This is a genomic window from Streptomyces nanhaiensis (assembly GCF_046614825.1).
Taxonomy (GTDB): domain Bacteria; phylum Actinomycetota; class Actinomycetes; order Streptomycetales; family Streptomycetaceae; genus Streptomyces; species Streptomyces radiopugnans.
The window spans coordinates 1-56,172 of record NZ_JBKJFM010000016.1 but is presented as its reverse complement, the minus strand read 5'-3'; the positions used below and the strand labels follow the sequence as shown (position 1 = coordinate 56,172).

The window sequence follows — 56,172 nt, the reverse complement described above, 5'->3', positions numbered from 1 at the left end:
CCCGCCAGGAGGAGCAGGTTCTCGCTGTGGCGGCGCATCCGGGTGGCGAGGTGGTCGAGTTTGAAGAGCGCCGCGAGCCGCTCCGGCTCCTTCTCCTCGTGCTCCATGGACTCGATCAGGGCGAGCTGCCGCTCCACCAGCCCCAGCGTCCGCAGCCCCAGGTGGACGAACGTGCCGTGGGAGGCGCCCTGCCGGCGCTCCGGGCGCTCGCCCTCGGCGCTCCGCGCGCCGGCCTCGGCCCCGCTCCCGGCGGCCCCGGCGGCCTTCGCGGACTCGTGGTCGCGCAGCAGCCGTTCGTGCTCGGCGGTCAGCGCGGCCAGCTGCTCCCGCGCGGCGGCCAGTTCGGCGGCCAGCCCGGTGGTTCCGGCGGTTGCTTCCTCGCGTCCGGGACCGGCGGACGGCGCTCCGGCGGCGGGCTCCGCGGAGCCCGCCCCACGCGCGGAACCGGCCGCGGCCTCGGCCCGGACGGCGCGCTCGTGCAGTTCGGCCGCGGTGTCCCGCAGGCGGTTGACGGCGCGTACGACGTCTGCGAACTCGTCGTTGCGGCCGGTGTACACCACCGGCTCCTCGCCCACCGGATCGGCGGCCACCCGCTCGCCGCCGCGCCGCAGGACCGCCAGCGGACGGGCCATCGAGCGGGCGGTCTGCACGCTGATGCCGACGGCGAGCAGCAGGCAGATCCCGAGCAGGGCGGCATGCAGCTCCAGCGCGGTGACGTCGTCGTCGCGCAGCCCCTCCAGCCTCTTCACCTCGGCGGCCGCCAGCGAGGACTCCATGCTGCGCATGCGGTCCACCCGGGCGGTCAGCGCGGACTCCACGCGGTCGGGGTTCAGGGCGCGGTCCTGGTAGTCCAGCCGCGGCTGGTCGGTGAGGCGGGCCAGATAGCGCTCGGCCAGCGTCACGTCGGTGCCGGTGACGGTCCTTGCGTACGCGTCCCGGGTGGAGGCGAGCGCGGTCTGGTCGAAGTCGGCGAGGGCGGCCTGCTCGCGCAGGTGCGCCTGCTGGGCGGCGGCGGTCAGACGCGGCTGCTCGCCCTCGCCGGCGAGCGCGGCCAGCAGCAGCCCGCGGGCGGCGGAGGCCTGCTCGACGGCGCGCCCGAGGCCGGGGAGCGCGTCGGCCGTCGCGTTCTCGGCGCGTGCGGGCAGGGCGCGGGTGGTGGCGGCGGTGATGCCGCCGAGGGACTGGATGAGCTGGGTGTACGCCTCGTACGCATCGGCGGCGCCGCCCTCCCCGGCCACGGCCCGCTGGCGGGTGTCGGGGAAGGCGTCGAGCAGCCGCCGTATGTCGGCGGGGGCGTCGGCGCTCAGCTCCCGGATGCCGCGGTCCACCCGGGCGCGCTCCCGTTCGGAGATCCCCTCGCCGTCCCGGCCGGTGCGGCCGGCGGCGATGTAGCGGACGACGGCGTCGCGCTCGTCGGCCAGGGCGTGGGAGAGCGAGACCGCGCGGCGGCCCAGGTCGGCGCGGTCGACCAGCCGCTGGGAGTCGGTCAGATCGCGCGAGGCGGTGGCCACCGAGGGCGCGCCCGCGGCGAGTACGGCGGCGGCGCACAGGACGACGGAGACGAGGAGTCTGTTGCGCACCCGCGCCCTGCGCCCTGCGGGGGGCTGTGCGGAGGCTGTGCCGTCCTGGCGGTCCTGCCGGCTGCTCCGGTGTCGCTTCTTCCCCACCCGTGCTCGCAATCTCGTTCCGCCGTCCCGGACGGATCCGGGACGCGACAGTCCAGTGTGTGCGGCAAGGGACCGTATCCCGTCCGTTCACAGTTGCCCGCGGCGGCCGACGTTTCCATCGGCGCGGCGGATGCGGAGGCGGTCCCCCTGCCAGGCCACCCGAAGGAGTGAACATCACGGGGGAGTTGCCGAACAACTCCGATGCCGCGGCCAGTTCGGCCACACACCGGCCGGGGGTTGGAAATCCGCCCGGCCTTTTGGCAATATTCGCGCCCACCGTTTCACGGACACCACGATTCCGGTAGAACTCCGGCGAAGAACCGCAGGTCGCGGCACTGGTTCAGACCTGTCCCGCGCTCCCCCGTCCCCTGCCGGGCCCGCTCCGGCACACTGGCGCGCATGCGGATCGAGATGGCGAGCGAGCCAGGGAGCCCCCAGGTCCCCAACGAGGACTACGCGTCGGTAGCCCTACCTGCGGCGGGAAGGGGCGGGGCGCTGGTGGTGCTGGACGGCGTGACTCCGCCGCCGGAGGACACCGGGTGCGCGCACGACGTGCCGTGGTACGTGGCCCGCCTGGGCGGAGCGCTGCTCGAACTGTCCGGTTCGCGGCGGGATATGACGCTCAGGGAGTGCCTCGCCTCCGCCATCGGCCGGACCGCCTCCTCGCACGGCCCGGGGTGTGACCTTTCTCACTCCCGCACCCCGCAGGCGACGGTGGTGCTGGCCCGCTGGGACGAGTCGGCCGTCGAGCACCTGGTGCTCTCCGACTCGGCGCTGCTGCTGGAGGGCGCGGACGGTTCGGTGACCCCCGTCCTCGACACCCGGCTGGACGGGCTGCGGCCCGCCGCGCGGGCGCTGCCCCCGGCCGGGCGGGCCGCGTACCTGGAGTCCCTGCGCAACGCGGAGGGCGGCTTCTTCACCGCGGCGGCCGATCCGGCGGTGGCCGGGCGCGCGGTGGTGGGCTCGGCACCCCGCGAGCGGGTGCGCGCGCTGGCCGCGCTGAGCGACGGCGCCACGCGCTGGACGGAGACCTTCCGACTGGGCGACTGGACCGCGCTGATGGCGGTGCTCCGCAAGGAGGGGCCCCGGTCGCTGATCGGCCGGGTGCGCACCGCCGAGTCGGCCGACCGCGCCGGCGCGGCGTTCCCGCGCGGCAAGGCGCACGACGACGCGACGGCCGTGCTGGTGGAGTTGTAGACGGCCCCCGGGCGCCCCCGGTCCTGCCGGCCGGGGGCGCCCGTTGCGGGGGCGCCCGTTACGGGCCCGTCCGCTCAGACCGCGACCGGGAGGTCCGCCGCCGCGGGGGCCAGCGCCAGCTCCAGCACCTGGCGGACGTCCGAGACCGGGCGGACGTCCAGCTTCCGCAGCACCTCCTCGGGCACGTCGTCCAGGTCCGGCTCGTTCCGCTTCGGGATGACCACCGTGGTGATCCCGGCGCGGTGGGCGGCCAGCAGCTTCTGCTTCACCCCGCCGACCGGCAGGACGCGGCCGGTCAGCGAGACCTCGCCGGTCATCGCCACGTCCGGGCGGACCTGACGGCCCGACAGCAGCGAGGCCAGCGCGGTCGTCATGGTGACGCCCGCGCTCGGCCCGTCCTTGGGCACCGCGCCCGCCGGGACGTGGAGGTGGACGCCGCGGTCCTTCAGGTCGCCGACCGGCAGCTCCAGTTCGGCGCCCCGCGAGCGCAGGTAGGACAGGGCGATGTGCGCGGACTCCTTCATCACCTCGCCCAGCTGCCCGGTCAGGGTCAGGCCCGAGCCGCCCGTCTCCGGGTCGGCCAGCGACGCCTCGACGTACAGGACGTCCCCGCCCGCGCCGGTGACGGCCAGCCCGGTGGCCACGCCGGGGACGGCGGTGCGCCGCTCGGCCGGGTCCTGGGCGGACTCCGGGGTGTGGTGCGGGCGGCCGATCAGGGCGCGCAGGTCGTCCGCGCCGACCGTGAACGGCAGCTCGCGCTCGCCCAGTTCGTGCTGGGCCGCCACCTTGCGCAGCAGCCGCGCCACGGACCGCTCCAGGTCGCGCACCCCGGCCTCGCGGGTGTACTCGCCGGCCAGCCTGCGCAGCGCGTCCTCCTCCAGCACCACCTCGCCGGACTCCAGCCCGGCGCGCTCGCGCTGGCGGGGCACCAGGTGGTCGCGGGCGATGACGACCTTCTCGTCCTCGGTGTAGCCGTCCAGCCGGACCAGTTCCATGCGGTCCAGCAGGGGCTGCGGGATGGACTCCAGGACGTTGGCGGTGGCCAGGAACACCACGTCGGACAGGTCGAGTTCGACCTCCAGGTAGTGGTCGCGGAAGGTGTGGTTCTGCGCGGGGTCCAGCACCTCCAGCAGGGCTGCGGCCGGATCACCGCGGAAGTCGCTGCCGACCTTGTCGATCTCGTCGAGCAGCACGACCGGGTTCATCGAGCCGGCCTCCTTGACGGCCCGTACGATCCGGCCCGGCATCGCGCCGACGTAGGTGCGGCGGTGGCCTCGGATCTCGGCCTCGTCGCGCACCCCGCCGAGCGCGACGCGGACGAACTTCCGCCCCATCGCCCGGGCCACGGACTCGCCCAGGGAGGTCTTGCCGACGCCGGGCGGTCCGACCAGGGCCAGTACCGCGCCGCCCCGGCGTCCCCCCACCACGCCCAGGCCCCGTTCGGCCCGGCGCTTGCGGACGGCCAGGTACTCGGTGATGCGCTCCTTGACGTCCTCCAGGCCGGCGTGGTCGGCGTCCAGGACGGCGCGGGCGCCGGCGATGTCGTAGGCGTCCTCGGTCCGCTCGTTCCACGGCATCTCCAGGACGGTGTCCAGCCAGGTGCGGATCCAGCCGCTCTCGGGGCTCTGCTCGGAGGCTCGCTCCAGGCGTTCGGCCTCCTTCAGGGCGGCCTCGCGGACCTTCGGCGGCAGGTCGGCGGCCTCCACCCGGGCGCGGTGGTCGTCGCCCCCGTCGCCCGCCTGTCCGCTCAGTTCGGCCAGCTCCCTGCGGACGGCCTCCAGCTGGCGGCGGAGCAGGAACTCGCGCTGCTGCCTGTCCACGCCCTCCTGGACGTCCTTGGCGATGGCCTCGGCGACGTCCTGCTCGGCGAGGTGGTCGCGCAGCCAGGCGACGGCCAGCCTCAGCCGCTCCACCGGATCGGTGGTCTCCAGCAGCCTCACCCGCTGCTCGGAGCCCAGGAACGGGCTGTAGCCGGAGTTGTCGGCGAGCTGCCCGGGGTCGTCGATCTGCTGGACGCGGTCGACGACCTGCCAGGCGCCGCGTCTGCGCAGCCAGCTGGTGGCCAGCGCCTTGTACTCCCTGACGAGCTCGGCGACGGCGCCGGGCAGCGGATCGGGGACGCTCTCCTCGATCTCGGTGCCCTCCACCCACAGGGCGGCGCCCGGCCCGGTGGTGCCCGCGCCGATCCGCACCCGGCTCACGCCCCGGATCAGGGCTCCGGGGTCGCCGTCGGCGAGCCGGCCGACCTGCTCCACGCGGCCGAGCACCCCGATGCCCGCGTAGGAGCCGTCGATGCGCGGAACGAGCAGGACCCGCGGCTTCTCCCCCTTGCCGCCGGCCCCGCCGTCCCCCACGGCGGACTGGGCGGCCTCCACCGCGGCCCGCACCTCGGCGTCGGACAGGTCCAGGGGCACCACCATCCCCGGCAGTACCACCTCGTCGTCGAGCGGCAGCACGGGCAGGGTGAGCGTTGCGGGCGACAGAGCCATGATCTCTCCCTCGGCAGACAAGTTGAGCTGAAGCGACTCAATGCCTTTTCAATGCCCGGGAGGCGCGCGGTGTTCCCCTCCGTGTGTTCGCTGCGAGCGATCACCTCGCTTCACGCCCCGCCCGGCGCGCTCGGCCCGCCGGCGGCAGGATGGGGCGGCATGACGGCCGACAGGCAGCCCCCGTGTCCCCCGTACGAGACGACGGCCGGCCACGGGGCCGGCGCCCCCCTCGTCCTGGACCGCCGCGACGGCCCTCACGGCGAGGTCGTCCTGCGGCGGCACGGAGGGCTGCTGCAGATCATCGCCAACGGCTGCTTCCTGATGGACACCTCCGACGGCCGCTCCGAGCGCCTGCTGGTGCGGGCCGCGCTTCGGGAGCTGGACGCCGGCGGCGGCCGACCCTCGCCGTCCGTGCTGATCGGCGGGCTGGGCGTCGGCTTCTCGCTGGCCCAGGCGGCGGCCGAGCCGCGCTGGGGGCGGATCACCGTGGTCGAGCGGGAGGAGGCGGTGATCGGCTGGCACCGCGACGGCCCGCTCGGCGAGATCTCCTCCGGGGCGCTGGCCGACCCCCGGGTGCGGCTCGTCCGCGCCGACCTCCTGGCGCACCTGGCCGGCGGCGGGTCCGGAGGCCCGTCCGGCGGCCGGGAGCCGTACGACGCGCTGTGCCTGGACGTCGACAACGGCCCCGACTGGACGGTCACCGAGGACAACGGCTCGCTCTACACCCCCGCCGGGCTCGCCGCCTGCGCCCGGCGGCTCGCCCCCGGCGGGGTGCTGGCCGTGTGGTCCGCGCAGCCGTCCCGCACCTTCGGCGAGGCCCTCCGGAATGCCGGGTTCACACGGGTGCGCACCGAAGAGGTGCCCGTCGCCCGAGGCGTCCCGGACGTGGTCCACCTCGCCACCCGACCGGCGTAGCGCACCGCACACGCGCCGTTTACGCTCTAGCGAGAAACCGAGCGGTAGGGCGAGACGTATGGACCACAGGAACACCACGCAGTCCCACGGCGGCACCGCCGCGGCGGCCTCCCCCGGCGCGCAGCGCCGGATCCTGGTCGTGGAGGACGACCCGACCATCACCGAGGCGGTCGCCGCCCGGCTGCGCGCCGAGGGCTTCCAGGTCCGCACCGCCGGGGACGGCCCGGCGGCGGTGGAGGCGGCCGAGGTGTGGCAGCCCGACCTGCTGGTACTGGACGTGATGCTGCCGGGCTTCGACGGCCTGGAGGTCTGCCGCCGGGTGCAGGCTCAGCGGCCGGTGCCGGTGCTGATGCTCACCGCCCGGGACGACGAGACCGACATGCTGGTCGGCCTGGGGGTCGGCGCGGACGACTACATGACCAAGCCCTTCTCCATGCGGGAGCTGGTCGCGCGCGCCCACGTACTGCTGCGCCGGGTGGAGCGCGCCACGATCGCCGCCTCCTCGCCGCGCTCGGGCACGCTGCGGCTGGGCGAGCTGGAGATCGACAACGCCCAGCGCCGGGTGCGGGTCTCCGGCAGGGACGTCCACCTCACCCCCACCGAGTTCGACCTGCTGGTCTGCCTGGCCAACTCCCCCCGCGCGGTGCTCTCCCGCGAGCAGCTCCTGGCCGAGGTGTGGGACTGGGCCGACGCCTCGGGCACACGCACGGTCGACAGCCACATCAAGGCGCTGCGCCGGAAGATCGGCGCGGAGCGGATACGCACGGTCCACGGCGTCGGCTACGCGCTGGAGGCGCCCGCCCCGGCCCCCGACTGGACATGAGCAGAACGGGCGCGGGCCGCCGTCGGCGTTCCCTGTGGAGCCGGTTCTGGGAGGGCGTGCGCCCCGTGGACCCGTTCCGCTCGGTGAAGGCCGCGCTGGGCGCGCTGGTGATCGTCACGGTGGCCATCACCACCCTGCTGACCATCGTCGCGGTCCACTCGGCCATCGAGCTGCGGGTGATCGCCCTGCTCGCGGTGATCGCCTCGCTGGTGGTCACCCAGTTCGTGGCGCACGGGCTGGCCGCGCCGCTGGACGAGATGACGGACGCCGCCCGCTGGATGGCCCGCGGCGACTACAGCCGGCGCGTCCGCGTCGACCGCCGCGACGAGCTGGGCGAGCTGGCCGGGACGTTCAACCGCATGGCCGCCGACCTGGAGGCCGCCGACCGGCACCGCAAGGAGCTGGTGGCCAACGTCTCGCACGAGCTGCGCACCCCGATCGCGGCGCTGCGCGCGGTGCTGGAGAACGTGGTGGACGGGGTCTCCGAGGCCGATCCGGCGACGATGGACATCGCGCTGCGGCAGACCGAGCGCCTGGGCCGCCTGGTGGAGCACCTGCTGGACCTGTCCAGGCTCGACAACGGCGTGGTGCCGCTGCACTCCCGCCGCTTCGAGGTGTGGCCCTACCTGGCGGGCGTGCTCAAGGAGGCCAACATGACCAAGGGTCAGGGGCACTTCCGCACCGACGTCCACCTCCACCTGGAGGTGACCCCCTCGGACATGGTCGCGTACGCCGACACCGAGCGGCTGCACCAGGTGGTCGCCAACCTGATCGACAACGCCGTCAAGCACAGCCCGCCCCACGGCCGGGTGACGGTGCGGGCACGGCCCGGCCGGGCGCCGCTGAGCCTGGAGCTGGAGGTGCTGGACGAGGGCCCGGGCATTCCGGAGGCGGACCGCGAGAGGGTCTTCGAGCGCTTCGGCCGCTCCGCCTCGGCCGAGGGCGGCGACGGCGGCACGGGGCTGGGGCTGGCCATCGCGCGCTGGGCGGTGGATCTGCACGGCGGGCGGATCGGAGTGGCCGAATCCCCGCGCGGCTGCCGGATCCGCGTCACCCTTCCCGGCGATACGTCCAAACTTGAGTTGACGTAGGCTCGGAACAGCCGCGAGGTGAGGGAGCGAGGCAGGGGCCACTCCCTGGGGCGGCCCTTCCCAGAAACGGTCGAACCATGTTCGTTTCCCGCCCGGGAAAGCGCCGAAACGCGCCCGTGGATGTGACTTAGACGACGCAAACACCATGCCGACTGCACCGAACGGTGCGGGGGGCGTAGCCTTTATTTCTGCTGTCCACCCACACAGGTAAGCGGAAGAGGGCGGTTGCCGCCGTGTCGCCACAGGCCCCCAAGACTTCGAGTTCCCCCAGGACCGAGCAGGACGGGCAGGGAAAGAGTCCTGCCGCCGGCTTCGGTGCCAACGAGTGGCTCGTCGACGAGATCTACCAGCAGTACCTCCAGGACCCGAACTCCGTAGACCGGGCCTGGTGGGACTTCTTCGCCGACTACAAGCCGGGACAGGCCGCCGGAGGAGCCGCGGCCCCCAGCGCGTCGAAGCCCGCGGGTGAGCCCCAGGCGTCACAGGCCCCCCAGCCGCGGCAGACGGCGCCCGCCGCGAAGGCCCCCGCGGCCAGGACCGCCGAGCCCGCCGGGCCCGCGGCCGAGACCGCTCCTCCCAGGAGCGAGCCCGCGGCCAAGGCAGCCCCTTCGAAGAGCGAGCCCGCCGGCAAGGCCGCCGCCGTTCCCGCGAAGGGCGAGCCCGCCGGGAGCGGTGACGGCCAGGCGGCCGGCCCGGAGTACGTGCCGCTGCGCGGCCCGTCCGCCGCTGTCGCCCGGAACATGAACGCCTCGCTGGAGCTGCCCACCGCCACGTCGGTGCGCGCGATCCCGGTGAAGCTGCTCATCGACAACCGCATCGTCATCAACAACCACCTCAAGCGCGCCCGCGGCGGCAAGGTGTCCTTCACGCACCTCATCGGCTACGCCATGGTGCAGGCGCTCAAGGCGATGCCGTCGATGAACTGGTCGTACACCGAGAGGGACGGCAAGCCGACGCTGGTCAAGCCCGACCACGTCAACCTCGGCCTGGCCATCGACCTGGTGAAGCCCAACGGCGACCGCCAGCTCGTGGTGGCCGCCATCAAGAAGGCCGAGACGCTGACCTTCTTCGAGTTCTGGCAGGCGTACGAGGACATCGTGCGCCGCGCCCGGAACAACAAGCTGACGATGGAGGACTTCTCCGGCGTCACCGCGTCGCTGACCAACCCCGGCGGCATCGGCACCGTCCACTCGGTGCCGCGCCTGATGCCCGGCCAGGGCCTGATCATCGGCGTCGGGGCCATGGAGTACCCGGCGGAGTTCCAGGGCACCTCGCAGGACACCCTGAACAAGCTGGGCGTCTCCAAGGTCATGACGCTGACCAGCACCTACGACCACCGCGTGATCCAGGGCGCCGCCTCCGGCGAGTTCCTGCGGATCATGCACCAGCTGCTGCTCGGCGAGAACGGCTTCTACGACGAGATCTTCGAGGCGCTGCGCATCCCCTACGAGCCGGTGCGCTGGCTGCGCGACATCGACGTCTCCCACGACGACGACGTCACCAAGGCCGCCCGCGTCTTCGACCTCATCCACTCCTACCGGGTCCGCGGCCACGTCATGGCCGACACCGACCCGCTGGAGTACAAGCAGCGCAAGCACCCCGACCTGGACATCACCGAGCACGGCCTCACCCTGTGGGACCTGGAGCGGGAGTTCGCGGTCGGCGGCTTCGCCGGCAAGTCCCTGATGAAGCTGCGCGACATCCTGGGCGTGCTGCGCGACTCGTACTGCCGCACCACCGGCATCGAGTACATGCACATCCAGGACCCCAAGCAGCGCAAGTGGATCCAGGACCGCGTCGAGCGCCCGCACTCCTCGCTGGAGCGCGACGAGCAGCTGCGCATCCTGCGCAGGCTCAACGCCGCCGAGGCGTTCGAGGTCTTCCTGCAGACCAAGTACGTGGGCCAGAAGCGCTTCTCGCTGGAGGGCGGCGAGTCCGTCATCCCGCTGCTGGACGCCGTGCTCGACGCGGCCGCCGAGGCGCGTCTGGACGAGGTCGTCATCGGCATGGCCCACCGCGGCCGCCTCAACGTGCTGGCCAACATCGTGGGCAAGTCCTACGCCCAGATCTTCCGCGAGTTCGAGGGCAACCTCGACCCGAAGTCGATGCACGGCTCCGGCGACGTGAAGTACCACCTGGGCGCCGAGGGCACCTTCACCGGCCTGGACGGCGAGGAGATCAAGGTCTCCCTCACCGCCAACCCCTCCCACCTGGAGGCCGTGGACCCGGTCGTGGAGGGCGTGGCCCGCGCCAAGCAGGACATCATCGGCAAGGGCGGCACGGACTTCACCGTCCTGCCCGTCCAGCTCCACGGCGACGCGGCCTTCGCGGGCCAGGGCGTGGTGGCCGAGACGCTGAACATGTCGCAGCTGCGCGGCTACCGCACCGGCGGCACCGTGCACGTGGTCATCAACAACCAGGTCGGCTTCACCGCCCCGCCGGAGTCGGCGCGCTCCTCGATGTACGCCACGGACGTGGCGCGGATGATCGAGGCGCCGGTCTTCCACGTCAACGGCGACGACCCGGAGGCCTGCGTCCGCGTGGCGCGGCTGGCCTTCGAGTTCCGCCAGGCGTTCAACAAGGACGTGGTGATCGACCTCATCTGCTACCGCCGCCGCGGTCACAACGAGGCCGACAACCCGCACTTCACCCAGCCGCTGATGTACACCCTGATCGACAAGAAGCGCTCGGTGCGCAAGCTCTACACCGAGTCTCTGATCGGCCGGGGCGACATCACGCTGGAGGAGGCCGAGCAGGCGCTCCAGGACTTCCAGGGGCAGCTGGAGAAGGTCTTCACCGAGGTCCGCGACGCCACCAGCCAGCCGGCTCCGGCGGAGGTGCCGGTCCCGCAGGCGGAGTTCCCGGTCGCGGTGGACACCGGCGTCAGCGCGGAGGTCCTCAAGCGGATCGCCGAGTCCCAGGTCAACATCCCCGAGCGGATCACCGTCCACCCCAGGCTGCTGCCGCAGCTCCAGCGCCGCGCGGCGATGGTGGAGGAGGACCGGATCGACTGGGCGATGGGCGAGACGCTCGCCGTCGGCTCACTGCTGATGGAGGGCACCCCCGTCCGGCTGGCCGGCCAGGACTCCCGCCGCGGCACCTTCGGCCAGCGCCACGCGGTGCTGGTGGACCGGGAGACCGGCGAGGACTACACCCCGCTGCTGTACCTGTCCGAGGACCAGGCCCGCTTCAACGTCTACGACTCGCTGCTGAGCGAGTACGCGGCGATGGGCTTCGAGTACGGCTACTCCCTGGCCCGCCCCGAGGCGCTGGTGATGTGGGAGGCGCAGTTCGGCGACTTCGTCAACGGCGCGCAGACGGTCGTGGACGAGTTCATCTCCTCGGCCGAGCAGAAGTGGGGCCAGACCTCCGGCGTCACGCTGCTGCTGCCGCACGGCTACGAGGGCCAGGGCCCGGACCACTCCTCGGCCCGGATCGAGCGCTTCCTCCAGCTGTGCGCCCAGAACAGCATGACGGTCGCGATGCCGACCCTGCCGTCGAACTACTTCCACCTGCTGCGCTGGCAGGTGCACAACCCGCACCACAAGCCGCTGGTCGTCTTCACCCCGAAGTCGATGCTCCGGCTCAAGGCGGCGACCTCGAAGGCGGCGGAGTTCACCTCCGGCGGCTTCCGCCCGGTGATCGGTGACGCCTCGGCGGACCCGGCCCAGGTGCGCAAGGTGGTCTTCTGCTCCGGCAAGGTCTACTACGACCTCGCCGCCGAGCGGAGCAAGCGGGGCGCGACCGACACCGCGATCATCCGGCTGGAGCGGCTGTACCCGCTGCCCAGCAAGGAGATCCAGGCCGAGATGGCCCGCTACTCCGGCGCCTCGACGATCGTGTGGGCGCAGGAGGAGCCGGCGAACCAGGGCGCGTGGCCGTTCATCGCGCTCAACCTGGTGGACCACCTCGACCTGTTCATCGGCTCGGGGAAGGCCCCGAACGCGGACCGGCTGCGCCGGGTCTCGCGTCCGTCGTCCTCCTCCCCGGCGGTGGGCTCCGCCAAGCGCCACCAGGCCGAGCAGCAGCAGCTGGTCAACGAGGTCTTCGACCTCTGAGGCCGGCCCGGAGGCCGAGGGCGGCCCGCCGCCGTCCGCAGACCCCGTGGGGCCCGCACCGTCACGCCGACGGTGCGGGCCCCACGCCCGTGGTACCGACGCACACCATCCGGACCGGACAGGGAGATGTCCATGTACTTCACCGACCGCGGTATCGAGGAGCTGGCGCAGCGGCGCGGCGAGGAGGAGGTCACCTTCGAGTGGCTCTCCGAGCAGCTGCGGACCTTCGTCGACCTCAACCCCGACTTCGAGGTGCCCGTCGAGCGGCTGGCGACCTGGCTGGCACGCCTGGACGACGAGGACGAGTGACGGCGGGCGGCGCCCGCGGTGCGGCCGTGCGCTCTCCTTGACTTCCCAGAACCGCGATATATCGTGTCTTCACAGAGACGCGATATGTCGTCGTACGCCGATTCAGGGGAGGCCGCCGTGCCAGGCCGGTCCGAGTGGTCCGTGGACGCGCCGTGCGGGCTCGTCTTCGAGGAGGACGTCCACACCCTGCGGGTGCGCGTCGTGGGCGGCGCGGTGAACGTCGTCGGCACCGACGCCCCGCCCGCCAGGCTGGAGGTCGGGGCCGTGACCGGGCCTCCGCTGACCGTCCGCCTGGAGGACGGCACGCTCACGGTCGCCTACGACGACCTGCCCTGGAAGGGCTTCCTCACCCTCCTGGACCGCGAGGCGTGGCGGCACAGCGCCGATGTGTCGCTCGCCGTGCCCGCCGGCGTCCGGGTCGAGGTCGGCGTGGTCGGGGCCGACGCGGTGGTCACCGGCATCGCGGGGGGCACCGAGGTGCGCGGGATCACCGGCGGCATCACGCTGGTGGGCCTGCGCGGCGACGTGCGGGCAGACACGGTCTCCGGCGGTGTCCAGGCGCAGGGCGTGACGGGGGGCCTGCGCTTCAGCTCCGTCTCCGGCGATCTGACGGTCATCGACGGCGGCGGCTCGCCGGTGCGGGCCGATTCGGTCAGCGGCGACATGGTGGTCGACCTGGCCCCGGCCCGGGAGGGGCGGCGCACCGACGTCCGGCTGAGCTCCGTGTCGGGCGGGATAGCCCTGCGGCTGCCCGAGCCGGCCGACGCCGCCGTGGAGGCGGGCACCGCCGGGGGCTCGGTCTCCTGCGCCTTCGAGGATCTGCGGATCTCCGGGCAGTGGGGCGCCAGGCGGGTCACCGGCACCCTGGGCACGGGCGACGGACTGCTGCGGGCCACCACCGTCTCCGGCTCGATAGCCCTGCTGCGGCGCCCGGAGCCGGAAGCCGGCGAGGAGGCCGGCGACCCCTGTCCGGCCGGCGGCACGCCCGCGCCGGCCGAGCCCTCCCCCCGTAAGGACGTGTGACATGCCCCCCGTCTTCGCCCACGGCCGCCTGCGCCTGTACCTGCTGAAGCTGCTCGACGAGGCGCCGCGCCACGGCTACGAGGTGATCCGGCTGCTGGAGGAGCGCTTCCAGGGGCTGTACGCGCCCTCGGCCGGCACCGTCTACCCGCGGCTGGCCAAGCTGGAGGCCGAGGGCCTGGTCAGCCACACCACCGAGGGCGGCCGCAAGGTCTACTCGCTCACCGACGCCGGCCGCGCCGAGCTCGCCGACAGGCAGGGCGAGCTGACCGATCTGGAACTGGAGATCCACCAGTCGCTGGCGGCCCTGGCCGCCGACATCCGCGAGGACGTCAGCGGCGCGGCCGGCGACCTGCGCCGCGAGATGCGCGAGGCGGCCGAGCGGGCCCGCGGCGCCGGCCGGGCCCCGGGCGCCGCGGACACGGCGGACACGGCGGACACGGCGGACGCCGGGGGTCCCAAGGGCTCCGGGGGCGGCGGCGCGTCCGCTCCCGGCCGGGAGAAGGCCTGGGAGGGCGCCTGGGAGGGTGCCTGGGGCGACAAGGAGGCGCTGCGGGCCGCGCGCGAGGAGATGCGCCGGGCCGGTGAGCAGTGGAAGGAGCAGGCCCGCCGCGCCCGCCAGGAGGCCCAGCAGGCCAGGCTCCAGGCACGCAGGGCCCGCCAGGCGCGGGACGCCGCCCTCCAGGAGGCCGAGCGGATCGCCCGCCAGGTCCAGGAGCAGGTGCAGTCGCACGCCCGGCAGGGCGACTGGCAGGGCGCCGTACGCGCGGGCATGTCGGAGCTGGGCAGGCACCTGGGCGGTCTGGGAGGCCTGAGCGGGCTGGGCGACCTGGGCGGCACCGGCGGCCGGAGCACGCCCCGGGCACAGCACACGGGGCCGGAGCACGCTGGGCCGGAGCACGCTGGGCCGGACGACCGGTCGGGCGCAAAGCAGGCGCCGGTCCCGGAGTGGGCCGAGGAGCCCGCCGCACCGTCCGGCGACCCCCGGCGCGATCTGGAGCGGCTGCTGGACCGGTTCCGCGACGACGTGCGGGACGCGGCCCGCGATCACGGGGTGGGCGAGGAGCAGCTGCGCGAGGCCCGCCGCCATCTGTCGACGGCGGCGGCCCGCATCGTCTCCCTGCTGCGGTCGCCCGGCTCCGGCGGCCCGGACGGCCCGGACGCCACGGGGGCGTAGGGGGCACGTACGGTGGTCCGCCTCCCCTCGGCCCCGAGGGGAGGCGGACCACCGCGCCGTCAGACCGTCAGACCGTCAGGACGATCTTGCCGAAGAGGTCGCCCGTCGCCATCTTCTCGAAGCCCTCGCGGGCCCGGTCCAGCGGAAGCGTGGAGTCGATCACCGGGCGGACGCCCTTGGCCGCGCAGAAGTTCAGCAGCCCGGCCAGCTCCTCCTTGGAGCCCATCGTGGAGCCGACGACCTTCAGCTCCAGGAAGAAGATCCGGTTCAGCTCGGTGGCCGGCGGGTTCGGGCCGCTGGTGGCGCCCGAGATGACCAGCCTGCCGCCGGGCTTGAGGGACTTCACCGAGTGGGACCAGGTGGCGGCCCCCACCGTCTCGATCACCGCGTCCATCCGGTGCGGCAGCCGCGCGCCGCTCTCGAAGGCCGCCTCGGCGCCCAGCTCCTCGGCCCGCCTGCGCTTGGTCTCGTCGCGGCTGGTGGCGAAGACCCGCAGGCCCGCCGCGGCGCCCAGCACGATGGCCGCCGTGGCGACGCCCCCGCCCGCACCCTGCACCAGGACGGAGTCCCCGGGACGCACCTCGGCGTTGGTGAAGAGCATCCGGTACGCGGTCAGCCACGCCGTCGGCAGGCAGGCCGCCTCCTCGAAGGAGAGCTCCTTCGGCTTGGGCAGGACGTTCCACTGCGGTACGGCGACCCGCTCGGCGAAGGTGCCCTGGTACTTCTCGGTCAGGATCGAGGGCCGCTCGCGCGGCCCGACCCCGTGTCCGGTCGCGCCGATGACGGAGTAGAGCACGACCTCGTTGCCGTCGGCGTCCACCCCGGCCGCGTCGCAGCCGAGGATCATCGGCAGCGACTCCTCGCCCAGGCCGACGCCGCGCAGGGACCACAGGTCGTGGTGGTTGAGGGACGCCGCCTTGACGTCGACGGTCGTCCAGCCGAGCGGAACGTCCGGCTCAGGACGCTCGCCCAACTCGAGTCCGTTCAGCGGCTTGTCTCGGTCGATGCGCGCGGCATAGGCAGCAAACATGATCAGAACCCTAGGCCGCGCCGGGCCTCCGCGGAACCGGGCGGCGGTGTGACACGCGCCGCTGGCCGCGCAGGACGGCCGGACGCCGGACCGGCGCCGGAAGGCGCCCGCCGGAGGACACCGGAAAGCCGCGGGGCGGTGCGGACCCCGGGCCGGGGTCCGCACCGCCCCGCGGCGGCGGCCGTGTCTCAGAGGACCTTCGACAGGAACGCCTTCGTCCGCTCGTGCTGCGGATCGGTCAGCACGTCGCGCGGGTGGCCGGACTCGACGACCACGCCGTCGTCCATGAAGACCAGCGAGTCGCCGACCTCCCGGGCGAAGCCCATCTCGTGGGTGACGACGATCATCGTCATGCCGTCCTCGGCCAGCCCGCGCATGACGTCCAGCACCTCGCCGACCAGCTCCGGGTCGAGCGCGGAGGTGGGCTCGTCGAAGAGCATCAGCTTGGGCTCCATCGCCAGCGCGCGGGCGATGGCCACGCGCTGCTGCTGGCCGCCGGAGAGCTGGGAGGGGTAGTTGCCGGTCCGGTTGCCCAGTCCGACCCGGTCCAGCAGCTTCAGGGCCCGCTCCCGGGCCGCCGCCCTGGACTCGCCCTTGACCTGGACGGGCGCCTCCATGACGTTCTCCACCGCGGTCATGTGCGGGAAGAGGTTGAAGCGCTGGAAGACCATGCCGATGTCGCGGCGCTGGGCGGCGACCTCGCGCTCCTTGAGCTCGTAGAGCCTGTCGCCCTTCTGCCGGTAGCCGACGAGGTGGCCGTCGACCGACAGCCGCCCGGCGCTGATCTTCTCCAGGTGGTTGATGCAGCGCAGGAAGGTGGACTTGCCGGAGCCGGACGGGCCGACCAGGCAGAACACCTCCCCGGCGGCGACCTCCAGGTCGATGCCCTTGAGGATGTGGGCGTGGCCGAAGGACTTGTGGACGCCCTCGGCCTTCACCATCGGGACAGCGGGGGTGGTCATACCGTCTTCCCTCCCACCTGGCTCGGCGTGCGGAACGAGGTGAGGCTCCTGCGCACCCGCTGCCACGGCGTGGGCGGCAGGTTGCGGGACGAGCCGCGCTGGAAGTAGCGCTCCAGGTAGTACTGGCCGACGCTGAAGATCGTGGTGAGGATCAGGTACCAGATGGTCGCCACCAGCAGCAGCTCCATCACCTCCAGGTTCCGCGAGGAGATCCTGGTGGCGGAGAACAGCAGCTCGCTGTACTGGATGGCGTAGGCCAGCGACGAGGTCTTGAGCATGTTGATGAACTCGTTGCCGGTCGGCGGGATGATGACCCGCATGGCCTGCGGCAGCACGATGCGGCGCATGGTGCGCGAGCCGGTCATGCCGAGCGCGTGGGCCGCCTCGGTCTGGCCCTCGTCCACCGACTGGATGCCCGCGCGGCTGATCTCGGCCATGTAGGCGGCCTCGTTCAGGCCCAGGCCCAGCAGGGCGGCGAGGAACGGCGTCATCACGTCGTTCATCTCGTCGCGGTAGAAGCCCAGGTCCAGGATCGGGAAGATCAGCGCCAGGTTGTACCAGATCAGCAGCTGCACCAGGACGGGGGTGCCGCGGAAGACCCAGATGTAGCCCCAGGCGACGGACGACATCACCGGGTTCTTCGACAGCCGCATCACCGCGAGGACGGTACCGAGCACCACGCCCATGAGCATGGCGAGCAGGGTGATCCACAGGGTGTTGACCGCACCGGTGAGGATCGTCTCCTGGTTGAGGTAGCGACCCACCGTCGGCCAGGTGATGTCGGCGCCCACGAAGGCCGCCACCACCAGGCCGAACAGGACGAGCACGATCGCGGCGCTTATCCAGCGGCCGTAGTGGCGTACCGGGATGGCCTTGATGGCCTCGGGCGGGACCGGGGAGTCCTTGGTCACCGGCGCCGCACCGTCCGCCCCGGTTCCGCCGCCCTCGGTGTTGGAGGCCGGCACCGACGCGGGTGGTGCCTTGTCTTCAGGTTCGGACACGGAGAGTTACCTTTGCTGTGGAACTACGGAGGTTCGCTGCGGCTCACTTGCCGCCGTTGACGGTGGCCTCCTCGACCGCCGCGTCGGTGACCTCCCACTTCTCCAGGACCTTCGCGTACTCGCCGTTGTCGATGATGGCGTCGAGGGCGGCCTTGATGGCGTCGCGCAGCTGGGTGTTCTCCTTGCTGACGGCGATGCCGTAGGGGGCGGCGTCGATCTGGTCGCCGACGACCTCGAAGTCCTCGCCGCCGCCGGAGGTCTTGGCGTTGTACGCGGCGACCGGGTAGTCGTTGATGTCGGCGACCGCGCGGCCCTGCTTGACCTGGAGGAGCGCCTCGGTGTCCTTGTCGAAGGCGAGGATCTTGATCGGCTTGTCGCACTTCTCGTTCTGCGTCTCGGCGAGCTCCTCGTTCGCCGTGCCGCGCTGGAGCGCGACGGTCTCGCCGCAGAGGTCGTCCAGGGACTTGATGCCCTTCGGGTTGCCCTTCTTGACCAGGATCGAGGAACCGGCCCGGAAGTAGTCGACGAAGTCGACGCCCTCGCCGACCTTCTCGCCCTTGTCGTCCAGGCCCTCCTGTCGCTGCTTGGTGTCGGTCATCGCCGACATGATCACGTCGTGGCGGCCGGAGTTCAGACCGGTGATCAGGCCGTCGAAGGTGCCGTTGGTGAACTCGAACTCGACGCCGAGCTGCTTGCTCAGGGCCTCGCCCAGGTCGGGGTCGATACCGGCGATCTTGTCGTTCTCGTCGTAGAACTCGACCGGGGCGTAGGCGATGTCCGAGCCGACCTTGACGACGCCGGCGGACTGGATGTCCTTGGGGAGCTTGTCGAACAGCGGGGCCTCGGAGCTCTTGGCCTCTGCGCCGCCGCCCTCGCCGCCGTTGTCGGTCTGGTCCCCGCACGCGGTCAGCAGCAGGGAACCGGTGAGCGCGACGGCCGCGGCGGCGGCCAGGCGCCGGCGCGCGGACGGCCTGCGGGAGCCTTCCACCGAGGGCAGGGGGCGGTTGGTGCGTGCGGTCATGAAGGGTCCTCCTGCGGGGTGATGTGGAGTGTCCGGTGGTCGGCCGGGCACGCCCGGGGCGTGTGGCGACACTGCGTGATGGGGGCATCTTGCCATCCGGACACCTGAGGCCAGGATGCCAACCATGTCAAAATCGGATAACGGGCGACCGGGAACGATCGGCGCCTGACGAGACGTATGCCACTGCCCGCTCGGCAGCCCTTCCGCTCGTATGAGCGGAGGTGTGCACACAGGGGAGAGCTTCGTCACTCCCCTCACGCGGTGTTAAGCGGTCTTCCACTCTCTCTACAGGCCCTTTGCCCAGGATGCCCCATGTCCGGCGCGCTTCGCGGGCAGCCGGTGAGACGGAAGACATTCGTGCACGGCGGTGCTCATCCGGTAGAAAGAGCAGTTACACCCCTCACCCGGGGACCAGGGCGTGAGTGCGACGCGCCCGGCGTCCGTTCCCCCCTCGACGGTGGCCCCATCCGCCGGACAGGCCGCGGACGTGGTGCCCGCCCGCGCCTCGACCAGGCAGCGGCCACCCTCGATCAGGAATTTCAGCAAAGGGGTCAAACAGTGGCAGCGGAGATCGTCAATTCCCAGGACGAGCTGGACGGCGGCGTCGAGTCGGCCATCGATCCGGCGTTCGCCCTGCACCGCGGCGGCAAGATGGCGGTCCGGGCGACCGTGCCGGTGCGGGACGCGGACGACCTTTCCCTGGCCTACACGCCGGGTGTGGCCAAGGTGTGCAGCGCCATCGCCGAGCAGCCGGAACTGGTCCACGACTACACCTGGAAGTCGCAGGTCGTCGCGGTCGTCACGGACGGCACCGCGGTGCTGGGCCTGGGCGACATCGGCCCGCAGGCGTCCCTGCCGGTGATGGAGGGCAAGGCGATCCTCTTCAAGCAGTTCGGCGGCGTGGACGCGGTCCCGATCGCGCTGGACTGCACCGACGTGGACGAGATCGTGGAGACCGTCGTCAGGCTCGCGCCCTCCTTCGGGGGCGTCAACCTGGAGGACATCTCCGCTCCGCGCTGCTTCGAGATCGAGCGCAGGCTCCAGGAGCGCCTGGACATCCCGGTCTTCCACGACGACCAGCACGGCACGGCGGTCGTCACGCTCGCCGCGCTGCGCAACGCGGCCCGGCTGCGCGGCGTCGCGCTCGGCGAGCTGCGCGCCGTCATCTCCGGGGCCGGCGCGGCCGGGGTGGCCATCGCCAGGATCCTGGTGGAGGCCGGCATCGGCGATGTGGCGGTCTGCGACCGCAAGGGCATCGTCTCGGCCGACCGCACCGACCTCACCGACGTCAAGCGGGAGCTGGCGGGCTTCACCAACAAGGCGGGGCTGAGCGGGTCGCTGGAGTCGGCGATGGACGGCGCCGACGTCTTCATCGGCGTCAGCGGCGGCACGGTCCCAGAGAAGGCCGTCGCGAGGATGGCGAAGGACGCCTTCGTCTTCGCCATGGCCAACCCCACTCCGGAGATCCACCCGGACATCGCCCGCAAGTACGCCTCGGTCGTCGCCACCGGCCGCAGCGACTACCCGAACCAGATCAACAACGTCCTCGCCTTCCCCGGCATCTTCGCCGGCGCCCTCCAGGTGCGGGCCTCGACGATCACCGAGGGCATGAAGCTGGCCGCCGCCGAGGCGCTGGCCGCGGTGGTCTCCGACGAGCTGAGCGCCGACCGCGTGATCCCCTCCCCGTTCGACGAGCGGGTCGCTCCGGCGGTGACCGCCGCCGTCGCCGCCGCCGCCCGCGCGGAGGGCGTGGCGCGGCGCTGAGCACCGGCTGAGCACCGTGTGACACGGCCGCGGGGGCGGTACGGGCCGGGGCGACCCGGCCCGTACCGCCCCCGCGGCCTTCCCGCCTCCGGACCCCGGGCCGGCCCGGGGGCGGGGCCGGTCATCCGCCGGCCCCGGTCACTTCAGGCCGAGCACCATCGTGTCGGCCGGCGACGCCCACACCGGCCGCGCCTCGGCGAAGCCCGCCGCCCGCATCGCCTCCACGTGCCAGGCCGCGGACTGCGTCTCGCCGTCGGAGTGGTCCCCCGCCACCGGGTCGCCGAAGATCCGGAAGCGCTCGGCGGCCGGCCCCGCCAGCACCGGATCGGCGGCCGCCGCCGCCCACCAGTGCGCCCAGTCCTGGGCGCCCGCGGCCTTCTCCCGCTCGCGCCGCGCCCGGTGGAAGGCGCTCACGGCCTCGTTGATCCGGGGCGTGGCGGGGTCGGGCATGTGGTCGGCGTTGACCAGGATGCCGCCGTCGCGCAGGACGCCCGCGAGCCGCGCGTACAGCGCCCGCAACTCGCCGGTGCGCAGCCAGTGCAGCGCGGTGGAGGTGAGCACCGCGTCGTACGCCCGGTGCGGCAGGGCCTCCGTCCACCGTTCGTCGCGCAGATCGGCGGTGACGAACGCGGCGCGGGGGTCGGCGGCGAAGTGGCCGCGCGCGATGGTCAGCAGGGCCGGGTCGAGGTCCACCCCGGTGCTGGTGGCCCCGGGGAAACGGCGCAGCAGCCGGTCGGTGATGCTTCCCGTGCCGCAGGCCAGGTCCAGCACCTTCGGCTCGGTCCCCACCAGTGCCTCGACGGCGTCGAGCATCGCCCCGAAGCGCTCCTCCCGGTCGGGCAGGTACCACTCCTGCTGCCGGTCCCAGCTCTCCTGCCAGCGCCGCCACCGCTCGCCTCCCGCCGTGCCCGCCGGCGCGTTCCCCTCCGTCCCGGCTTCCGTACCGGTCTCCGTGTCCGTCTCCGCCATGACGACCCCCTGCGTTCTGGATACGTAATAGCCTGTATCGAAAGGCGACCCTTACTCGCCCCTCCTCGTGACCATAGAGCGCGCCCGTAAGGACCACAAGTGGAACTGAACTATTACTCGGACTTCGCCGTGCGGCTGGTCAACACCGAGCAGCCGCAGCGCGGCGAGGACACGCTCACCTCCGTGGAGGCCGTACGCGCCCTCTTCGGCCCGGGCCAGAGCGCCGCGCGGCGCGCCACGGAGGCCGACGTGACCCGGCTGCGCGGGGTGCGCACACGGCTGCGCGCGGTCTTCGCGGCCGCCTCGGAGGGGGACGAGTCCAGGGCCGTGGACCTGCTCAACGCCCTGCTGATGGAGTTCCCCGCCAGCCCGCAGATCTCCGGCCACGACCACCTGGACGACGCCGGCCGTCCCCGCTGGCACATGCACCTGGCCGACCACCCCGCCAACGCCACCGCCGGATACGCGGCCGTCGCCTGCATGGGCCTGGCCTTCCACCTCACCGACCTGGGCGTGGACCGGCTGGGCATCTGCCAGGCCGACCCCTGCCTCAACGCCTACCTGGACACCTCGACGAACCGCTCCCGGCGCTACTGCTCCGACCGCTGCGCCACCCGTGCCAACGTCGCCGCCTACCGGGCCCGCAAACGCCTGGGGAACAGCGGCCGCAGCGCCGAGAAGACCCAGCCCAGCAACGCGCCGGGGGTGCGCTGAACCCGCCGCAGGGGCCGCAGCCGCACCCACGCCCGCGCCACCACGAGTTCGTCGGGCACCACCCCGAACTCGCGGCTGTCGTTGCGCACCGACGGGTTGTCGCCCTGCACCCACCAGCCGCCGTCCCGCCGCCCGACGGCCCGCTTGACGATCAGCAGGTCGTGCTGGAAGGGATGGCGCACCACGACCACGTGCCCGGGCCGCACCGCTCCCCCGTAGCGGACCACCAGCAGATCGCCGGGGCGCAGCGTCGGCTCCATCGACGGGTTGTAGACCTCCGCCAGCCCGATCCGCAGCAGCCCGCGGCCCTCCTGCTCGTCCGCCCGCTCCGGCATCCGCCGCACCTCCGGTCCAGTCCTCGGCTCCCGCGCCCTGCCCGTGTACCCTCCTCGTCCCCGCAACCCTCGGACTTTTGTCCCAGGCGAGTGGGGGCACACGCGAAAAGGCGCTCCTCACGGAGTAATCTCACACGTGAGAAGACGATCACGAGGAAGGACAGCTCTATGCTCTCCCGCCTGTTCGCCCCGAAGGTGAAGGTCAGCGCCCACTGCGACCTTCCCTGCGGCGTCTACGACCCGGCCCAGGCCCGCATCGAGGCCGAGTCGGTCAAGGCCATCCAGGAGAAGTACCAGGCGAACGACGACCCGCACTACCGGGCTCGTGCGACGTACATCAAGGAGAACCGGGCCGAGCTCGCCAAGCACCACATCTCGGTGCTGTGGAGCGACTACTTCAAGGCCCCGCACTTCGAGAAGTACCCGCAGCTCCACCAGCTGGTGAACGACGCCCTCAAGGCCGCCTCGGCCGCCAAGGGCTCCACCGACCCGGCCACGGGCCAGAAGCTGCTGGACCTCATCGCCGAGATCGACAAGATCTTCTGGGAGACCAAGAAGGCCTGACCCGGGCCCTGGGTCGCAAGCTGCGGCCCGGCCCCCAGGACCATCCGGTCCTTCCTTCTGCACCCGGCCCGCCGGGTTCCGCGCCCGGAACCCGCCGCGGGCCGGGTGCGGCGCTGTCTCCGGCCGCAGGCGGACGAGCCGCGCCGGGCCGGGGGCGGTCAGGGGCGGTAGACCATCTCCAGCAGGCCCGCCGTGATCAGGAACCACGCGCCGATGCCGAAGAGCCAGACCATGTCCAGCACGAAGCCCGCGGTGACCAGGACCACGGCGGCTCCGGCCAGGGCGGCGATGGTCTTGCGGACACCGCTGTCGAAGAAGGGCCCTCTCATCTGATCACCCCGGGCGCCGGTTCGGCCGGGCGGCGGCACGCGCCCGGCGGGCGGGGAGGCGCGCCGAGCCCCCGGCGGCCGCCGTGGACGGCCCCGGCGACGGCCGGGGAACAGAGGTCATGGACAGAACTGTAGGCAAGCCGCCGCCCCGGCACGAGTCCCGGCGCCGGGGTGGCTATCGTCTTCTGGTGCATACGATCGCGGCCCGAACCCATGGCGGAACGGGAACGCCGTGGTAACGGGGCCGAGGTGGCGCCGTCTGCGGTTCCGGCACCCGGCCCAGGTCGTCGTGGCCGGCTTCGCCGCGGCCGTGGCGGTCGGAACGGCGCTGCTGACGCTGCCGGTCGCCAGGGAGGGTCCCGGCGGCGCGAGTCTGATGGAAGCGCTGTTCACCGCCACCTCCGCCGTCTGCGTGACCGGGCTGGTGGTGGTCGACACCCCCTCCTACTGGACCGGCTTCGGCGAGGGGGTGATCCTCGCGCTGATCCAGGTCGGCGGGTTCGGGATCATGACCTTCGCCTCCCTGCTCGTGGTGCTGGTCTCCCGCCGTCTGGGGCTGCGCGCCCGCCTCACGGCCGCGGCGGAGACCAAGACCCTGGGACTGGGCGAGGTGCGGTCGGTGGTCGCAGGGGTCGTCAGGGTCAGCCTGGTGCTGGAGGCGGTCACCGCCACGGTGCTGACCCTGCGCTTCGGGCTCGGCTACGACGAGCCGTGGCCGCGGGCGGTGTGGCTGGGGGTCTTCCATGCGGTCTCCGCGTTCAACAACGCCGGTTTCGCCCTCTACACCGACAGTCTGACGGGCTTCGCCACCGATCCGTGGATCTGCCTGCCCATCGCCTTCGCCGTCATCGCCGGCGGACTGGGCTTCCCCGTGCTGTTCGAACTGCGCCGCCGCCTGCGCCGACCGCACACCTGGAGCCTGCACACCAAGATCGTGCTGTGGGCCACCGGGGCCTTCCTGGCCGGCGGTACGGTGTTCATCACCGCCCTGGAGTGGTCCAATCCGGGCACCCTGGGGCCGCTGGACGTGCGGGGAAAGCTGCTGACCGGCTTCTTCCAGGGCGTGATGCCGCGCACCGCCGGCTTCAACAGCGTCGACATCGGCCAGATGAACCCGGCCACCTGGCTGGGCATGGACGTGCTGATGTTCGTCGGAGGGGCCAGCGCGGGAACGGCCGGTGGCATCAAGGTCACCACCTTCGCCGTGCTGTTCTTCGTCATATACGCGGAGGTGCGGGGCGAGGGCGCGGTCAACATCTTCAACCGCCGCCTGCACGGCGACGTCCAGCGGCAGGCCCTGACCGTGGTGCTGCTGGCGGTGGCCGCCGTCGCGGCCTCCACGATCGTCTTCATGGTCTTCACCGACTTCAGCCTCGACCGGTCCCTGTTCGAGGTCACCTCGGCCTTCGCCACCGTCGGACTGTCCACCGGCATCACCGCCGACCTGCCCGTGCCGGAGCAGATCCTGCTGACCGTGCTGATGTTCATCGGACGGCTGGGTCCCGTCACGGTGGCCTCCGCGCTCGCCCTGCGCCCCCGTGTCCGCATGTACGACCTGCCCGAGGAGCGACCCGTCATTGGCTGAGCACCCCGCCCCCCAGAAGAACCCGCCGGCCAGGGGCCGCGGTGCCAGGGGCCGCCGCCGCGACGCCCACGCAGACTCCGTGGTCGTCATCGGCCTGGGCCGCTTCGGCCGCGCCCTGGCCCTGGAACTGGCCGAGGAGGACACCGAGGTCCTGGGCATCGACCACAGTGCCGAGGTCGTCCAGGCCCTGTCCGGCTCCCTCACCCACGTGGTGAGCGCCGACTCCACCAAGGAGGAGGTCCTGCGCCAGCTCGGCGTCCACGAGTTCGACCGGGCCGTGGTCGCCATCGGCAGCAACCTGGAGGCCAGCATCCTGACCGCCTCCCTGCTGGTCTCCTTCGGCATCCCCAACGTGTGGGCCAAGGCCACCAGCGAGGCCCAGGGCCGCATCCTCACCCAGCTCGGCGTCCACCACGTCGTCTACCCCGAGCACGACATGGGCCAGCGCGTCGCCCATCTGGTGCGCGGCCGCATGCTGGACTACATCGAGTTCGAGGACGACTTCGCCATGGTCAAGACCAGCCCGCCGGCCGACGTCGTCGGACTGACCCTGGGCAACAGCGGGGTGCGCACCCGCCACGGCGTCACCGTCGTCGCCGTCAAACGCCCCGGCGAGGGCTTCACCTACGCCACGGCCGACACCGTCCTGGAGGAGGGCGACACCATCATCGTCGCCGGCCGCACCCGCCAGACCGAGCGCTTCAGCGAACTGCGGTGACCCCTGACCGTCCGTGAGGGTTCGCGGCCCGGGCGGGCGGCCGTGCCCGGCCGCCGGGCCTCCGTGCTCCGGCCGTCACCGGGCCCCGACACACCGTCGGGCCGGTCGTTCCCGCTCAGACGAGCTGACCGGCCCGGCGGGTGAGCTGGGCGCGTCCGAACAGCAGGGCGTAGCCGGGCGGCAGCCGGTCGATGATCCGGTCGAGCAGGTCCTTGTCGGCGAGTTCGGCGACCACGCTCAGCACCGAGCTGACGTCCCAGCGGGCCGTCGCCGGGGTCGCGCCCTCGATGCGGGCCGCGACGCTGTCGACGAACTGCGCGCCGCTGAGCGGCTTGGTCACCTTGAGCTGACCGGTCAGCACGCGCATGCCCTCCTGCGGAAGGCGGACGGCCAGCTCCGTGCGCTCCGCACCGGTGAGATGGCCGCCGAGCGCCGAGAGCACGATCCGGGAGACGCGCTCCGCCTCCTTGGCCGTCGGGTACTGACCCCGCTCGCGTACCTGCGCCACGAACTCGCTCCACCGCATGATCCATCTCCCCTTCCGTACTGACTGGTACCGGTGAGGTGGTCGGCACGGGCCGTCGCCCGCCGCCCCGCCAAGAGCGCGGGGCAGTCGGCGGTGCGGCACTGAGTGCAATGCCCTCCGCCCATCTGTATAGCTCAGGTCAAGAAAACTTGACAACAGTCGGCTCAGAGGTACGCAGCCACCTCGTATCAGCCCTGGTCCAGGGGAGGCGCGACAGCGAGCTTCCGTCGACCGGGGCATACACCCATGTGCCCGGGAAAAGCGCTTTCATACTGAACGGGTCGCCCCGTTCGCGAAGGTGTACGGGCCGTCTGCGGCGACGGCGCGCGGGAGCTCGTCCGCCCAACGCCTCCGCCCTTTCCGCCCCTTGCGGCGCTGACCTCGGCTTCCCCTCTCCCCGCACGCCCCCGGCCCCCGCTCCGGGGTGGATTGGGGAAGGAAAAGTCCGATGCGTCGTATGACGGATCTCACATCCGCCCCGAAGGGGCGGCGGAGCCCCGTTCCCGCACATCCGTGCCGGGCGCCTCCCATCTGCGGGGCGGGCCCTCCTCCCGTGCGCTCGCGGGAGCGACGGCCCTCCGCCGCCGGTGGGCATATGCCGTCGCAACCGCAATCCGCCCCCGGTGCACGGCCCGGGGCACGGAGGGCCGGGAGCCGGCCGCGCCTCCGCGGCGCCCGTGCGGGCGTCCACCGCGTCCGGCCGACCGGTGACACGGGGTGCCACCCCGGCGTGACAATGGCGGGATGAGCAGCGCACCGCCTCCCCCGGCCGGCCCTCCGGCGTCTCCGGCTTCTCCGGCGTCCCGAACACGCCTGACGGCCCTGGAATCCCTCGCCCCGCGCCTGCCATCCCCCTTGGCGGAGGCGGCCGACGAGCACTTCTCGCGCCACGGCGTCCGGCTGCTGCTCAAGCGCGACGACCTGATCCACCCGGACCTCGTCGGCAACAAGTGGCGCAAGCTCGCGCCCAACCTGCGCGCCGCCGTGCGGACCGGTGAGCGCACACTGCTGACCTTCGGCGGGGCCTACTCCAACCACCTGCGCGCCACGGCCGCCGCCGGGCGCCTGCTGGGCCTGTCCACGATCGGGGTGGTGCGGGGCGACGAGCTCGCCGGCCGGCCCCTCAACGACTCCCTGGCCCGCTGCGCCGCCGACGGCATGCGGCTGCACTTCGTGACACGGGCGGACTACCGCCGCAGGAACGACCCGGAGTGGACCGCCGGGCTGCGCGACCGCTTCGGCCCGTTCCTCCTCATACCGGAGGGCGGCAGCAACGCCGAGGCCGTGCGGGGCGCCGCGGAGCTGGGCCGGGAGCTGCGCGGCGCGGCGGACGTGGTGGCCGTCGCCTGCGGCACGGGCGGCACCCTCGCCGGACTCGCCGCCGGACTCGCCCCCGGGCAGCGCGCGATCGGCTTCGCCGCCCTGCGCGGCGGCTTCCTGGCCGGGGAGGTGGAGCGGCTCCAGCACGCCGCCTTCGGCGGACGCCGCGGCGCCTGGACGGTGGAGGACCGCTTCCACTGCGGCGGCTTCGCCCGCACCACCGACGCGCTGGAGTCCTTCGCCCGGGACTTCGCGGCCCGGCACGGTCTGCCGGGCCTGGACCGGGTGTACGTCGCCAAGGTGCTGTACGGCCTGGCGGTCCTGGCCGGAGAGGGCGCCTTCCCCCGGGGGACGACGGTGGCCGCCGTGGTCACCGGTTAGCCTCCCGGCGTGATCCGGCAGGCCGTCTCCGCCGACGCCCCGGTCCTCCACACCGTGATCCGCGAGCCGGCCGAGCACGAGCGCTCGCCGGAGCGGGCCGGGGCCACCGAGGAGCGGTCGCGCGACGCCCTCTTCCGCGAGCACCCGGTCGTCCCCGCCCTGATCGCCGAGGACGGCGACAGCGGCGGACCGGTCGGCTTCGCCCCGTGGTTCCTCGGCTTCCCGACCTGGAGCGGCACCCACGGGGTGCGCCTGGAGGACCTGTACGTCCGCCCGGCCGCGCGCGGCGCGGGCCACGGCAGGGCGCTGCCGGCCGAACTCGCGCGCGTCGGCGCCGGGCGGGGTTACGAACGTTTCCATCGGTGGGTACTGAACTGGAACGAGCCCGCCATCGGCTTCTGCGAGTCGCTCGGCGCCGAACCGATGGACGAGTGGACGGTCCACAGACTCTCCGGCGAGCCGCTGAGGGTCCTGGCGGCCGGGCGGACGCCGGGATCCCCGGGGGCCGGGAACAACCGGCGGCCCTACGGCGCTGTGAACCCGGCGTGACCGGAGAGGAATTGGGCACCGCAGACCTCTAGCCACGGAAAGTACCCATGTGTTTACTATGGGTGACGACCGCAGGAAGGGTGCCCTTCTCGGCCCGGGCGACAGCATGCCCCGGATCGCGATAGCGTCGCAGTCGAACGATCTGCCCCGCCCGTCCGTTGACCCGTTGCGACAGGGTCGCCGGGAGGGCGTACACGGCAGCCACCAGCTCGTGCCACCTTGGAGGTGAGGGTGTCCCAGATCGCAGGCGAGCCCGGGACGCAGGACTTCGTCGAGGTCCGGCTGCCCGCCGCGGGCGCCTACCTTTCGGTCCTGCGTACCGCCACCGCCGGTCTCGCGGCCCGCTTGGACTTCACCCTCGACGAGATCGAGGATCTGCGCATCGCCGTCGACGAGGCGTGCGCCATCCTGCTCCAGCAAGCGGTCCCCGGCAGCGTGCTGAGCTGCGTCTTCAAGCTCGTCGGGGACTCCCTGTGGGTGACGGTCTCGGCACCCACCACAGACGGCCGCGCCCCCGAGCGCGACACCTTCGCCTGGACGGTGCTCTCCGCGCTGGCGGGCGAGGTCGACTCGGCCGTGGCCGAGGACCGCACGGTCAGCATCAGCCTGCACAAGAAGCGCGGCGCCGGCCCAGGGGCGCCGTGACCGGCACACACGGGCCGGTACGGGACAAGGGGGTCGGTGTGAACGACCTGGAGAGCGAAACGCGGACGGGCCGCCACGAGAAGGCGGGCCCGGTCATCCCCGAGCAGCACGCCCGGCCCCATCCGGTCGAACCTGATCGGCGGGCAGAGCGGGCGGATGCCATGGAGGACCAGCAGCACGACATGCGCGAGGACGAAGGGGCCGGTGAGGGCGTCGCCTATGTGCACCGCCAGCCGGATCCCCAGGACCGCAGCGGCGCAAGGGACTTGTTCGTCAGGCTGCGCGGCCTCCCGGAGGGCTCCCCGGAGCGCGCCGGACTGCGCGACACCCTGGTGCGGATGCACCTGCCGCTGGTGGAGCATCTGGCACGGCGCTTCCGCAACCGCGGAGAGCCACTGGACGACCTGACGCAGGTCGCCACGATCGGTCTGATCAAGTCGGTCGACCGCTTCGACCCGGAGCGCGGCGTGGAGTTCTCCACCTACGCCACTCCCACGGTCGTCGGCGAGATCAAGCGGCACTTCCGCGACAAGGGCTGGGCGGTGCGGGTACCCCGCCGGCTCCAGGAGCTGCGGCTGTCCCTGACGACGGCCACCGCCGAGCTGTCCCAGCAGCACGGCCGCGCCCCGACCGTCCACGAGCTGGCCGAGCGGCTGTCGATCTCCGAGGAGGAGGTCCTGGAGGGTCTGGAGTCGGCGAACGCCTACAGCACGCTCTCCCTGGACGTCCCGGACACCGACGACGAGTCCCCGGCCGTCGCGGACACCCTGGGCGCGGAGGACGACGCCCTGGAGGGCGTGGAGTACCGGGAGTCGCTCAAACCGCTGCTGGAGGAGCTGCCGCCGCGCGAGAAGAAGATCCTGCTGCTGCGCTTCTTCGGCAACATGACCCAGTCCCAGATCGCCCAGGAGGTCGGCATCTCCCAGATGCACGTCTCGCGCCTGCTGGCCCGCACCCTGGCCCAGCTGCGCGACCGCCTGCTGATCGAGGAGTAGCGGGGAGCAGGGGCCCGCGGGCGGGAGGCCTGCGGGCAGGGCGCCCGCCGGTCCGGTCAGGCGTCCCGGTGCTCGCGCGGGCCGATGCCCAGCGCCCCGGCCGCCGCCGGGCTCATCAGGCAGCCGAGCACGGCCAGCGCGGTGAGCGCGATGGCCGCTCCGCCCACGAGCCACCCGCCGCCGTTCTGCGCCATCTGCCAGCCCATCGGAAGCGCCATCAGCTGGACGATCACCGCCGGTCCCCGGCTCCACCGGCGCCGCAGCCACAGTCCGCGCGCGGCGGCCAGCGGCAGCACGGCCAGCGCCAGCACGGTCGCGGCCCCGGTGAGGGCCTGCACCGCGTCGTCGGCCCGGCTGCCGGTCAGCAGCATGACCAGCATGGTCACCCCCAGGCCGGCGACCACCACCCCCTGCGCCGCCACCACGGCGGCCGCGGCGGTGATCCGCCCGGGCCGGGAGGGCTCGGAGGTGCGGGGGGCGTCGGCGGAGGATGCGTCCGTGGTCACACCGCCAGGGTAGCCGGGCGGGCCTTCCGGACCTCCGTCCGTCCCGGGCCGCCCCTCCCGGGGCCGTCCGTCTGGGCCGCCGGCGGCTGGGTACGCTGCACACCATGCGCGCGCTCCTCGTGGTCAACCCGGCAGCCACCACCACCAGTGCCCGCACCCGAGACGTCCTCATCCACGCCCTGGCGAGCGACCTCAAGCTGGAGGTCGCCACCACCGAGTACCGGGGGCACGCGCGCGACCTGGGGCGGCAGGCGGTCCAGCGCGGGGAGATCGAGCTGGTCATCGTGCTCGGCGGCGACGGCACCGTCAACGAGGTCGTCAACGGGCTGCTGCACGCCGGCCCCGCCCCCGAGGCCCTCCCCCGCCTCGCGGTCGTGCCGGGCGGTTCGACCAACGTCTTCGCCCGCGCCCTGGGCCTGCCCAACGACGCGGTGGAGGCCACGGGCGCGCTGCTGGCCGCGCTGAACTCCGGCGGCGAGCGCACTGTGGGCCTGGGCCTGGCGGCCGGTACGCCGGGGACGGACGACGCGGAGGTGCCGGCCAGGTGGTTCACCTTCTGCGCGGGCCTCGGCTTCGACGCGGGTGTGGTGGGCCGGGTCGAGCAGAAGCGCGAGGGCGGCAGGCGCTCGACGCACGCCCTCTACGTGCGCCAGGTGGTGCGGCAGTTCCTGGGCGACCCCTACCGGCGCCACGGGACGATCACCCTGCGGCGGCCCGGCGAGGAGCCGGTCGAGGAGCTGGCGCTGTCCATAGTCTGCAACACCGCGCCCTGGACCTATCTGGGCAACCGCCCGGTGTACGCGGCCCCCCGCGCCTCCTTCGACACCGCCCTCGACGTGCTCGGACTGACCCGGCTCACCCCCTCCGCGGTGACCCGATACGGCACCCAGCTGCTGACCTCCACGCCCGAGCGCGGCCCGCACGGAAAGCACGCCGTCTCGCTTCACGACCTCACAGACTTCACCTTGGAATCACAGGTGCCACTGCCGTTTCAGATGGACGGTGACCACCTGGGACTGCGTACGAGCGTGACGTTCACAGGCGTACGCCGTGCACTGCGTGTGATTGTGTAAGTGGATGTGGTGAAAGTCCTTTCACTCGAACGTTTAGGCCAGGTTCCACCCCCTGGAAGTACGGCTGTGACCTAGTCGACACCAAGGAATCAAAAAAAACTTTCCGGAAGGGGTTGTATCCGCCGCCGAGGTTTGCGAGTCTCTTCATGGCGATCGGGACGGTCGACGCCGACCCCCTTGAGAGCCCCGAATCCACCTCCTCATCCCTCGGGACACTCCCGGCGAAGCCGGGCGCTGCCCCTTCCCTTGTGGAGGGATTCGTGAAAGCGTTCACATTCACAAGCAATTACCGCAACGCGTAGGAGATGGAGCAGCCATGGACTGGCGTCACAACGCCGTTTGCCGCGAGGAAGACCCCGAGCTCTTCTTCCCCATCGGCAACACCGGTCCTGCGCTGCTGCAGATCGAGGAAGCCAAGGCCGTCTGCCGCCGCTGCCCCGTGATGGAGCAGTGCCTGCAGTGGGCCCTGGAGTCCGGCCAGGACTCCGGTGTCTGGGGTGGCCTCAGTGAGGACGAGCGCCGCGCTATGAAGCGCCGCGCCGCCCGCAACCGGGCGCGCAAGGCCACTGCCTGACGCCCACCCCGCCACCTGCTGCCCCCGAGCCGCAGCGCGCAGTGCCCACAGTGCGCACCGCACAGACGATGATGCCGAGCCCCGGACCGTGCTCACCACGGTCCGGGGCTCGGTGCTGTGCGGAGCCCGGTGCCGGACGGGCTGACGCACGGTGCGACGCCGGGCGCGGGCCCGCGTCCGGCGTCAGCGCCTCTCAGGCTCCACGGGGATGTCCAGGACCACCCGGGTGCCGCCCCCGGGGGCCGGGAGCATGTCGAAGCCCCCGTCCAACTCCCCCTCCACCAGCGTCCGCACGATCTGCAGCCCCAGGTTCCCCGCGGTGCGCACGTCGAAGTCCTCCGGCAGACCGCGCCCGTCGTCCTGCACGGTGACCAGCAGCCGGCCCTCTCCGTGGCCGGCGCCCGCGCCGCGGACGGCCGCGACCTCGACCGTGCCCCGCTCCCCCGGCCGGAAACCGTGCTCCAGCGCGTTCTGCAGCACCTCCGTGAGGACCATGGACAGCGGGGTGGCCACCTCGGCCGCCAGTACGCCGAAGCGTCCCGTACGCCGCCCGGTGACCATGCCCGGGGAGATCTCGGCGACCATCGCCAGCACCCGGTCGGCTATCTCGTCGAACTCCACCCGCTCGTCCAGCGTCTGGGAGAGCGTCTCGTGGACGATCGCGATCGAGCCGACCCGGCGGACGGCCTCCTCCAGCGCCTCCCGCGCGGTGCCCCCGGTGCCCGCGCCGATCCGCCGGGCCTGGAGGCGCAGCAGGGCCGCGACGGTCTGGAGGTTGTTCTTCACCCGGTGGTGGATCTCCCGGATGGTGGCGTCCTTGGTGATCAGCTCCCGCTCCCTGCGGCGCAGTTCGGTGACGTCGCGCAGCAGGATGAGCGAACCGATCCGCACCCCCTTCGGTTTGAGCGGGATGGCTCGCAGCTGGACGACGCAGCCGTTGCCCTCGATCTCGGTCTCGCGCGGCGCCCAGCCGCTGGCGAGCTTGACCAGCGACTCGTCCACCGGGCCGCGGGAGGGCGCCAGTTCGGCGGTGGCCTGGCCCAGGTGCAGCCCGACCAGATCGGCGGCCAGGCCCAGCCGGTGGTAGGCGGAGAGCGCGTTGGGGCTGGCGTACTGGACGACGCCGTCGGCGCCGAGTCTGATCAGCCCGTCGCCGACCCGCGGGGAGGCGTCCATGTCGACCTGCTGGTCGGGGAAGGGAAACGATCCCGCGGCGATCATCTGCGCCAGGTCCGAGGCGCTCTGCAGATAGGTCAGCTCCAGCCTGCTGGGCGTACGCACGGTCAGCAGGTTGGTGTTGCGGGCGATGACGCCCAGGACGCGGCCCTCGCGGCGCACGGGGATGGACTCCACCCGGACCGGCACCTCCTCGCGCCACTCGGGGTCGCCCTCGCGGACGATCCGGCCCTCGTCCAGGGCGGCGTCCAGCAGCGGCCGGCGCCCCCTGGGCACAAGGTGGCCGACCATGTCGTCCTGGTAGGAGGTGGGTCCGGTGTTGGGGCGCATCTGCGCCACGGAGACGTAGCGCGTGCCGTCCCGGGTCGGGACCCACAGCACCAGGTCGGCGAAGGAGAGGTCGGACAGCAGCTGCCACTCGGAGACCAGCAGGTGCAGCCACTCCAGGTCGGAGTCGCCGAGGGCGGTGTGCTGGCGTACGAGGTCGTTCATGGAGGGCACGGTGTGAGCCTAACCGGCGACCGATCCGGTCGTACGTCTGTGCATACGCGCCGTCGTGCGCAAGAATTGACGGCAGCCGCCACAGCGAACCGCTGATGCGTTCAAGGCGTGGACACGGGTCGGTGACCCGGTCCACAATGGCGGCAGGCTTCTGCCCTCCCCGCACAGGAGGGTGGAACGAGACCGGGCGCTCTCTGCCCTGACTGTGCCTGGTCTCCGATCGCTCCGGGCTGCGGTGCCGGACGGGTTGAGGGTCCCGTCCCGGCGCCGCGGCCCGCGGGTGTCCTAAGGGCCTCTCAGTGCCTCCGGGGGCCTCCCGAGGCCTCCCGTCACCCCCTCCGTCTCCTGCTCGCTTCCGCCCGGCTCCGCCGCGCGCATACGGAAGACGAACGCGCGAGCGGCCGGACCCCGCGGAAACGAGAAGGTGCGGGGTCCGGCCGGTGGAAGGTGCGGTCAGCGGGTCTCGGTGACCTTCGCCAGGGCGCGGGGGGCGTCCGGGTCCTGGCCGCGTGCGATGGTCACCTCGTAGGCCAGCATCTGCAGCGGGAGGATCTCCAGGATCGGCTGGAGCTCCTCGGGCACGTCCCCGGTCGGCAGGACGAAGCCGGCGGAGGCCTCGGCCACCTGCCGCTCGGGGCCGATGACGACGAGGTCGGCGCCGCGGTCCCTCAGCCGGTCGAGGACGGGCTGGAGCGCCTGGCCGCCCCTGCCGTCGGTGACGATGGCGATCACCGGGGATACGTTGTCGACCATCGCCAGCGGGCCGTGCAGCAGGTCGGCGCCGGAGTAGGACAGGGCGGGGATGTAGCTGGTCTCCATCAGCTTCAGCGCCGCCTCCTTGGCCGTCGGGTAGCCGTAGCCGCGGGAGGTGATGACCATGCGCTCGGCGAAGCGGTAGCGGGCGGCCAGCCGCCTGACCTCGTCCCGGCGGGCCAGGACCGACTCGGCGAGGTCGGGCAGCGCCTTGGCCGCGCTGCCGGAGGCGCCGCCCGCGCCGTCCGTTCCGCCGGCGGCCCGCAGGCCCTCGACCAGGAGGTACAGGGACAGCAGTTCGGCGGTGTAGGTCTTGGTCGCGGGCAGCGCCCTCTCCGGGCCGGCCAGGATGTCGATGTGGAACTCGGCGGCCTCGGCCAGCGGGGAGCCGGGGTTGTTGGTCACGGCCAGGGTGACGGCTCCCGCCTCGCGCGCCGCCCGGGTGGAGGCGACCAGGTCGGGGGAGCCGCCGGACTGGCTGACGGCGACGACCAGGCAGTCGGTGAGGTCCTGCCGGGCCCCGTAGGCGGTGGTGGTGGACATGGAGGTGAGGCCGCAGGGCATGCCCAGCCGGATCTCCAGCAGGTACTTCGCGTAGAGGGCGGCGTTGTCGGAGGTGCCGCGCGCGGTGAGCAGCACGAAGCGGGGCCGGCGCGCCGCGATGCGTTCGGCGGTCTCGCGGATCCCGGGCGCGCCCTCGTCGAGGATCCGCCGGAGCACGGCGGGCTGCTCGGCCATCTCGCCGGACATGATCCGGCCCGGCCGCTCGCCGTGCGGTGCGGGGGTCGCGGCCGGGGTCGTGGCGGACATGCTGGGGGCCTCCCGTTGTCTGTGGTGCGTACGGTCCACGGAGCTCAGCCGTCGGTTCCCCGGCCGGCGATGACCTCCGCGGCGGCCCGTCCGCAGACGCGGGCGGCGCCGTGGGTCGCGATGTGGAGTGCTCCGGAAGGCGGCGCCTGGGGCAGGCCCATCTCGACCACGACCGTGTCCGGCCGGGCGGTGAGCAGGGCGTCCAGGGCGTCCGCCATCCAGGGGTGCCGGTGGACGTCGCGTACCACTGCGACGATCCTACGGCCGGCCGCCTCCTCCAGCACCTGTGCGGCCGGTCCGCCCCGCCCCGCCCGTTCGGCCCGCTCGCGGCTCCAGGATCCGGTCGCGGTGCCCGGGAGCAGTTCCGCCAGTTCGGCGGCCAGGCCCCAGGGCGTCTCGTCGCCGACGGCGATGTTGGCCACGGGGGTGAAGGCGGCGACGTACGGCGGTGCGGTCAGGGGCGTGTGGTCCCGCCGGACGGTGACCTTCAGCGCGCGGCGGGCGGCCTCCAGCCCGACCCGGGGATCGGCGGGCGTCGCCTCCCCGGCGCGGGCGGACGCCTCGGCGGTCCAGCGGGCCAGGGCGCGGACCCGGTCGGCGGCGTCGGCGAGCCGTTCCTCCGGCAGCTCGCCCTCGGCCACGGCGCGCACCAGGGCGTCGCGCAGGCGCAGCACGGTCTCCTCGTCGGCCAGTCCCCCGCCGACGCAGAGGGCGTCCGCGCCCGCGGCGACGGCCAGGACGCTGCCGCGCTCGATGCCGTAGGTCCCCGCGATGGCCCGCATCTCCATGCCGTCGGTGACGATCAGGCCCTCGAAGCCGAGCCCGCCCTCGCTGTGGGGCGCGCGCAGCAGGCCGGTCAGGGCGGCGGGGCTGAGCGTCCCCGGAAGCGCCGGGTCCAGGGCGGGCAGCAGGATGTGCGCGCTCATCACGCACTTGCTGCCCGCGGCGACCGCGGCCCGGAAGGGGACGAGTTCGCGCTCCGCGAGCGTGGCCAGGTCGGCGTCGATGCGCGGCAGGGCGTGGTGGGAGTCCACGCTGGTGTCGCCGTGCCCGGGGAAGTGCTTGGTGCAGGCGGCGACTCCGGCGGACTGCAGCCCCTCGACCCAGGCGGCGGTGTGCCGGGCCACCAGGTCCGGTGCGGAGCCGAAGGAGCGGACGCCGATGACCGGGTTGTCGGGGTTGGAGTTGACGTCGGCCGAGGGCGCCCAGTTGAGGTTGACCCCGCACTCGGCGAGCCTGCGCCCCAGTTCGCGGGCGACGGCGCGGGTCAGTGCGGTGTCGTCGACCGTGCCCAGGGCGTGGTTGCCGGGGAAGGACGACCCCGTGCGCGCCTCCAGCCGGGTGACGTCGCCGCCCTCCTCGTCGATGGCCACCAGTACGTCGGGGCGGACACCGCGCAGCTGGGCGGTGAGCGCGGCCAGCTGCGCGGGAGATGTGATGTTGCGGCCGAACAGGCCCACCGCGGCGAGCCCCTCGTCCAGCCGGCGCAGCAGCCAGCCGGGCGCGGTGGTGCCGGTGAAGCCCGGCTGGAGGACGGCCAGGGCGTTGCGGACCAGGGTGCTGCCGGTGGTGCCGGTGAGAGTCGTCATGGGAGTGACGTCATCCCTTCACTGCGCCGGAGGTGAGGCCCGTGGCCATCTTCTTCTGGAGGAGCATGAAGAAGATCACCACGGGGAGTGCGATGAGGACGGAGCCCGCCATCAGGGCGCCGTAGTCCGTGCCGCGGTCGGTGGTGAAGTTCATCAGCCACACGTTGAGCGTGTACTTGTCGTTGTCCTGCAGCAGGATGTACGCGAACAGGTACTCGTTCCACGCGGTCACCAGGGCGAAGATGGAAGCCGCCGCGAGACCCGGGGCGACCAGCGGGAAGATGACCCGCCAGAAGGCGCCCATCCGGGTGCAGCCGTCCACCATCGCGGCCTCCTCCAGCTCCTTGGGCACGTTGATCACGAAGCCGCGGATCATCCAGGTGGCGAAGGGCAGCACCGAGACCGTGTAGACGACGATCACGCCCCAGTACTCGTTGAGCGCGCCCAGGTTGTTGAGCTGGATGTAGATGGGGATGAGCATCGCGGTCGGCGGCAGCAGCTGGACGAGGATGAGGACCGTCATGAACGGCTTGCGGCCGTAGAAGTCGAAGCGGCCGATGGCGAACGCCGCGATGGTGCCGATGAAGATGGCGCCGGCCACCGAGGTGCCGCAGATGATCAGGCTGCTCTGGATGGCGGTCCAGAAGTTCGGGGACTCGGTGGCGCGGACGAAGTTGTCCAGGGTGAAGGAGGAGGGCCACAGCGTCTGGTCGTAGCTGCGGATCTCGCGGTTGGGCCGGAAGGCGCTGAGGACCAGCCAGTAGACCGGGAAGGCCATCACCGCGAAGGCGCACAGGCCCAGCACGTCGTACAGCAGGCGGCTGCGCCCCCGGTCCGGGCGCAGTTCGTACGCCGAGTCGTCGCCGGTGGCCGCCTCGGGAGCCGCCACGGGCGTGGTGGCGGGCGGGGTGGAGGTGCTCACTCGACCTCTCCTGTCTTCATCAGCTGACGCAGGTAGTACACGGCCACGCCGGAGAGCAGCAGCACGGTGATGAGCGCGATCGCCGTGCCCTGGCTGAACGAGGCGCTCTCGAACGCCTTGCTGAACGAGTACAGGCCCAGCAGCTCGTACTCGGGCTCCGGCTTGTTGGAGCGCATCAGGAAGATCTGGCCGAAGACGTTGAAGTCCCAGATCACCGAGAGGGTGGTCACCATCTGGAAGACCGGCTTGATCACCGGGAAGACCACGTGGCGGAAGACCCCGAGGGCGTTGGCGCCGTCGAGCCGGGCCGCCTCCTCCAGTTCCGCCGGCACCTGGGTGAGCGCGGCGTACAGGGTGATCACCACGAACGGGATCGCCCCCCACACGACCACCGCGCCGATGACGGTGAAGCCCTGCCAGGGTTCGAGGAACCAGTTGTGGCCCTGGAAGTCCACTCCGGGCAGCCTGCTCAGCAGGTTGTTGACCACGCCGTAGTCGGAGTCCGACAGCCAGCGGAAGATCGAGGTGGCCACCAGCAGCGGCATCGACCAGGCGGCCACCAGGGCCCCGGTCAGCAGCAGCCGCACCCAGGTGGACAGGCGCTGCATCAGCAGGGCCAGCCCCAGTCCCAGCCCCATGGTCGCCGTCACGCAGACCACCATGAACAGCACGGTGCGGACGGTGACCGCCCAGAAGTGGGGGTCGCCCAGGATGTTGGAGAACTGCTCGAAGCCCACCCACGGCGGGGTGGTGCCGCCCCACAGGTGTGCGCGGCGCATGTCCTGGAAGGACATGATCACCGTCTTCACCAGCGGGTAGGCGAAGACGGCGCCGACCGCGACGATCGCCGGGGCGATCAGCAGGTACGGCAGTCTCGCGCTCTTGCCCCGCCCGCTTCGCGGGCGGCCCGGGGAGGGGCGGGACGGCCGGGGCGGCTTCGGCCCGGGACGGTGCGGTACGGCCGCCGGCGGGTCGGCGGCTTTGGTGTCGGCGGCGGTCACGGCGCTGGCCTTCCGTTCGTTCTCTTCACCGAAGGGCGGGGGCGGAGGATGCGAGGGCGTCCTCCGCCCCCCGCGGAATGCGCCGGAAGGCCCCGGGGTCGAGGGGCCTTCCGGCACGTTCTCAGGCCTCGTTGTTGATCAGTTCGTCGATCTTCTTGTCGGCCTTCTCGGTGGCGTCGGCCACCGAGGTGCCCTTGAGGACCTCCAGCAGCATGTTCTCCAGCACGTTCTGGCTCTCGATCGCGGTCCAGCCGGGGGCGATCGGGGTGAACCAGGCGTCCGGGACCGCGTTGGCGATCGGGGCGGTCTCGGGCTTGTCCTTCAGCGGCTCGAGCTGCTCGGTGTTGTTCGGCAGGATGTTCTTGGAGGCCAGGACCTCCATCGACTTCTCGCTGGTGAACATCGATATCCAGTCCTTGGCCAGGTCCTGGACCCCGGACTTCTGGACCACCGCGAGGTCGGAGCCGCCGATGAAGGACGGCAGCGCCTCGCCGTTCGGGCCGGGCATCCCGGCGGTGGCGATCTTGCCCTTCAGCTCCGGGTTGCCGTTCTCGCCCTCGACGACGCTGCCGGCCTCCCACCCGTTGCCGTAGATCAGCGCGGCCTTCTCGTTGGCCATCACATTGGCGTGGTCCTGCTCGTCCTTGGTCCGGTCGCCGTTGTTGTACTCCTTGACCAGGTCGATGAAGTGCTGGATGCCCTTGCGCGCCTCGGGGGTGCTCAGGGTGGCCTTCCACTCGCCCTTGCCCTCGTCGTACTCGGCGATCTGCCCGCCGTACGCGGCGACGTAGGACATGGCGGCGTACCAGTAGCGGCCGGGCAGGTAGAGGGAGGAGAAGGCCTCGTCGTCGCCGTACTCCTTCGCGACCTCGTTCAGCGCCTTCTTCAGCTCGTCCTCGGTCTGCGGCAGTTCCTTGGTGCCCGCGCCCTTGTCGAACATCTCCTGGTTGAAGATCGCGACGCGCGCCCCGGCGTAGTAGGGGACGCAGTAGAGCTTGCCCTCGAAGGAGCAGGTGTCCTTCAGGCCCTGGATCCAGGTGTCGGAGTTGTCGTACTGCTCCGGGTCGATCTCGGCGAGGGCCCCGTTGAGGATGTAGGTCATGGTCTCGGTGTTGCCGAGCTCGACCACGTCGGGGAACTTGTCACCGCCCAGCGCCGCGTCGAGCTTCTTGGCCTTGTCGCCCCACTGCTGGTACTGGACCTTGACCTTGACCTTCGGGTACTTCTTCTTGAACTGGGCGTTGACGTCCTCCACCAGCTCGGGCCAGGTGCTCTGGGCGTCGTTCATCAGCCAGACGGTGAGGGTCTCGTTCCGCTCCTTGGGATCCTTGGAGGACTTGTCCTCTCCGCCCCCGCCGCAGGCGACGAGACCGGTCGTCATCGCCACGGCGCCGATCGCCGCTACGAGCTTGCGCTTCACGTGCTTCTCCTTCGGGATGCCGGAAATCCCCCGCCCACCGCTCGGGATCTCCGCTCCCGCCGGATGGCCGCTTCTGCCGTACCTCGTGTGCGCGGCGGCGCGGGGATGCGCCGGCGTGCGACGAGTACTGCCCGTGGGGCTGGGCCGGCCTTAGTGGTTTAGACCAGTGCCCGCAGCTTGGCCTAGACCTATATCGCTGTCAACGGTGTATAAAGCTCGCGGTCGCATCCGTTACCGGACCGACATCTGAGCCGGGACGCCCCCGGGGACGGCTGCCGTGCCACGATGTGATCCGCTACGTACGGAGGAAGCCGGTGACGGCACTGGAGAAGTCACGACACGACTCGGGAAGGCGCGTGATGGAGAGCGACGGGGCCACGAACACCGCTGCCGGAGCGGGCGCCCGCTCCGCCGGGGGCGGCGCCGCCGGGCGCACCGCGCGCGTGCCCAAGTACTACCGGCTCAAGCGCCATCTGCTGGAGATGACCGAGACGATGCCCCCGGGCACCCCGGTCCCACCGGAGCGCACGCTCGCCGGCGAGTTCGACACCTCCCGCACCACAGTGCGCCAGGCGCTCCAGGAACTGGTCGTCGAGGGGCGGCTGGAGCGCATCCAGGGCAAGGGCACCTTCGTGGCCAAGCCCAAGGTCGCCCAGGCGCTCCAACTCACCTCCTACACCGAGGACATGCGCGCCCAGGGCCTGGAGCCCACCTCCCAGTTGCTGGACATCGGCTACGTCACCGCCGACGACCGGCTCGCCGGGCTGCTGGACATCCCCTCCGGGGACCGCGTCCTGCGGATCGAGCGGCTGCGGCTGGCCAGCGGTGAGCCGATGGCCATCGAGACCACGCACCTGTCGCAGAAGCGCTTCCCGGCCCTGCGCCGCAGCCTGGTGAAGTACTCCTCCCTCTACACGGCCCTGGCCGAGGTGTACGACGTCCACCTCGCCGAGGCGGAGGAGACCATCGAGACCTCCCTGGCCACCCCGCGCGAGGCGGGCCTGCTGGGCACGGACGTCGGCCTGCCGATGCTGATGCTCTCCCGGCACTCCCGCGACACCGAGGGCGAGCCGGTGGAGTGGGTGCGCTCGGTCTACCGCGGCGACCGCTACAAGTTCGTCGCCCGCCTCCAGCGCCCCGGCCGGCACCCGCAGCACCGGTGACACGGGGCGGGCCGTCGGCCCGGATTCCCGACGCGTCCACGGCGATCTCGAGGATGGAGCGCAGCGATGCCCGTACCGCCGGAAGGCCCCGGGTCCCTCCCACACGTCACACCGGCACGCGTGGTGATCGGCCTCTGCCTGCTCGCTCCCTTCGTCGCGATGCTGTGGGTCGGCTCGTACGCCAGGACGGAGCCGACGCTCGCCGGGATGCCGTTCTTCTACTGGTACCAGATGCTCTGGGTGCCCGTCTGCGCCGTGCTGACGTCCGTGGCGTACGTACTGGTGCGGCGTGAGCGGGCGGCACGGCGCGGCGCGGAACGCCGGGAGGGGCGGGGGCGCCCGGGAACGGGGAAGGGCGAAGACCGCCACCGGTGAAAAGCCGTCGCGCCACCGGGTACGGAGTGCGCCGCGCCGGGTCCGCGCCGAGCGCCTCCCCGCCGCGCCCACCCGAGCCCCGCACCCATCACCCGGACACCTCTCAACACAACATGTAGGGGTGCTGGATCGAGGCGGCACAAGATGTATGCTCATCTCGCTGTCGCCGCAGGGGAATCCGGTGTGAGTCCGGAGCTGTCCCGCAACGGTGTGCGACGGGCCGCCCCCATGTCGTCCGCACGGGCCGCGGCCCGCCGCGAGTCCGATCACCTGCCGACGGTGTTCAGTCACGTCCGGGCCTCGTGGGTTGGGCCGGCGGACGCGTGCGGTGCGCCCCCTTCCGGCCGGGTGCGCCCGTGAGCGCCTGTCGTACCTTCCCCCGGGGCCGCCGGCCCACGAGGGAGAGCACCGAAGTGACCATCTCATCAGCGGAGCCCGCCACGGCCCCCGCAGCGGGGGACGACCATCCCGGCACCGCGCTGCTGCGCACCCTGACCGAGCTCGCCGCCGACCTGCCCGCCACCGACCCCGGCCGGGTCGCCGCCGCCGCGCTGCGCGGGCGCCACCCCGGCGCGGACGAGACCCGGTTGCGGTCCCTGGCCACCGAGGCCGCGGCCGGCCTCATCGCCGAGGAGCCCGAGTACTCGCGGCTCGCGGCACGGCTGCTCGCCCAGGCGATCCGTCAGGAGGCCGCCGGGCAGGGCTCGGTGTCCTTCTCCGCGTCGGTGGCGGTCGGCCACCGGCAGGGGCTGATCGCCGACCGCACGGCCGCGTTCGTCGCCGGGCACGCGGGGCGGCTCGACGCGCTGGCCGAGGAGGCCGTCGCCGGCGGCGCCGACGACCGCTTCGGCTACTTCGGGCTGCGCACGCTCCACTCCCGCTACCTGCTGCGCCACCCGGTGACCCGCGATGTGATCGAGACGCCGCAGTACTTCCTGCTGCGCGTGGCCTGCGGACTGGCCGGCGAATCCTCCGGGCGCGCGCTGGAGGAGGTGGCCGAGCTGTACCGGCTCACCAGCACGCTCTCCTACCTCCCCTCCTCCCCCACCCTGTTCAACTCCGGCACCCGGCACCCCCAGATGTCCTCCTGCTACCTGCTGGACTCCCCCCGGGACGAACTGGACTCGCTCTACGAGCGCTACCACCAGGTCGCGCGCCTGTCCAAGCACGCCGGCGGCATCGGGCTGTCGTTCTCGCGGATCCGCTCGCGGGGGTCGCTCATCCGCGGCACCAACGGCCACTCCGGCGGCATCGTGCCGTTCCTGAAGACCCTGGACGCCTCGGTCGCGGCCGTCAACCAGGGCGGCCGGCGCAAGGGCGCGGCCTGCGTCTACCTGGAGACCTGGCACGCCGACATCGAGGAGTTCCTCGAACTGCGCGACAACACCGGCGAGGACGCCCGCCGCACCCACAACCTCAACATCGCCCACTGGATCCCGGACGAGTTCATGCGCCGGGTCGAGGCGGACACCGACTGGTCGCTGTTCTCCCCCTCCGACGTCCCCGAGCTGGTCGACCTGTGGGGCGAGGAGTTCGACGCCGCCTACCGCCGCGCGGAGACGGCCGGGCTGGCGGTGAGGACGCTCCCGGCCCGCACCCTCTACGCCCGGATGATGCGCACCCTCGCCCAGACCGGCAACGGCTGGATGACGTTCAAGGACACCGCCAACCGCACGGCCAACCAGACCGCCGAGCCGGGCAACGTCGTCCACTCCTCCAACCTCTGCACCGAGATCCTGGAGGTCACCGACGACGGCGAGACGGCCGTGTGCAACCTGGGCTCGGTCAACCTCGCGGCCCACCTGCGCGACTTCGCCGACGGGGAACCGCGCCCCGGCGAGGAGCTGGACTGGGAGCGGCTGGACGCCACCGTCCGCACCGCCGTGCTCTTCCTCGACCGCGTGGTGGACGTCAACTACTACCCCACCGGGCAGGCCGCCGCCTCCAACTCCCGCTGGCGCCCGGTGGGTCTGGGGCTGATGGGCCTGCAGGACGTCTTCTTCCGGCTGCGCCTGCCCTTCGACTCCCCCGGGGCCCGGCGGCTGTCCACCCGCATCTCCGAGCGGATCATGCTCGCCGCCTACGAGGCGTCCGCGGACCTCGCCGAGCGCCACGGCCCGCACCCGGCGTGGTCCGCGACCCGCGCCGCCCGCGGGGTGCTCCACCCCGACCACTATCCGGACGCGGAGATCACCTGGCCGCGGCGATGGGCCGCGCTGCGGGAGCGGATCGCCACAACGGGCCTGCGCAACTCCCTGCTGCTGGCCGTCGCCCCGACCGCGACCATCGCCTCGATCGCGGGCGTCCACGAGTGCGTCGAGCCCCAGGTCTCCAACCTCTTCAAGCGCGAGACGCTCAGCGGCGAGTTCCTCCAGGTGAACTCCTGCCTGGTGGCGGACCTCAAGCGGCTGGGCCTGTGGAACGAGCGGACCCGCGAGGCGCTGCGCGAGTCCGGCGGCTCGGTGGCGGAGCTGTCCTGGATCCCCGCGGAGATCCGCGCGCTGTACCGCACGGTCTGGGAGATCCCGCAGCGCGCCCTGATCGACATGGCGGCCGACCGCACCCCCTTCCTGGACCAGGGCCAGTCGCTCAACCTGTTCATGGAGACGCCCACCATCGGCCGGCTCAGCTCGATGTACGCCTACGCCTGGAAGCGCGGCCTGAAGACCACCTACTACCTGCGCTCGCGCCCCGCCACCCGCATCGCGCGGGCGGCCTGGGCCGCCGCACCCGCGCAGGCGGCCCCGGACCCCGAAGCGGCCGCCTGCTCCCTGGAGAACCCCGAGTCCTGCGAGGCATGCCAGTGACCGCCACCGCTCCCGAGACCCCCGCTTCCCGGAACCTGCTGGACCCGGGCTTCGAGCTCACCCTGCGCCCGATGCGCTACCCGGCCTTCTACGAGCGCTACCGCGACGCGATCAGGAACACCTGGACCGTGGAGGAGGTGGACCTCCACTCCGACGTGGCCGACCTCGCGAAGCTCTCCCCGGGCGAGCGGCACCTGATCGGGCGGCTGGTCGCGTTCTTCGCCACCGGCGACTCCATCGTGGCCAACAACCTGGTGCTGACCCTCTACAGGCACATCAACTCCCCCGAGGCCCGGCTCTACCTCAGCCGGCAGCTCTTCGAGGAGGCCGTGCACGTCCAGTTCTACCTGACCCTGCTGGACACCTACCTCCCCGATCCCGACGACCGCGCCGCCGCCTTCGCAGCCGTGGAGAACATCGACTCCATCCGCGAGAAGGCGCGGTTCTGCTTCAGGTGGATCGACGAGGTCGAGAGGATCGACCGGCTGGAGAGCCGGGCCGACCGCCGCCGGTTCCTGCTGAACCTGATCTGCTTCGCGGCGTGCATCGAGGGCCTGTTCTTCTACGGCGCCTTCGCCTACGTCTACTGGTTCCGCTCCCGCGGCCTGCTGCACGGCCTGGCCACCGGCACCAACTGGGTCTTCCGCGACGAGTCGATGCACATGTCGTTCGCCTTCGACGTGGTCGACACCGTACGCCGGGAGGAGCCGGAGCTTTTCGACGACGAGCTGCGGCGGCAGGTCGGGGAGATGCTGGAGGAGGCCGTCGAGGCCGAGCTGCAGTTCGCCCGCGACCTGTGCGGCGAGGGCCTGCCGGGGATGAACACCGAGTCGATGCGCGAGTACCTGCGGTGCGTGGCGGACCAGCGGCTGGTCCGGCTGGGCTTCCCCGCCCGCTACGGCGCCGGCAACCCGTTCCCGTTCATGGAGCTGCAGGACGTCCAGGAGCTGACCAACTTCTTCGAGCGCCGTGCCTCGGCCTACCAGGTCGCGGTGGAGGGCTCGGTCTCCTTCGACGACGACTTCTGACGGCGACTTCTGACGGCACTTCCGGGGGCGGCTTCCGGCGGCGGCTTCCGGCGGCGGCTTCCGGCGGCGGCTTCCGAGTCCTCCACCCCGCGGACGCGCGTGTTCCCGGGCCCGCGCGGGCCCGGGAACACGCGGGGGAGGGAGCGGTGGCCCGTCAGCAGCCGCCGCAGTTGTAGTACGTCACGTCCCAGTGGTTGCTCTCGCGGTAGTAGACGTTCCCCGAGCCCGACTGGTACTTGCTGCCGCCGATGTAGGTGAAGCGGCTGGTGATGTAGTTGTTCAGACAGGTGGAGAGGCTGTAGTCCAGCTTGTAGCCGTTCCAGTGGCTGTACGTCCCGCTCGCGTGGCCGGTCTCCGTGCCGCCCGTGACGTTGAGGGCGCAGCCGCTGGCGCTCTTGAGCGTCTCCGCCCCCTGCACCGTGGCCAGGTTGATCTGCTCGAACGAGGTGCAGGTGGAGTTGTAGCGGTCCGAGCAGCCGCCGCTGGAGGACCAGGTGATGCCCGCCGCGCGGAAGCGGCTGGTCGCCTGGGAGTGCGTCAGCTTGGTGACCAGGGCCGCCGCTGGGGCCTGGGCGGACACCCCGCCCGGGGCCGCCGCGGCCGGGGCCGCCTGGGCGGCGCCCGGCAGGGCCAGGAGCGCCAGCGACAGCACCGGGACGCCGATCGCCGCACGCCACAGTGACTTCTTCATGGGGGGACCTTTCCGTGGGGGGTGGGGACCGAGTCGTGCCGTGGGGGGCGCGGGCTCAGACGCCGCAGCTGGGCGCCGACCAGAAGCGGCTGGAGCGGTGGTCGACGTGGACGTGGTCGTTGTGGCCGGAGTAGCCCGGGCCGAGGATGCCGTTGAAGCCGTGGTAGCGGGCCTGCTGCGCCATCCTGCACAGACTGTGCGAGCCGGCCCCGAGGTCGACGGCGTCACCGTAGAGGTGGCGGCTGTTGGAGGCGCCGCCCACCGCGCTGTTGCAGGCGTAGGAGCGGAAGCCGCTGGTCACCCGGATCGGCGCGTCACCCAGGGCGTGGCGCATGGCCTCCAGCTTCCACATGGAGATCAGGGCGTTGCGCTTGGCCGTCGCCGCGCTCACCGCGCCGCCGCTCCAGGTGGAGTTGCACTGGTTCAGCTCGGCGTAGGAGAAGTGGATCGGGGTGCAGTCCGCGTCCTGGAGGGCGTAGATCTTGCTGTAGGTCTGCGAGCCGGCAACGCCGTCGGCCGTCAGCCCGTACGCGGCCTGGAAGCGCTTGACGGCGGCGGCGGTGGCAGGTCCGTAGGAGCCGTCGAGGGCGAGCACGGCACCGTAGCCGGGGTAGCCGGAGACGCGGATCTGAAGCTCGGTGACGTCCGAGCCGGTCGCTCCCTGGGAAAGGGTGCGGGTCCAGGTGTAGCAGGTATCGGCCTGGGCCGTACTCGTATTGGCGGCGACGCCGACCAGGGTAGCTGCCGCGGCCATGACAACACTTCGCCTGCGCATGATGCCTCCGTGTCGGGGCGGTGGGGACTCCGAGACTGGCGGAGGGGGTCTACCCGCGTCAACACGCTGTCGGAAATTCCAATGGGCGGGCCTCTGAAGGCCCGCCCACCGTCACACGCCGTTCACCCCGTCCGCGGCGCACACCGCTCAGTCGTTGGGCACCGTCTCGTAGCGCGGGGTGTTCTCGGCCATCTGCCGCAGGACGTCCTTGCGCTCGCGCTTGGAGAGGCGGTCGATGTAGAGGCGGCCGTAGAGGTGGTCCGTCTCGTGCTGGAGGCAGCGCGCGAAGTACCCGGTGCCGCGCACCGTGATCGGCCTGCCCTCGGCGTCCTGCCCGCGCACGACGGCGTAGTCGGGGCGCGCGAGCGAGGCGTACGCGCCCGGCACCGACAGACAGCCCTCATTGGAGTCGTCCAGCACCCGCCGCTCGGCGGGCAGTTCCTCCAGCACGGGGTTGCAGACGACGCCGACGTGCCGCACGCCCTCGTCGTCCGGGCAGTCGTAGACGAAGACCTTCAGGTCGACACCGATCTGGTTGGCGGCCAGGCCGACGCCCTCGGCCGCGCGCTGACTGGCGAACATGTCGTCGACCAGCTTGGCCAGTTCGCCGTCGAACTCGGTGACGTCCCTGCACTCCCTGTGCAGCACCGGGTTGCCGACGACGGTGATCGGACGGGCGGTGCCGCGCTCGCGGTGGGCCCGCTCGCGCTCCTCGCAGTCCTCCGTGTCGACGACGAACCCCTCGTCGTCCACCCGCTGCCCGGTCTCGTGCTCCGCCATCTTCGCCGTACGCCTTCCTCGGTGCTCCACCACAACCCGTACAGAGTACGGGCAGACCCCCGGCTCCGTGTGCGGCCGGCCGGTCTCAGCAGACCTCTTCCAGGTCCCGCCACTCGCGGGTGTCGGGGCTGTCGGCGACCCAGCCGTCCAGCAGCCCCCGCACCAGGGAGGCCGGGGCCGCCAGACCGCACTCGCGCTCGGGCACCCACAGTTCCCCCGACGTCATGTGCCCCAGCGGCCCCGGGTGTCCGGGCACGCTGTGGTCGTGCGGATCGTGCCGGGGTGCGCCCTCGCCCTCGTCGCTGGGCATCCGGCTCTCCGAGCAGGAACGGCACAGCAGCCGCACCGACGAGGACCAGTCCTCGGCCGCGAAGCCCGCGTCCGCAGCCAGCGTCTCCAGCGCGTCCCGGTCCGCCTCGGTCGCCGCCTCCAGCAGCACCACCCAGGTGGGCACCGGCGAGGGCGCCCAGAGTTCTATCTCGTCGAAGACCGGATAGGCGTGGCCCGCGGCCGTGGTCCGCTCACCGTGCGGGACCCCGTCGTGCAGCACCACCTCGCCCCAGCGGCGCCCGGAGGACGGCAGCGGGATGTTCTGCACCTCGATGCGGGCCGGGTCCAGCCGCCGTCCCCACACCACCTCGGCCTCGCCCTCCGGCGACAGGCGCACCGCGGCGCTGCCCAGCTCCATGCCGGCCGGCGGGCCGGTGTGGAGCTGGGCGCCGCCGGCGGCCGGTGTCTCCGGCACCCGCAGGCCGTACGCCTGCCAGGCGCGCCGGGCCAGGGCCCAGTCCTGCAGCGCGGTGGCCGCGATGCCCACGTTCCACCAGTCGGGCGCTCCGGCCGACCGGTCCAGGAGCGCGACCGCGCGCAGTCCGGCGGCGCGCGCCTGCTCCCAGTCGTGCCGGAACTTGTGCAGCAGCGCGAGATTGAACCAGGACTCCGACAGCCACGGCTCCAGATCGGCGGCACGGGTCAGCAGCGTGCCGGCGTCCTCGTAGCGTCCGTCACCGATGAGCGTGAACGCGCGGTCGGTGACCACCCGCCAGTCGGCGGAGGGCCGGTGCCTTGCCTTGCCGAAGATCCTCACGATGTTCCCGCCTGACTCCCGCCTGCTGCTCCCGACCGTCCTCGCGGCCGTCTTCCCGCGGTCCCCGCCGCGGTGTCCGTGCCGCGGTCTTCTCCCAGCCGCGGTTCCCGGTTCGCATCCAACCATGCCCACCCGGGTGCGCGCTCATTACCCGTCGGTCGTAGGGGCGGTGAGCGGCAGGCGGCGGGCGGGCACGCCCGGCGCGGCGGCGCGCGGGGGCCTTCGGCCACCCGTGTCACGGCAGGCGGAAGCCGGGCGGATTGGCACGTTCGGGTGATGTGGTGGAGGCGCGGGGCGATGAGGCCGGGGTCGGGGCCGGTGCGGGGTGCGGAAAGCGGTGCGGGCCGCGCACCGGCGGCCCTCAGACCTGTTCCCCGCTCCCCTCGCCGCCCGGGCTCGCCAGTGGAGCGGTGCGGGGACGGCCCGCCGCGGGCTCCACCACGGGCTGCTCCGGCACGGCCTGCCCGGCGCGGATCACCTCGATGCGGCCCATCACCTTGGACCGCAGGTCGCCGGGCACCTCGTCATGGCCGCAGCACCGCTTGACCAGCTTCTTCACGGCCTGCTCCAGACCGTACTTCTCCAGGCACGGCGAGCACTCCTCGAAGTGCTCCCTGAACTTCGTCAGGTCGCCGTCGGGCATCTCGCGGTCCAGGTACTCGTACAGGTGGTCCAGGACCTCAGCGCAGTCCGTCTCGTGCGGCTCTCCGCAACTCATGAGCCCGAGCCTTTCCGGTCGTGCGACTCCTCGGGCGCGGCGGCGCCGTTCGCGCCCGCCGGGACCAGCCCGCGCTCGCGTGCGTAGTCCTCCAGCATGCCGCGCAACTGCCGGCGACCACGGTGCAGACGGGACATCACCGTGCCGATGGGCGTCCCCATGATGTCCGCGATCTCCTTGTACGCAAACCCCTCGACGTCCGCGAGGTAGACCGCGATCCGGAACTCCTCGGGGATGGCCTGGAGCGCCTCCTTCACGTCCGAGTCGGGCAGCCGGTCCAGCGCCTGCGACTCGGCCGAGCGCAACCCGGTCGACATGTGCGACTCGGCGCGCGCCAGCTGCCAGTCCTCGATCTCCTCGGCCGCGCTGCGCTGCGGTTCGCGCTGCTTCTTGCGGTACGAGTTGATGAAGGTGTTGGTGAGGATGCGGTACAGCCACGCCTTGAGGTTGGTGCCCTCGCGGAACTGGTGGAAGGACGCGTACGCCTTGGCGTACGTCTCCTGCACCAGGTCCTCCGCGTCCGCGGGGTTGCGCGTCATGCGCAGCGCGGCGGAGTACATCTGGTCCAGGAAGGCGAGGGCGTCCCGTTCGAAGCGCGCGTTCCGTTCGGCGTCCGTCTCCGTCTCCACGGGCTCCCTGGGCGCAGCGTCGTCGGTCGCGGCGACCGGACCCACCTCCTCCGATGCGGCTTCGAGTCCGTTGCCGGACCCATTCGAACCGGAGAATAGACGACGGTCCGTCCTCTCCGCCGTCCGGAAGGGGGCCTCCCCGACGGGTCCGGCGAGCCTCAGTGTCGCCCAGTCCACCTGGGCGGCTGTGGCACGGGTACCCACAGGGCGGGACGGGCATGCGATCGAACCCATGTCGGGTGGACTCCCTCTCCTCGCGCGTGCGTGCGGTCCGTACGTTTCCTGCACCGGCACAACACACCCGCGCGGGGCATCATTCCCGCGCCAGCCACCGGCGCACCGCGCCGGTGATCACACCGAGCGCCTCCTCCTGGCCGAGCGCCGCCCCCTTCGGCACGGCGAAGCCGTGGTCGCCGCCGGGCACCTCGACGACCTCCGTGCCCCCGGGGAACTCGGCGGGCCGCCCGAAGGGGTCGCGTCCGCCCTGGACGACCAGGGTCGGCACCCCCGCTCCCAGCAGTTCACCGGCCCGGGACCGCTCCGGCTTCCCCGGAGGATGCAGCGGGAAGGCCAGCGCGAGCACGGCGCGCGCCCCGAGCTCGGCGGCGGTCCGGCAGGCCACGCGCGCCCCGGCGCTGCGCCCTCCGGAGACGACCGGCAGCCCTTCCCTCTCCAGCGCGGGCCACACCGCCCGCCACCCCTCGTCCAGCTTCCCGGGCGCGGGCGCCAGTTTCCTGCCCGCCACCCGCCAGGGCTGCTCGACCAGGGCGACCGAGACGCCGTGCGCGGGCAGCGCGTCCGCCAGGGCCCGCAGGTCCCGCGCCTCGACGCCGCCCCCGGCGCCGTGGCCGAGCGCGAGGAGCAGGCGCGGCCGGGCGGCACGCCGCCAGGTGATCCGGGCCGGGCCGGCCGGTGTGGCCACCTCATCCGCGGTGCCGTTCCCGCCGGTGCTGTCGCTGCTGTCGTCGCTCACCGGCTCAGAACAGCGTCCCGGCCTCGGGGGCGTCAAGCTCCTCAACCAGCTCGGGCCCGTTGTTGCGCACGTTGCTGACCTCGCTGCGCACCGGATAGGCGCGCATGGTCCCGGGTGGCGGCGGGACCAGCAGTCCGCGCACCTCCTCCGCGTCGGTGCGGGCCGGGTCCAGCCAGGCGTCCCACCGGTCGGGGGTGAGCACCAGCGGCATCCTGGGGTGGATGTCGGCGAGGGAGCGCGGCCCCTCCTGTCCGGCGCCCGCGAACGGCTCGCCCTGCGCCTCCGTGGTGATCACCGCGCAGGTGGCCCACCAGGCCTGGGGGTGGTCCTCGGGCAGCGTCCTGTCCCGCCAGAACTCGTAGAGCCCGGCCATCGCCATCACCGAGCCGTCGGCGGGGGTCACGAAGTACGGCTGCTTGCGCGGCCGCTTCCGCCTGCCCTTCTCCTCCTCCTGCCGCTCGGCCGCCCCGGTGACCCACTCGTAGTACCCGTCGGCGGGCAGCAGGCAGCGCCGGGCGGCGAAGGGACGGCGGTAGGAGGGCTTCTCGTGCACGGTCTCGGCCCGCGCGTTGATCATCTTCACACCCACGTCCGGGGACTTCGCCCAGGAGGGCACCAGCCCCCAGCGCAGCGTCCTGAGCTGGCGCACGGGGCGCGGGTCGCCGCTGTCCTTCAGCGGCCGGTCCAGCACCGCGTACACCTGCTTGGTGGGGGCCACGTTCCAGTCGGGCGCCAGCTCCTCGGCCGGGTCCCGCTTCTCCACTCCGAAGAGCCCGGCCAGTTCACCGGCCGATCGGCTCGCCGCATACCGTCCGCACATGTCCGCCACCCTGCCACGCCCGTGCGGCCGGCGGCACCGTGACCGGCCGTACGGGCGCCCCGGAAGGGCCGTGGCAGACTGCGGAGCACCGCACTCGCGGCCGGGGGAGCGCGGCACGCGGGGCGGCGGAACGGGCCGGAACGGGCCGGAACGGGCCGGAACGGACGCAGCGGGCACGACGGACCGCGGGGGAAGAGGAGGGGGCGGCCGAACATGAACACGGAAGCGGGCGGCATCGCCGAGGTCTGGGACCGCGTCGTGGGGACGCAGCCCGACCCGTCCTTCGCGGTCGTGGCGGTCACCGGGCTGGTGGCCCTGGCAGTCGTCGCCGCGCGAGGGCCGTGGCGGGTGGCGCGGAACGCGGTGACCATCGCCCACGAGGGCGGGCACGGGATCGTGGCGCTGCTGACCGGGCGGCGGCTGGAGGGCATACGCCTGCACTCGGACACCTCCGGGCTGACCGTCTCCCGCGGCAGGCCGAGCGGGATCGGGATGGTGCTGACGGCCGCCGCCGGGTACACCGCGCCTTCGCTGCTCGGCCTGGCGGGGGCGTGGCTGCTGGCCGCCGGACACGTCACCGCACTGCTGTGGGGGGCCACGGCGCTGCTGCTGGCGATGCTGGTGATGGTGCGCAACGCCTACGGGATGCTCACCGTCGTCCTCACCGGCGGGGCGTTCTTCCTGGTGTCGTGGTTCGCCGGGACCGAGGTGCAGGCGGCGTTCGCCTACGGGGTGGTGTGGTTCCTGCTGCTGGGCGGTGTGCGGCCCGTCTTCGAACTCCAGGCCAAGCGCCGCCGGGGCGAGGCCCCGGACTCCGACGCAGACCAGCTCGCGCGGCTGACGAACGCGCCCGCGCCGCTGTGGCTCCTGCTCTTCCACGCCGTCGCGCTGTGCTCGCTGACCGGCGGCGGACGGTGGCTGCTGGGGCTGTGACGCCCCCGCTCCGGGCGCCCTCACCGGCGCCTCCCGCCCGGCCCGGCCCGACCGGACTCCGTCCGGCCCCGGCCGGTGGCGCGGCGCGCGGCCGCCGTCCGGGCGCCCTTCCCGGTGTCCGGTCAGGATTCCCGCCCCGCCGGAACCACTAAAGTTGGCCCCATGACCGACCACACCACTGTCTGGCCTGCGCCGCTCGCGTCCGGCGCCGTCGACGCGACCGTCACCGTGCCCGGATCGAAGTCGGTCACCAACCGCGGTCTGGTGCTCGCCGCACTCGCCTCCGAGCCCGGCTGGCTGCGCCGCCCGCTGCGTTCGCGCGACACCCTGCTGATGGCCGAGGGGCTGCGCGCCATGGGGGTGGGCATCGAGGAGACGGTGTCCTCCAGCTCCGCTCCCGTCGCGGGCGGCCGCGCCGCCCCGGAGGCCGGCGGCGAGGCCTGGCGAGTCATCCCCGCGGGGCTGCACGGTCCCGCGAGCGTGGACGTCGGCAACGCCGGCACCGTGATGCGCTTCCTGCCGCCGGTGGCCGCCCTGGCCGACGGCCCGGTCCACTTCGACGGCGACAAGCGCTCCCACGAGCGCCCCCTCCACGGTGTGATCGACGCGCTGCGCGCGCTGGGCGCCCGCGTCGACGACGGCGGGCGCGGCGCGCTGCCGCTGACCGTGCACGGCGGCGGCTCCCTGACCGGCGGCGCGGTGGAGATCGACGCCTCCTCGTCCTCCCAGTTCGTCAGCGCCCTGCTGCTCTCCGGCGCCCGCTTCAACCAGGGCGTGGAGGTCCGCCACACCGGCGGCCCGCTGCCGTCCATGCCGCACATCCGGATGACGGTCGAGATGCTGCGCGCCGCGGGCGCCCAGGTGGACACCCCCGAGTCCGGGGGCGAGCCGAACGTATGGCGGGTCACGGCCGGCGCACTGCTCGGCCGCGATCTGGTCGTCGAGCCCGACCTGTCCAACGCCCAGCCCTTCCTCGCCGCCGCGCTGGTCACCGGCGGCCGGGTGACCATCCCGGACTGGCCGGCGCACACCACCCAGCCCGGTGACGCGCTGCGCGAGATCTTCACCGGGATGGGCGGGCGCTGCGAGCTGGACGAGCACGGTCTGACCCTCACCGGCACCGGCCGGATCCACGGCATCGACGTGGACCTGAGCGAGGTGGGCGAGCTGACCCCCGGCATCGCGGCGGTCGCGGCACTGGCCGACTCCGAGTCGCGACTGCGCGGCGTGGCGCACCTGCGGCTGCACGAGACCGACCGGCTGGCCGCGCTCACCAAGGAGATCAACGGGCTCGGCGGCGACGTCACCGAGACCGCGGACGGGCTGGTCATCCGTCCTCGCCCGCTGCGCGGCGGGGTCTTCCACACCTACGAGGACCACCGGCTGGCCACGGCGGGCGCGGTGCTCGGCCTGGTCGTCGAGGGCGTGGAGGTGGAGAACGTCGCGACGACCGCCAAGACCCTGCCCGACTTCCCCGAGCTGTGGAACGCCATGCTCGAAGGGGACGGGGCCAGAGGATAAGAGGCGGATCCGCCATGCGCCGCTACGGCAAGCACACCGACGAGGACGACATCCGGATCCGCCCGGGCCGCCGGGGCAGCCGCCCGCGCACCAGCATCCGGCCCAAGCACGAGGACGCCGCCTCCGGCTTCGTCCTGACCGTCGACCGGGGCCGGATCACCTGCCTGGTGGACGGCCGCACGGTCACCGCCATGAAGGCCCGCGAGCTGGGCCGCAAGGGCGTCGTGGTCGGCGACCGGGTGGCGGTCGTCGGCGATCTGTCGGGCGCCAGGGACACCCTGGCGCGGATCGTGCGGGTCGAGGAGCGCTCCTCGGTGCTGAGGCGCACCGCCGACGACAACGACCCCTACGAGCGGGTGGTCGTCGCCAACGCCGACCAGCTCGCCATCGTCACCGCCCTGGCCGACCCCGAGCCCCGCCCCCGGCTGATCGACCGCTGCCTGGTGGCCGCCTACGACGCGGGCCTGGAGCCGCTGCTGGTCCTCACCAAGTCGGACCTGGCGCCGCCCGACACGCTGCTGGAGACGTACGCCCCGCTGGGGGTCCGGCATGTGGTGACCGACCGCGACGAGCTGGCCGACGGCGCCGCCGCCGACCGGGTGCGCGAGTTCCTGTGGGGCCGGACCACCGCCTTCGTGGGCCACTCCGGGGTCGGCAAGACCACCCTGGTCAACGCGCTCGTCCCGCCCGACCGCCGGCGGGCGACGGGCCGGGTCAACGCGGTCACCGGGCGCGGCCGCCACACCACGACCTCGGCGCTGGCGCTGCCGCTGCCCGGCGAGGTCTCCTTCCCGCCGCCGGCGGAGGGCGGCTGGGTGATCGACACCCCGGGCGTGCGGTCCTTCGGCCTGAACCACATCGACCCGTCCCGGGTGATCCTCGCCTTCCCGGACCTGGTACCGGGCACGGACGGCTGTCCGCGCGCCTGCGGCCACGACGAACCGGACTGCGCGCTGGACTCCTGGGTCGCCGACGGCCACGCGGATCCGGCACGGCTGTTCTCCCTGCGCCGCCTGCTGGCCACGCGGGAGCGCCGGGAGGGCGACTGACCCCGGCACGCCGCGCCCGGCCCGGCCGTCCGGCCGCGGGCTCAGCCCAGCAGTGCCCGCAGCACCTGGGTGACATGGGCGCACGCGGCCTCCTCCGTCGACTCGGGCGGGCCGTCGCAGGGCGCGACGACGTAGGACAGCGCCAGCCGCAGGCCCACCTCGCAGGCGTGGCGCAGCGCGGCGGGGCCGACCGTGCCGTGGCCGGCGGCCGCCCCGGCGGACACCAGCGCGGCGGCGGTACGGTCGCGCAGTCTCGCCCCCGCCCGGTCCGCCTCCGGTCCGGGCGGGGGCAGCCGGGACTCCCAGCAGCCGGTGAGCGCGGCGCGCACCAGCGGGTCGCGGTG

General features: G+C 72.8%; 51 protein-coding genes, 1 pseudogene and 1 riboswitch (1 of these 53 only partly in view). Of the genes and pseudogenes, 26 read left to right on the top strand and 26 right to left on the bottom strand.

Translation table 11 applies throughout. From position 1 onward, the window contains the following. On the bottom strand, positions 1-1,580 hold part of the coding region annotated (locus ACLIYP_RS07230; protein WP_412712303.1) for a sensor histidine kinase (this coding region is incomplete at its 3' end). The annotated region extends 556 nt beyond the left edge of the window; 1,580 of 2,136 annotated nt are visible. A 486-nt stretch (positions 1,581-2,066) separates the two neighbouring features. Here ACLIYP_RS07230 and ACLIYP_RS07225 point away from each other — a divergent pair. After that, on the top strand, positions 2,067-2,864 hold the full coding sequence (locus tag ACLIYP_RS07225; RefSeq protein WP_412712302.1) for a hypothetical protein: 798 nt from the start codon (positions 2,067-2,069) through the stop codon (positions 2,862-2,864). A gap of 74 nt (positions 2,865-2,938) precedes the next feature. On the opposite strand, the gene lon is transcribed toward ACLIYP_RS07225, so the two are convergent. Beyond that, a complete protein-coding gene (gene lon, locus ACLIYP_RS07220) occupies positions 2,939-5,353 on the bottom strand; it encodes an endopeptidase La (RefSeq protein WP_412712301.1) in 2,415 nt (804 codons plus the stop codon). A 159-nt stretch (positions 5,354-5,512) separates the two neighbouring features. Here lon and ACLIYP_RS07215 point away from each other — a divergent pair, with 159 nt between their 5' ends. From ACLIYP_RS07215 to ACLIYP_RS07185, 7 genes are all read left to right on the top strand, one after another. Further along, on the top strand, positions 5,513-6,268 hold the full coding sequence (locus ACLIYP_RS07215) for a spermidine synthase family protein (protein ID WP_412712300.1): 756 nt from the start codon (positions 5,513-5,515) through the stop codon (positions 6,266-6,268). Between the two features lie 58 nt (positions 6,269-6,326). Next, entirely contained in the window at positions 6,327-7,091 is a 765-nt protein-coding gene (locus tag ACLIYP_RS07210) for a response regulator transcription factor (RefSeq protein WP_412712299.1), read from the top strand. After that, positions 7,088-8,182 carry a HAMP domain-containing sensor histidine kinase gene (locus tag ACLIYP_RS07205; RefSeq protein WP_412712298.1) on the top strand — a complete coding sequence of 365 codons (1,095 nt, stop codon included), beginning with the start codon at positions 7,088-7,090 and terminating at the stop codon, positions 8,180-8,182. The genes ACLIYP_RS07210 and ACLIYP_RS07205 overlap by 4 nt, the downstream gene beginning before the upstream one ends. 233 nt (positions 8,183-8,415) lie before the next feature. Continuing rightward, positions 8,416-12,240: a multifunctional oxoglutarate decarboxylase/oxoglutarate dehydrogenase thiamine pyrophosphate-binding subunit/dihydrolipoyllysine-residue succinyltransferase subunit gene (locus ACLIYP_RS07200; RefSeq protein WP_412712297.1), complete on the top strand. Its 3,825-nt coding sequence runs from the start codon at positions 8,416-8,418 to the stop codon at positions 12,238-12,240. 132 nt (positions 12,241-12,372) lie between these two features. Continuing rightward, positions 12,373-12,549 (top strand): DUF6104 family protein, encoded by a 177-nt coding sequence (locus ACLIYP_RS07195; RefSeq protein WP_093847737.1) that lies wholly within the window; start codon positions 12,373-12,375, stop codon positions 12,547-12,549. 84 nt (positions 12,550-12,633) lie between these two features. Further along, positions 12,634-13,572 carry a DUF4097 family beta strand repeat-containing protein gene (locus tag ACLIYP_RS07190; RefSeq protein WP_412712296.1) on the top strand — a complete coding sequence of 313 codons (939 nt, stop codon included), beginning with the start codon at positions 12,634-12,636 and terminating at the stop codon, positions 13,570-13,572. Between the two features lies 1 nt (position 13,573). Then, a complete protein-coding gene (locus ACLIYP_RS07185; protein ID WP_412712295.1) occupies positions 13,574-14,746 on the top strand; it encodes a PadR family transcriptional regulator in 1,173 nt (390 codons plus the stop codon). Positions 14,747-14,813: 67 nt separating this feature from the next. On the opposite strand, the gene ACLIYP_RS07180 is transcribed toward ACLIYP_RS07185, so the two are convergent. From ACLIYP_RS07180 to ACLIYP_RS07165, 4 genes are all read right to left on the bottom strand, one after another. After that, positions 14,814-15,776 carry a zinc-binding dehydrogenase gene (locus tag ACLIYP_RS07180; RefSeq protein WP_412712294.1) on the bottom strand — a complete coding sequence of 321 codons (963 nt, stop codon included), beginning with the start codon at positions 15,774-15,776 and terminating at the stop codon, positions 14,814-14,816. Between the two features lie 188 nt (positions 15,777-15,964). Further along, positions 15,965-16,738, bottom strand: coding sequence for an amino acid ABC transporter ATP-binding protein (locus ACLIYP_RS07175; RefSeq protein WP_412712293.1), 774 nt, complete (start codon positions 16,736-16,738; stop codon positions 15,965-15,967). Next, on the bottom strand, positions 16,735-17,739 hold the full coding sequence (locus ACLIYP_RS07170) for an amino acid ABC transporter permease (RefSeq protein WP_412712292.1): 1,005 nt from the start codon (positions 17,737-17,739) through the stop codon (positions 16,735-16,737). The genes ACLIYP_RS07175 and ACLIYP_RS07170 overlap by 4 nt, the downstream gene beginning before the upstream one ends. Positions 17,740-17,782: 43 nt before the next feature. Continuing rightward, a complete protein-coding gene (locus ACLIYP_RS07165) occupies positions 17,783-18,760 on the bottom strand; it encodes an ABC transporter substrate-binding protein (RefSeq protein ID WP_412712291.1) in 978 nt (325 codons plus the stop codon). A 558-nt stretch (positions 18,761-19,318) separates the two neighbouring features. On the opposite strand from ACLIYP_RS07165, the gene ACLIYP_RS07160 reads away from it, so the two are divergent. After that, positions 19,319-20,524 carry an NAD(P)-dependent malic enzyme gene (locus ACLIYP_RS07160; RefSeq protein WP_412712290.1) on the top strand — a complete coding sequence of 402 codons (1,206 nt, stop codon included), beginning with the start codon at positions 19,319-19,321 and terminating at the stop codon, positions 20,522-20,524. Between the two features lie 138 nt (positions 20,525-20,662). Here the strand turns inward: ACLIYP_RS07160 and ACLIYP_RS07155 are convergent, their stop codons facing one another. Next, a complete protein-coding gene (locus ACLIYP_RS07155; protein ID WP_412712289.1) occupies positions 20,663-21,493 on the bottom strand; it encodes a class I SAM-dependent methyltransferase in 831 nt (276 codons plus the stop codon). 99 nt (positions 21,494-21,592) lie between these two features. Here ACLIYP_RS07155 and ACLIYP_RS07150 point away from each other — a divergent pair, with 99 nt between their 5' ends. Then, positions 21,593-22,207 carry a CGNR zinc finger domain-containing protein gene (locus ACLIYP_RS07150; RefSeq protein WP_412712288.1) on the top strand — a complete coding sequence of 205 codons (615 nt, stop codon included), beginning with the start codon at positions 21,593-21,595 and terminating at the stop codon, positions 22,205-22,207. Here the strand turns inward: ACLIYP_RS07150 and sodX are convergent. Then, positions 22,126-22,542, bottom strand: coding sequence for a nickel-type superoxide dismutase maturation protease (gene sodX, locus ACLIYP_RS07145; RefSeq protein WP_412712287.1), 417 nt, complete (start codon positions 22,540-22,542; stop codon positions 22,126-22,128). The two genes, ACLIYP_RS07150 and sodX, sit on opposite strands and share 82 nt — an antisense overlap. 168 nt (positions 22,543-22,710) lie before the next feature. On the opposite strand from sodX, the gene sodN reads away from it, so the two are divergent. Continuing rightward, complete coding sequence (sodN, locus tag ACLIYP_RS07140; RefSeq protein WP_093661405.1) at positions 22,711-23,106, top strand: superoxide dismutase, Ni; 396 nt, start codon at positions 22,711-22,713, stop codon at positions 23,104-23,106. Positions 23,107-23,264: 158 nt separating this feature from the next. On the opposite strand, the gene ACLIYP_RS07135 is transcribed toward sodN, so the two are convergent. Then, the gene (locus tag ACLIYP_RS07135) at positions 23,265-23,435 is read right to left on the bottom strand and encodes a hypothetical protein (protein ID WP_412712286.1); all 171 of its coding nucleotides are present in this window, start codon (positions 23,433-23,435) and stop codon (positions 23,265-23,267) included. A gap of 232 nt (positions 23,436-23,667) precedes the next feature. Here ACLIYP_RS07135 and ACLIYP_RS07130 point away from each other — a divergent pair, with 232 nt between their 5' ends. Together ACLIYP_RS07130 and ACLIYP_RS07125 are read left to right on the top strand one after the other, a co-directional pair. Then, entirely contained in the window at positions 23,668-25,020 is a 1,353-nt protein-coding gene (locus ACLIYP_RS07130; protein WP_412712285.1) for a TrkH family potassium uptake protein, read from the top strand. Beyond that, positions 25,013-25,738, top strand: coding sequence for a potassium channel family protein (locus tag ACLIYP_RS07125; protein ID WP_412712284.1), 726 nt, complete (start codon positions 25,013-25,015; stop codon positions 25,736-25,738). The genes ACLIYP_RS07130 and ACLIYP_RS07125 overlap by 8 nt, the downstream gene beginning before the upstream one ends. 115 nt (positions 25,739-25,853) lie before the next feature. Here the strand turns inward: ACLIYP_RS07125 and ACLIYP_RS07120 are convergent, their stop codons facing one another. Continuing rightward, positions 25,854-26,264: a DUF2267 domain-containing protein gene (locus tag ACLIYP_RS07120; RefSeq protein WP_177214064.1), complete on the bottom strand. Its 411-nt coding sequence runs from the start codon at positions 26,262-26,264 to the stop codon at positions 25,854-25,856. 744 nt (positions 26,265-27,008) lie between these two features. Here ACLIYP_RS07120 and ACLIYP_RS07115 point away from each other — a divergent pair. The 4 genes from ACLIYP_RS07115 (at position 27,009) to ACLIYP_RS07100 (ending at position 30,154) form a co-directional block, all read left to right on the top strand. After that, a complete protein-coding gene (locus ACLIYP_RS07115) occupies positions 27,009-27,965 on the top strand; it encodes a 1-aminocyclopropane-1-carboxylate deaminase/D-cysteine desulfhydrase (protein WP_412712283.1) in 957 nt (318 codons plus the stop codon). 9 nt (positions 27,966-27,974) lie between these two features. Further along, on the top strand, positions 27,975-28,514 hold the full coding sequence (locus tag ACLIYP_RS07110) for a GNAT family N-acetyltransferase (RefSeq protein WP_412712282.1): 540 nt from the start codon (positions 27,975-27,977) through the stop codon (positions 28,512-28,514). Between the two features lie 231 nt (positions 28,515-28,745). Continuing rightward, positions 28,746-29,159 (top strand): ATP-binding protein, encoded by a 414-nt coding sequence (locus ACLIYP_RS07105; protein WP_093661399.1) that lies wholly within the window; start codon positions 28,746-28,748, stop codon positions 29,157-29,159. Then, the gene (locus ACLIYP_RS07100; RefSeq protein ID WP_412712305.1) at positions 29,048-30,154 is read left to right on the top strand and encodes an RNA polymerase sigma factor SigF; all 1,107 of its coding nucleotides are present in this window, start codon (positions 29,048-29,050) and stop codon (positions 30,152-30,154) included. Before ACLIYP_RS07105 ends, ACLIYP_RS07100 begins: the two co-directional genes overlap by 112 nt. Before the next feature lie 56 nt (positions 30,155-30,210). Here the strand turns inward: ACLIYP_RS07100 and ACLIYP_RS07095 are convergent, their stop codons facing one another. Further along, the gene (locus ACLIYP_RS07095) at positions 30,211-30,660 is read right to left on the bottom strand and encodes a hypothetical protein (RefSeq protein WP_412712281.1); all 450 of its coding nucleotides are present in this window, start codon (positions 30,658-30,660) and stop codon (positions 30,211-30,213) included. Between the two features lie 104 nt (positions 30,661-30,764). On the opposite strand from ACLIYP_RS07095, the gene ACLIYP_RS07090 reads away from it, so the two are divergent. Continuing rightward, positions 30,765-31,733 (top strand): diacylglycerol/lipid kinase family protein, encoded by a 969-nt coding sequence (locus ACLIYP_RS07090; RefSeq protein ID WP_412712280.1) that lies wholly within the window; start codon positions 30,765-30,767, stop codon positions 31,731-31,733. Between the two features lie 316 nt (positions 31,734-32,049). Continuing rightward, positions 32,050-32,307, top strand: a complete 258-nt coding sequence (locus ACLIYP_RS07085; protein WP_028427873.1) for a WhiB family transcriptional regulator — start codon at positions 32,050-32,052, stop codon at positions 32,305-32,307. Between the two features lie 183 nt (positions 32,308-32,490). Here ACLIYP_RS07085 and ACLIYP_RS07080 read toward each other — a convergent pair whose 3' ends face one another. The 6 genes from ACLIYP_RS07080 to ACLIYP_RS07055 form a co-directional block, all read right to left on the bottom strand. After that, entirely contained in the window at positions 32,491-33,975 is a 1,485-nt protein-coding gene (locus ACLIYP_RS07080) for a histidine kinase N-terminal domain-containing protein (RefSeq protein WP_412712279.1), read from the bottom strand. 462 nt (positions 33,976-34,437) lie between these two features. After that, positions 34,438-35,547 carry an SIS domain-containing protein gene (locus ACLIYP_RS07075; RefSeq protein WP_412712278.1) on the bottom strand — a complete coding sequence of 370 codons (1,110 nt, stop codon included), beginning with the start codon at positions 35,545-35,547 and terminating at the stop codon, positions 34,438-34,440. Between the two features lie 44 nt (positions 35,548-35,591). Further along, positions 35,592-37,136, bottom strand: a complete 1,545-nt coding sequence (locus ACLIYP_RS07070; protein ID WP_412712277.1) for a glycoside hydrolase family 3 protein — start codon at positions 37,134-37,136, stop codon at positions 35,592-35,594. Positions 37,137-37,146: 10 nt separating this feature from the next. Continuing rightward, the gene (locus ACLIYP_RS07065) at positions 37,147-38,025 is read right to left on the bottom strand and encodes a carbohydrate ABC transporter permease (protein WP_093661453.1); all 879 of its coding nucleotides are present in this window, start codon (positions 38,023-38,025) and stop codon (positions 37,147-37,149) included. Between the two features lie 29 nt (positions 38,026-38,054). Then, on the bottom strand, positions 38,055-39,059 hold the full coding sequence (locus ACLIYP_RS07060) for a carbohydrate ABC transporter permease (RefSeq protein WP_412712276.1): 1,005 nt from the start codon (positions 39,057-39,059) through the stop codon (positions 38,055-38,057). Between the two features lie 121 nt (positions 39,060-39,180). Next, positions 39,181-40,479 carry an extracellular solute-binding protein gene (locus ACLIYP_RS07055; protein ID WP_412712275.1) on the bottom strand — a complete coding sequence of 433 codons (1,299 nt, stop codon included), beginning with the start codon at positions 40,477-40,479 and terminating at the stop codon, positions 39,181-39,183. Between the two features lie 359 nt (positions 40,480-40,838). On the opposite strand from ACLIYP_RS07055, the gene ACLIYP_RS07050 reads away from it, so the two are divergent. The 4 genes from ACLIYP_RS07050 to ACLIYP_RS07035 all read left to right on the top strand — a co-directional run bounded on the left by ACLIYP_RS07050 (position 40,839) and on the right by ACLIYP_RS07035 (position 45,852). Beyond that, positions 40,839-41,642: a GntR family transcriptional regulator gene (locus ACLIYP_RS07050; protein WP_412712304.1), complete on the top strand. Its 804-nt coding sequence runs from the start codon at positions 40,839-40,841 to the stop codon at positions 41,640-41,642. Between the two features lie 120 nt (positions 41,643-41,762). Next, positions 41,763-42,017 carry a DUF3311 domain-containing protein gene (locus ACLIYP_RS07045; RefSeq protein WP_412712274.1) on the top strand — a complete coding sequence of 85 codons (255 nt, stop codon included), beginning with the start codon at positions 41,763-41,765 and terminating at the stop codon, positions 42,015-42,017. A gap of 147 nt (positions 42,018-42,164) precedes the next feature. Beyond that, a riboswitch (cobalamin riboswitch) is annotated at positions 42,165-42,309 on the top strand. Positions 42,310-42,430: 121 nt separating this feature from the next. Next, the gene (locus ACLIYP_RS07040) at positions 42,431-44,824 is read left to right on the top strand and encodes a ribonucleoside-diphosphate reductase subunit alpha (protein WP_412712273.1); all 2,394 of its coding nucleotides are present in this window, start codon (positions 42,431-42,433) and stop codon (positions 44,822-44,824) included. Then, positions 44,815-45,852 (top strand): ribonucleotide-diphosphate reductase subunit beta, encoded by a 1,038-nt coding sequence (locus ACLIYP_RS07035; RefSeq protein WP_412712272.1) that lies wholly within the window; start codon positions 44,815-44,817, stop codon positions 45,850-45,852. The genes ACLIYP_RS07040 and ACLIYP_RS07035 overlap by 10 nt, the downstream gene beginning before the upstream one ends. A gap of 154 nt (positions 45,853-46,006) precedes the next feature. Here ACLIYP_RS07035 and ACLIYP_RS07030 read toward each other — a convergent pair whose 3' ends face one another. The 8 genes from ACLIYP_RS07030 to ACLIYP_RS06995 form a co-directional block, all read right to left on the bottom strand. Beyond that, positions 46,007-46,543 carry a hypothetical protein gene (locus tag ACLIYP_RS07030; protein WP_412712271.1) on the bottom strand — a complete coding sequence of 179 codons (537 nt, stop codon included), beginning with the start codon at positions 46,541-46,543 and terminating at the stop codon, positions 46,007-46,009. A 55-nt stretch (positions 46,544-46,598) separates the two neighbouring features. Next, on the bottom strand, positions 46,599-47,318 hold the full coding sequence (locus ACLIYP_RS07025; protein ID WP_412712270.1) for a D-Ala-D-Ala carboxypeptidase family metallohydrolase: 720 nt from the start codon (positions 47,316-47,318) through the stop codon (positions 46,599-46,601). A 147-nt stretch (positions 47,319-47,465) separates the two neighbouring features. Continuing rightward, positions 47,466-48,098, bottom strand: a complete 633-nt coding sequence (def, locus tag ACLIYP_RS07020; protein WP_412712269.1) for a peptide deformylase — start codon at positions 48,096-48,098, stop codon at positions 47,466-47,468. Positions 48,099-48,183: 85 nt separating this feature from the next. Next, positions 48,184-49,185, bottom strand: a complete 1,002-nt coding sequence (locus tag ACLIYP_RS07015; protein ID WP_412712268.1) for a tetratricopeptide repeat protein — start codon at positions 49,183-49,185, stop codon at positions 48,184-48,186. 361 nt (positions 49,186-49,546) lie between these two features. After that, positions 49,547-49,903, bottom strand: coding sequence for a mycothiol system anti-sigma-R factor (gene rsrA, locus ACLIYP_RS07010; protein WP_412712267.1), 357 nt, complete (start codon positions 49,901-49,903; stop codon positions 49,547-49,549). Further along, positions 49,900-50,577, bottom strand: coding sequence for a sigma-70 family RNA polymerase sigma factor (locus ACLIYP_RS07005; protein WP_412712266.1), 678 nt, complete (start codon positions 50,575-50,577; stop codon positions 49,900-49,902). Before ACLIYP_RS07005 ends, rsrA begins: the two co-directional genes overlap by 4 nt. A 268-nt stretch (positions 50,578-50,845) precedes the next feature. Further along, a complete protein-coding gene (locus ACLIYP_RS07000) occupies positions 50,846-51,505 on the bottom strand; it encodes an alpha/beta hydrolase family protein (RefSeq protein WP_412712265.1) in 660 nt (219 codons plus the stop codon). A 4-nt stretch (positions 51,506-51,509) separates the two neighbouring features. Further along, positions 51,510-52,325, bottom strand: coding sequence for an SOS response-associated peptidase (locus tag ACLIYP_RS06995; protein ID WP_412712264.1), 816 nt, complete (start codon positions 52,323-52,325; stop codon positions 51,510-51,512). A gap of 213 nt (positions 52,326-52,538) precedes the next feature. Here ACLIYP_RS06995 and ACLIYP_RS06990 point away from each other — a divergent pair, with 213 nt between their 5' ends. The 3 genes from ACLIYP_RS06990 (at position 52,539) to rsgA (ending at position 55,828) form a co-directional block, all read left to right on the top strand. Continuing rightward, entirely contained in the window at positions 52,539-53,258 is a 720-nt protein-coding gene (locus ACLIYP_RS06990; protein WP_412712263.1) for a M50 family metallopeptidase, read from the top strand. Positions 53,259-53,420: 162 nt separating this feature from the next. After that, complete coding sequence (gene aroA, locus ACLIYP_RS06985) at positions 53,421-54,779, top strand: 3-phosphoshikimate 1-carboxyvinyltransferase (protein WP_412712262.1); 1,359 nt, start codon at positions 53,421-53,423, stop codon at positions 54,777-54,779. Between the two features lie 14 nt (positions 54,780-54,793). Beyond that, a complete protein-coding gene (gene rsgA, locus ACLIYP_RS06980) occupies positions 54,794-55,828 on the top strand; it encodes a ribosome small subunit-dependent GTPase A (protein WP_412712261.1) in 1,035 nt (344 codons plus the stop codon). A 41-nt stretch (positions 55,829-55,869) separates the two neighbouring features. On the opposite strand, the pseudogene ACLIYP_RS06975 reads toward rsgA, so the two are convergent. Beyond that, positions 55,870-56,172: pseudogene (locus ACLIYP_RS06975) on the bottom strand (TetR/AcrR family transcriptional regulator); the annotation flags it as partial.

Bases quoted from the DNA above. Each gene is read 5' to 3' on its own strand.
- ACLIYP_RS07225 (WP_412712302.1), top strand. From the start codon at position 2,067: ATGCGGATCGAGATGGCGAGCGAGCCAGGGAGCCCCCAGGTCCCCAAC.
- lon (WP_412712301.1), bottom strand. From the start codon at position 5,353: ATGGCTCTGTCGCCCGCAACGCTCACCCTGCCCGTGCTGCCGCTCGAC.
- ACLIYP_RS07215 (WP_412712300.1), top strand. From the start codon at position 5,513: ATGACGGCCGACAGGCAGCCCCCGTGTCCCCCGTACGAGACGACGGCC.
- ACLIYP_RS07210 (WP_412712299.1), top strand. From the start codon at position 6,327: ATGGACCACAGGAACACCACGCAGTCCCACGGCGGCACCGCCGCGGCG.
- ACLIYP_RS07205 (WP_412712298.1), top strand. From the start codon at position 7,088: ATGAGCAGAACGGGCGCGGGCCGCCGTCGGCGTTCCCTGTGGAGCCGG.
- ACLIYP_RS07195 (WP_093847737.1), top strand. From the start codon at position 12,373: ATGTACTTCACCGACCGCGGTATCGAGGAGCTGGCGCAGCGGCGCGGC.
- ACLIYP_RS07190 (WP_412712296.1), top strand. From the start codon at position 12,634: ATGTCGTCGTACGCCGATTCAGGGGAGGCCGCCGTGCCAGGCCGGTCC.
- ACLIYP_RS07185 (WP_412712295.1), top strand. From the start codon at position 13,574: ATGCCCCCCGTCTTCGCCCACGGCCGCCTGCGCCTGTACCTGCTGAAG.
- ACLIYP_RS07180 (WP_412712294.1), bottom strand. From the start codon at position 15,776: ATGTTTGCTGCCTATGCCGCGCGCATCGACCGAGACAAGCCGCTGAAC.
- ACLIYP_RS07175 (WP_412712293.1), bottom strand. From the start codon at position 16,738: ATGACCACCCCCGCTGTCCCGATGGTGAAGGCCGAGGGCGTCCACAAG.
- ACLIYP_RS07165 (WP_412712291.1), bottom strand. From the start codon at position 18,760: ATGACCGCACGCACCAACCGCCCCCTGCCCTCGGTGGAAGGCTCCCGC.
- ACLIYP_RS07155 (WP_412712289.1), bottom strand. From the start codon at position 21,493: ATGGCGGAGACGGACACGGAGACCGGTACGGAAGCCGGGACGGAGGGG.
- sodX (WP_412712287.1), bottom strand. From the start codon at position 22,542: ATGCCGGAGCGGGCGGACGAGCAGGAGGGCCGCGGGCTGCTGCGGATC.
- sodN (WP_093661405.1), top strand. From the start codon at position 22,711: ATGCTCTCCCGCCTGTTCGCCCCGAAGGTGAAGGTCAGCGCCCACTGC.
- ACLIYP_RS07135 (WP_412712286.1), bottom strand. From the start codon at position 23,435: ATGAGAGGGCCCTTCTTCGACAGCGGTGTCCGCAAGACCATCGCCGCC.
- ACLIYP_RS07120 (WP_177214064.1), bottom strand. From the start codon at position 26,264: ATGCGGTGGAGCGAGTTCGTGGCGCAGGTACGCGAGCGGGGTCAGTAC.
- ACLIYP_RS07115 (WP_412712283.1), top strand. From the start codon at position 27,009: ATGAGCAGCGCACCGCCTCCCCCGGCCGGCCCTCCGGCGTCTCCGGCT.
- ACLIYP_RS07090 (WP_412712280.1), top strand. From the start codon at position 30,765: ATGCGCGCGCTCCTCGTGGTCAACCCGGCAGCCACCACCACCAGTGCC.
- ACLIYP_RS07085 (WP_028427873.1), top strand. From the start codon at position 32,050: ATGGACTGGCGTCACAACGCCGTTTGCCGCGAGGAAGACCCCGAGCTC.
- ACLIYP_RS07080 (WP_412712279.1), bottom strand. From the start codon at position 33,975: ATGAACGACCTCGTACGCCAGCACACCGCCCTCGGCGACTCCGACCTG.
- ACLIYP_RS07075 (WP_412712278.1), bottom strand. From the start codon at position 35,547: ATGTCCGCCACGACCCCGGCCGCGACCCCCGCACCGCACGGCGAGCGG.
- ACLIYP_RS07070 (WP_412712277.1), bottom strand. From the start codon at position 37,136: ATGACGACTCTCACCGGCACCACCGGCAGCACCCTGGTCCGCAACGCC.
- ACLIYP_RS07050 (WP_412712304.1), top strand. From the start codon at position 40,839: ATGGAGAGCGACGGGGCCACGAACACCGCTGCCGGAGCGGGCGCCCGC.
- ACLIYP_RS07035 (WP_412712272.1), top strand. From the start codon at position 44,815: ATGCCAGTGACCGCCACCGCTCCCGAGACCCCCGCTTCCCGGAACCTG.
- ACLIYP_RS07030 (WP_412712271.1), bottom strand. From the start codon at position 46,543: ATGAAGAAGTCACTGTGGCGTGCGGCGATCGGCGTCCCGGTGCTGTCG.
- ACLIYP_RS07025 (WP_412712270.1), bottom strand. From the start codon at position 47,318: ATGCGCAGGCGAAGTGTTGTCATGGCCGCGGCAGCTACCCTGGTCGGC.
- def (WP_412712269.1), bottom strand. From the start codon at position 48,098: ATGGCGGAGCACGAGACCGGGCAGCGGGTGGACGACGAGGGGTTCGTC.
- rsrA (WP_412712267.1), bottom strand. From the start codon at position 49,903: ATGAGTTGCGGAGAGCCGCACGAGACGGACTGCGCTGAGGTCCTGGAC.
- ACLIYP_RS06995 (WP_412712264.1), bottom strand. From the start codon at position 52,325: ATGTGCGGACGGTATGCGGCGAGCCGATCGGCCGGTGAACTGGCCGGG.
- ACLIYP_RS06990 (WP_412712263.1), top strand. From the start codon at position 52,539: ATGAACACGGAAGCGGGCGGCATCGCCGAGGTCTGGGACCGCGTCGTG.
- aroA (WP_412712262.1), top strand. From the start codon at position 53,421: ATGACCGACCACACCACTGTCTGGCCTGCGCCGCTCGCGTCCGGCGCC.
- rsgA (WP_412712261.1), top strand. From the start codon at position 54,794: ATGCGCCGCTACGGCAAGCACACCGACGAGGACGACATCCGGATCCGC.